This is a genomic window from Cupriavidus sp. F041, from assembly GCF_057814235.1.
Window position 1 is genome coordinate 346,030 of sequence record NZ_JBVASY010000003.1, and the last position, 57,671, is coordinate 403,700.

At 60.4% G+C, this 57,671-nt stretch carries 46 protein-coding genes and 2 pseudogenes (1 of these 48 running past the window's edge); 16 read left to right on the forward strand and 32 right to left on the reverse strand.

What is annotated here, in order from left to right; all coding sequences use genetic code 11:
- Positions 1-1,114: the 3' end of an autotransporter domain-containing protein gene (locus ACZY0R_RS40210; RefSeq protein WP_488867008.1), read on the forward strand. The gene continues 2,741 nt to the left of window position 1, outside the view; 1,114 of the gene's 3,855 nt are visible here — the last part of the coding sequence; its start codon lies off the left edge, out of view; its stop codon occupies positions 1,112-1,114.
- A gap of 120 nt (positions 1,115-1,234) precedes the next feature.
- Here the strand turns inward: ACZY0R_RS40210 and ACZY0R_RS40215 are convergent, their stop codons facing one another.
- The 13 genes and pseudogenes from ACZY0R_RS40215 to ACZY0R_RS40275 form a co-directional block, all read right to left on the reverse strand.
- Positions 1,235-1,741 (reverse strand): helix-turn-helix domain-containing protein, encoded by a 507-nt coding sequence (locus ACZY0R_RS40215; RefSeq protein WP_488867010.1) that lies wholly within the window; start codon positions 1,739-1,741, stop codon positions 1,235-1,237.
- A gap of 85 nt (positions 1,742-1,826) precedes the next feature.
- Positions 1,827-2,267: an AraC family transcriptional regulator gene (locus tag ACZY0R_RS40220; protein WP_488867012.1), complete on the reverse strand. Its 441-nt coding sequence runs from the start codon at positions 2,265-2,267 to the stop codon at positions 1,827-1,829.
- A 13-nt stretch (positions 2,268-2,280) separates the two neighbouring features.
- Complete coding sequence (locus ACZY0R_RS40225) at positions 2,281-2,460, reverse strand: hypothetical protein (protein WP_488867014.1); 180 nt, start codon at positions 2,458-2,460, stop codon at positions 2,281-2,283.
- Positions 2,461-3,507: 1,047 nt separating this feature from the next.
- Positions 3,508-3,945, reverse strand: coding sequence for a PAS domain-containing protein (locus tag ACZY0R_RS40230; RefSeq protein WP_488867015.1), 438 nt, complete (start codon positions 3,943-3,945; stop codon positions 3,508-3,510).
- A gap of 177 nt (positions 3,946-4,122) precedes the next feature.
- The gene (gene frc / locus ACZY0R_RS40235) at positions 4,123-5,373 is read right to left on the reverse strand and encodes a formyl-CoA transferase (protein ID WP_045235347.1); all 1,251 of its coding nucleotides are present in this window, start codon (positions 5,371-5,373) and stop codon (positions 4,123-4,125) included.
- A gap of 42 nt (positions 5,374-5,415) precedes the next feature.
- The gene (gene oxc, locus ACZY0R_RS40240) at positions 5,416-7,149 is read right to left on the reverse strand and encodes an oxalyl-CoA decarboxylase (RefSeq protein WP_488867018.1); all 1,734 of its coding nucleotides are present in this window, start codon (positions 7,147-7,149) and stop codon (positions 5,416-5,418) included.
- A gap of 547 nt (positions 7,150-7,696) precedes the next feature.
- Positions 7,697-9,031, reverse strand: a complete 1,335-nt coding sequence (gene oxlT, locus ACZY0R_RS40245) for an oxalate/formate MFS antiporter (RefSeq protein WP_488867020.1) — start codon at positions 9,029-9,031, stop codon at positions 7,697-7,699.
- 294 nt (positions 9,032-9,325) lie between these two features.
- Entirely contained in the window at positions 9,326-10,723 is a 1,398-nt protein-coding gene (pntB, locus tag ACZY0R_RS40250) for a Re/Si-specific NAD(P)(+) transhydrogenase subunit beta (RefSeq protein WP_488867022.1), read from the reverse strand.
- Between the two features lie 10 nt (positions 10,724-10,733).
- Positions 10,734-12,290 (reverse strand): Re/Si-specific NAD(P)(+) transhydrogenase subunit alpha, encoded by a 1,557-nt coding sequence (locus ACZY0R_RS40255; RefSeq protein WP_488867024.1) that lies wholly within the window; start codon positions 12,288-12,290, stop codon positions 10,734-10,736.
- A 25-nt stretch (positions 12,291-12,315) separates the two neighbouring features.
- On the reverse strand, positions 12,316-13,098 hold the full coding sequence (locus tag ACZY0R_RS40260) for a fumarylacetoacetate hydrolase family protein (RefSeq protein ID WP_488867026.1): 783 nt from the start codon (positions 13,096-13,098) through the stop codon (positions 12,316-12,318).
- Between the two features lie 75 nt (positions 13,099-13,173).
- Positions 13,174-14,406, reverse strand: a complete 1,233-nt coding sequence (frc, locus tag ACZY0R_RS40265) for a formyl-CoA transferase (protein ID WP_488867028.1) — start codon at positions 14,404-14,406, stop codon at positions 13,174-13,176.
- 546 nt (positions 14,407-14,952) lie between these two features.
- Positions 14,953-15,213, reverse strand: a pseudogene (locus ACZY0R_RS40270) (FCD domain-containing protein); the annotation flags it as partial.
- A gap of 273 nt (positions 15,214-15,486) precedes the next feature.
- Positions 15,487-15,909, reverse strand: coding sequence for an ACT domain-containing protein (locus ACZY0R_RS40275; RefSeq protein WP_488867030.1), 423 nt, complete (start codon positions 15,907-15,909; stop codon positions 15,487-15,489).
- A gap of 308 nt (positions 15,910-16,217) precedes the next feature.
- On the opposite strand from ACZY0R_RS40275, the gene acs reads away from it, so the two are divergent.
- Positions 16,218-18,290: an acetate--CoA ligase gene (gene acs, locus ACZY0R_RS40280; RefSeq protein WP_488867032.1), complete on the forward strand. Its 2,073-nt coding sequence runs from the start codon at positions 16,218-16,220 to the stop codon at positions 18,288-18,290.
- A 590-nt stretch (positions 18,291-18,880) separates the two neighbouring features.
- Here the strand turns inward: acs and ltrA are convergent.
- The 6 genes from ltrA to ACZY0R_RS40310 all read right to left on the reverse strand — a co-directional run bounded on the left by ltrA (position 18,881) and on the right by ACZY0R_RS40310 (position 25,816).
- On the reverse strand, positions 18,881-20,164 hold the full coding sequence (ltrA, locus tag ACZY0R_RS40285) for a group II intron reverse transcriptase/maturase (RefSeq protein WP_488867034.1): 1,284 nt from the start codon (positions 20,162-20,164) through the stop codon (positions 18,881-18,883).
- Between the two features lie 384 nt (positions 20,165-20,548).
- Entirely contained in the window at positions 20,549-21,871 is a 1,323-nt protein-coding gene (locus ACZY0R_RS40290; RefSeq protein WP_488867328.1) for an IS4 family transposase, read from the reverse strand.
- 459 nt (positions 21,872-22,330) lie between these two features.
- Positions 22,331-22,540, reverse strand: a complete 210-nt coding sequence (locus ACZY0R_RS40295) for a hypothetical protein (protein ID WP_488867036.1) — start codon at positions 22,538-22,540, stop codon at positions 22,331-22,333.
- A 33-nt stretch (positions 22,541-22,573) separates the two neighbouring features.
- Positions 22,574-22,990: a hypothetical protein gene (locus ACZY0R_RS40300; RefSeq protein WP_488867037.1), complete on the reverse strand. Its 417-nt coding sequence runs from the start codon at positions 22,988-22,990 to the stop codon at positions 22,574-22,576.
- A gap of 301 nt (positions 22,991-23,291) precedes the next feature.
- The gene (locus tag ACZY0R_RS40305; protein ID WP_488867039.1) at positions 23,292-23,549 is read right to left on the reverse strand and encodes a type II toxin-antitoxin system PemK/MazF family toxin; all 258 of its coding nucleotides are present in this window, start codon (positions 23,547-23,549) and stop codon (positions 23,292-23,294) included.
- A gap of 1,667 nt (positions 23,550-25,216) precedes the next feature.
- Entirely contained in the window at positions 25,217-25,816 is a 600-nt protein-coding gene (locus ACZY0R_RS40310) for a TetR/AcrR family transcriptional regulator (protein ID WP_488867330.1), read from the reverse strand.
- Between the two features lie 221 nt (positions 25,817-26,037).
- On the opposite strand from ACZY0R_RS40310, the gene ACZY0R_RS40315 reads away from it, so the two are divergent.
- The 4 genes and pseudogenes from ACZY0R_RS40315 to ACZY0R_RS40330 all read left to right on the forward strand — a co-directional run bounded on the left by ACZY0R_RS40315 (position 26,038) and on the right by ACZY0R_RS40330 (position 29,626).
- Entirely contained in the window at positions 26,038-26,439 is a 402-nt protein-coding gene (locus tag ACZY0R_RS40315; RefSeq protein ID WP_488867041.1) for a nuclear transport factor 2 family protein, read from the forward strand.
- A gap of 42 nt (positions 26,440-26,481) precedes the next feature.
- Positions 26,482-27,238 (forward strand): annotated as a pseudogene (locus ACZY0R_RS40320) (SDR family oxidoreductase).
- A gap of 236 nt (positions 27,239-27,474) precedes the next feature.
- The gene (locus ACZY0R_RS40325; protein WP_488857457.1) at positions 27,475-28,809 is read left to right on the forward strand and encodes an IS4 family transposase; all 1,335 of its coding nucleotides are present in this window, start codon (positions 27,475-27,477) and stop codon (positions 28,807-28,809) included.
- 94 nt (positions 28,810-28,903) lie between these two features.
- The gene (locus ACZY0R_RS40330; RefSeq protein ID WP_488867043.1) at positions 28,904-29,626 is read left to right on the forward strand and encodes a hypothetical protein; all 723 of its coding nucleotides are present in this window, start codon (positions 28,904-28,906) and stop codon (positions 29,624-29,626) included.
- A 453-nt stretch (positions 29,627-30,079) separates the two neighbouring features.
- Here ACZY0R_RS40330 and ACZY0R_RS40335 read toward each other — a convergent pair whose 3' ends face one another.
- Positions 30,080-31,768 (reverse strand): IS1634 family transposase, encoded by a 1,689-nt coding sequence (locus ACZY0R_RS40335; RefSeq protein ID WP_488867045.1) that lies wholly within the window; start codon positions 31,766-31,768, stop codon positions 30,080-30,082.
- Between the two features lie 405 nt (positions 31,769-32,173).
- Positions 32,174-33,868 carry an IS1634 family transposase gene (locus tag ACZY0R_RS40340; RefSeq protein ID WP_488861964.1) on the reverse strand — a complete coding sequence of 565 codons (1,695 nt, stop codon included), beginning with the start codon at positions 33,866-33,868 and terminating at the stop codon, positions 32,174-32,176.
- A gap of 457 nt (positions 33,869-34,325) precedes the next feature.
- Here ACZY0R_RS40340 and tnpA (ACZY0R_RS40345) point away from each other — a divergent pair, with 457 nt between their 5' ends.
- From tnpA (ACZY0R_RS40345) to ACZY0R_RS40375, 7 genes are all read left to right on the forward strand, one after another.
- Positions 34,326-34,799 carry an IS66-like element accessory protein TnpA gene (tnpA, locus tag ACZY0R_RS40345; RefSeq protein WP_488856667.1) on the forward strand — a complete coding sequence of 158 codons (474 nt, stop codon included), beginning with the start codon at positions 34,326-34,328 and terminating at the stop codon, positions 34,797-34,799.
- Complete coding sequence (gene tnpB, locus ACZY0R_RS40350; RefSeq protein WP_488856668.1) at positions 34,799-35,152, forward strand: IS66 family insertion sequence element accessory protein TnpB; 354 nt, start codon at positions 34,799-34,801, stop codon at positions 35,150-35,152. The genes tnpA (ACZY0R_RS40345) and tnpB (ACZY0R_RS40350) overlap by 1 nt, the downstream gene beginning before the upstream one ends.
- A 138-nt stretch (positions 35,153-35,290) precedes the next feature.
- Positions 35,291-36,901 (forward strand): IS66 family transposase, encoded by a 1,611-nt coding sequence (gene tnpC, locus ACZY0R_RS40355; protein WP_488856669.1) that lies wholly within the window; start codon positions 35,291-35,293, stop codon positions 36,899-36,901.
- 443 nt (positions 36,902-37,344) lie between these two features.
- A complete protein-coding gene (locus ACZY0R_RS40360) occupies positions 37,345-38,016 on the forward strand; it encodes an ISAs1 family transposase (protein ID WP_488857689.1) in 672 nt (223 codons plus the stop codon).
- Positions 38,013-38,489: an ISAs1 family transposase gene (locus tag ACZY0R_RS40365; RefSeq protein WP_488857688.1), complete on the forward strand. Its 477-nt coding sequence runs from the start codon at positions 38,013-38,015 to the stop codon at positions 38,487-38,489. The genes ACZY0R_RS40360 and ACZY0R_RS40365 overlap by 4 nt, the downstream gene beginning before the upstream one ends.
- 1,876 nt (positions 38,490-40,365) lie before the next feature.
- Positions 40,366-41,895, forward strand: coding sequence for a replication initiation protein (locus tag ACZY0R_RS40370; RefSeq protein WP_488867047.1), 1,530 nt, complete (start codon positions 40,366-40,368; stop codon positions 41,893-41,895).
- 216 nt (positions 41,896-42,111) lie between these two features.
- Positions 42,112-42,372 (forward strand): hypothetical protein, encoded by a 261-nt coding sequence (locus ACZY0R_RS40375; RefSeq protein WP_488865254.1) that lies wholly within the window; start codon positions 42,112-42,114, stop codon positions 42,370-42,372.
- Positions 42,373-42,453: 81 nt separating this feature from the next.
- Here ACZY0R_RS40375 and tnpC (ACZY0R_RS40380) read toward each other — a convergent pair whose 3' ends face one another.
- The 5 genes from tnpC (ACZY0R_RS40380) to ACZY0R_RS40400 form a co-directional block, all read right to left on the reverse strand.
- Positions 42,454-44,061 carry an IS66 family transposase gene (tnpC, locus tag ACZY0R_RS40380; RefSeq protein ID WP_488865252.1) on the reverse strand — a complete coding sequence of 536 codons (1,608 nt, stop codon included), beginning with the start codon at positions 44,059-44,061 and terminating at the stop codon, positions 42,454-42,456.
- Between the two features lie 57 nt (positions 44,062-44,118).
- The gene (gene tnpB, locus ACZY0R_RS40385) at positions 44,119-44,472 is read right to left on the reverse strand and encodes an IS66 family insertion sequence element accessory protein TnpB (RefSeq protein WP_376990061.1); all 354 of its coding nucleotides are present in this window, start codon (positions 44,470-44,472) and stop codon (positions 44,119-44,121) included.
- Positions 44,472-44,948 carry an IS66-like element accessory protein TnpA gene (gene tnpA / locus ACZY0R_RS40390; protein WP_488865250.1) on the reverse strand — a complete coding sequence of 159 codons (477 nt, stop codon included), beginning with the start codon at positions 44,946-44,948 and terminating at the stop codon, positions 44,472-44,474. Before tnpA (ACZY0R_RS40390) ends, tnpB (ACZY0R_RS40385) begins: the two co-directional genes overlap by 1 nt.
- Positions 44,949-45,217: 269 nt before the next feature.
- Positions 45,218-45,553 carry a hypothetical protein gene (locus ACZY0R_RS40395; RefSeq protein WP_488867049.1) on the reverse strand — a complete coding sequence of 112 codons (336 nt, stop codon included), beginning with the start codon at positions 45,551-45,553 and terminating at the stop codon, positions 45,218-45,220.
- A complete protein-coding gene (locus ACZY0R_RS40400; protein WP_488867051.1) occupies positions 45,550-46,260 on the reverse strand; it encodes a nucleotide-binding protein in 711 nt (236 codons plus the stop codon). The genes ACZY0R_RS40395 and ACZY0R_RS40400 overlap by 4 nt, the downstream gene beginning before the upstream one ends.
- A gap of 2,865 nt (positions 46,261-49,125) precedes the next feature.
- Between ACZY0R_RS40400 and ACZY0R_RS40405 the strand changes: the two genes are divergently transcribed.
- Positions 49,126-49,464 carry a hypothetical protein gene (locus ACZY0R_RS40405; protein WP_488867053.1) on the forward strand — a complete coding sequence of 113 codons (339 nt, stop codon included), beginning with the start codon at positions 49,126-49,128 and terminating at the stop codon, positions 49,462-49,464.
- A 192-nt stretch (positions 49,465-49,656) separates the two neighbouring features.
- Here the strand turns inward: ACZY0R_RS40405 and ACZY0R_RS40410 are convergent, their stop codons facing one another.
- Positions 49,657-50,019 carry an IS66 family transposase gene (locus tag ACZY0R_RS40410; RefSeq protein WP_488867055.1) on the reverse strand — a complete coding sequence of 121 codons (363 nt, stop codon included), beginning with the start codon at positions 50,017-50,019 and terminating at the stop codon, positions 49,657-49,659.
- Positions 50,020-50,164: 145 nt separating this feature from the next.
- On the opposite strand from ACZY0R_RS40410, the gene ACZY0R_RS40415 reads away from it, so the two are divergent.
- The gene (locus ACZY0R_RS40415) at positions 50,165-51,679 is read left to right on the forward strand and encodes an integrase catalytic domain-containing protein (protein WP_488867056.1); all 1,515 of its coding nucleotides are present in this window, start codon (positions 50,165-50,167) and stop codon (positions 51,677-51,679) included.
- 1,443 nt (positions 51,680-53,122) lie between these two features.
- Here the strand turns inward: ACZY0R_RS40415 and ACZY0R_RS40420 are convergent.
- The 5 genes from ACZY0R_RS40420 to ACZY0R_RS40440 all read right to left on the reverse strand — a co-directional run bounded on the left by ACZY0R_RS40420 (position 53,123) and on the right by ACZY0R_RS40440 (position 56,197).
- A complete protein-coding gene (locus tag ACZY0R_RS40420; protein ID WP_488857125.1) occupies positions 53,123-53,302 on the reverse strand; it encodes a hypothetical protein in 180 nt (59 codons plus the stop codon).
- Between the two features lie 881 nt (positions 53,303-54,183).
- Entirely contained in the window at positions 54,184-54,564 is a 381-nt protein-coding gene (locus ACZY0R_RS40425; protein ID WP_488867058.1) for a type II toxin-antitoxin system VapC family toxin, read from the reverse strand.
- Positions 54,561-54,767: a type II toxin-antitoxin system VapB family antitoxin gene (locus tag ACZY0R_RS40430; RefSeq protein ID WP_488867060.1), complete on the reverse strand. Its 207-nt coding sequence runs from the start codon at positions 54,765-54,767 to the stop codon at positions 54,561-54,563. Before ACZY0R_RS40430 ends, ACZY0R_RS40425 begins: the two co-directional genes overlap by 4 nt.
- A 472-nt stretch (positions 54,768-55,239) precedes the next feature.
- Complete coding sequence (locus ACZY0R_RS40435; protein WP_488867062.1) at positions 55,240-55,497, reverse strand: VOC family protein; 258 nt, start codon at positions 55,495-55,497, stop codon at positions 55,240-55,242.
- 325 nt (positions 55,498-55,822) lie between these two features.
- Positions 55,823-56,197: a PHA-granule associated protein 4 gene (locus ACZY0R_RS40440; protein ID WP_488867064.1), complete on the reverse strand. Its 375-nt coding sequence runs from the start codon at positions 56,195-56,197 to the stop codon at positions 55,823-55,825.
- A gap of 485 nt (positions 56,198-56,682) precedes the next feature.
- Between ACZY0R_RS40440 and ACZY0R_RS40445 the strand changes: the two genes are divergently transcribed.
- Complete coding sequence (locus ACZY0R_RS40445) at positions 56,683-57,006, forward strand: H-NS histone family protein (RefSeq protein WP_488867066.1); 324 nt, start codon at positions 56,683-56,685, stop codon at positions 57,004-57,006.
- Positions 57,007-57,671: the final 665 nt, after the last annotated feature.

The following is a 57,671-nucleotide window of genomic DNA, read 5'->3' on the forward strand; positions in this document are numbered from 1 at the left end:
TGCGCGGCAGTACACCCTGCTCACCGCAGCCAACGGCGTGAGCGGCCGCTTTACCGGCGTCGGCAACACGGCAGCGGTCGGAGCCAACCTTGGCACGCTGAGGCAATCCGTCAGCTATGGCACGAATGACGTCAAGCTGATACTCGATGCCGCAGCCACACCCGATGCGCGGGTCGTGGTCGCGCCGCTTGGCACCAGTATCTACACCGCGCTCGGCACGAACGCACTGATCCGCGCGCAAACGGTCAATGCAACACTACTGGAACGGCTGAGCAGCAGCCCCGTGAAAGATCCGGCTTCGTCTGATAGCTGGATTACCGCAATGGGCTCGCGCACGAAAGTCGGCGGCACAAATAGCCAGCCGGGCTTCCAGTCGCACCAATACGGGTTTCTGGCGGGCATCGACCATCCGATGGGCGAATCCACGCTCGGTGCCGCTGCCGGCTACATGCGCACCAATATAGGCGAGGATGGCACCGGCAGCTCGGGCACGACGGACACGCTTAGGCTCGCGCTGTACGGCAACGGGTGGTACGGTCCGGTCGGCTTGGCTGCGACCGTCGGATACGGGCTCGACTTCCTGTCTCAGAAGCGGCCGTTCGGTTCGATCGGCACCGCGGAAGGCGATCATATTGGTCAGGAGTTCACCACTGCGGCGCAGGCTAGCCTGCCGCTTACGGTGGGCGGCGTCGTGTTGACGCCGAATGTGGGATTGCGCTATGCGTATTTCCACGGCAACACGTTCAGCGAAAGTGGCGCAAACGGGCAGAACCTATTCGTGGGAACGGACAACGCCCGCAGCCTGCAACCCTTTGCAGCGATCACGCTGGACAAGGCGTTTGGAGACACGGCAAAGCCGGTCAACGTAAAGCTGCGGCTGGGGTACGCGCACGAGATGCTGGCGGGCGGCCGTGCCGTCACGGTGTCCGCCCTGGACGGCACGGTGTTCGCAGCCCCGGGCACGGATCTGCCGCGCTCGTTTCTCACCACCGGCGCAAGCGTCAGCCTCCATCCCTCCAAAGCCCTGACGGTTTCCTTCGCGTTCGACGCGCTGATCAATACCGGCCATGCATCCGCACAAGCGGGAAGCGCAAAGCTCGATTACCGTTTCTGAAGCGGGATGCAGAGTTAGGAGTTGGGTCACCGCTGGCGGTGCGCGACTCGGCATTCACAAGTTCAGGCTCGCGCCAGCGGGCTAGCATTGCCCGAAACCTAATCTACCCCCTAGAGCGACTCACCTTCGGTGCGAATCTCTTTTGCTCGCCCACGCCACCCGTGCCGCGGTGAGAATCCGCTCGGTATCCCGCGCCGGTGGCAGGCCAAACGCGCGGGCATACTCGCGGCTGAACTGGGTGGCGCTTTCGTAGCCGACATCAGAGGCGGCGGAGGCGACGCTCTTGCCGCCAGCTACGAGAAGTGTGCGTGCCTGTAGTAGACGGATGCGCTTTTGGTACTGCAGGGGGCTGAGCGTGGTCACCGCCTTGAAGTGGCGATGGAAGGCAGACACGCTCATCGCCGCCTTCGCCGCCAGCGACTCGACGTGCAGCGGCTTGGCGAAGTCGCGCCGGATCCACTGGATGGCAAGGCTCACCCCGCGCCATGGCGGTGTCCGGCGTCGCGATGTCGCGCTACATCCGCCCTGCAGCGCCCGATAGGGGATTTCCCGTTCGTAAACGGGCGCCAGCGCCGCGATATCCGCGGGCCGATCCATCAGCCGCTGCATGCGTACCCAGGCATCCATCGGTTCGGGCGTAACTGCGGACACAGAGAAACCGGCCTCCTGTCCATTGCCCCGCACAGGTTCGGCAGGTCTGCCAGCAGTATCGCTAGAACGGCGGGGGATCAAGCGTCAAGCTGACGGCGAGATAAGGCTCGCCCGATGCTGTCGAGCGATCGGTGCCAACAGCGGGCAAGTCAATAGACATGACGAAGTAGGTGGCCGAGTCATAGTGCAGCGTACGGTCGCCGACCGTCATCGACTTGCTGCCTTGCAGGATAAGGTTGACCATCGGGTCGTAGACAGCCGCCAGTTCGTGCTCTGGGATCGCGCTCCGAACCATGGCCACGCGCGGAATCCCAGTCTCCGTACGCCGGTTTTCTGCCTGTACTGCGAGGGATCTGAGCTCATTCAACTGATGTTCCATGGGGTACATCTCCACCAGACGATGGATGAGCTCCACCAGACCTTCACCCCAGGCCAGCAGCTTCAGCACCGCCGGCGTGCGTTCGTCCTCGGCAATGAACGGCGCAACAAGCTTCTTCTTCACGGCCGCAGTCAGGCTACGCGCGCTTTTCCGCTCTTCTCAGCTCGGCGAGTTCCTGTTCCAGTTGCTCCGTCTCCTGCTGCAAGCCATTGGCCATGTCGACCAATCCCTCAACCCATGCCAACACCTCAAGTTCTTTTGGCGTCAATCCTTCTCGCGCGACGTCCGGCGGCGTGAATTTTTGGCAAGTGGTCATGATCGGGCAGCGTGAATGGCGACGGCGAAAGTTAACATCCCCACCCAGCGTTTACAAGTGGAACGCGTTGCGGCTTGCGGCAAGCTCGCGCCGATATTTCCACGCCGACATTCCAGTTACCGAGCCACGCCTCACCACCTGGCCTTGCCCCGGCTTATTGAGAAGTTACCGGGATTCGAAGTCTAGGATGCCAATTGACGAAATTAATCCGGACTTATGCGAATTGACGACTTTGCTTCGCGGGGAGTGCAAGCAATATTGTCAATTCACCGGCCGGACCTCTATGTACGGCGCGGGTTCCAGGCAGATTCCGGAGTGACAGAATTGCTTCGTTCTACGGGAGTGTCAGGTTGACGCCCCCGCGCGCCCCGTTTCACGCCACGCCCGCGGCGACATCGAAAACCGCTCGCGAAACACCCAACTTAAGATCGCTCAGGTTGCCTCGGTGGCTTCTTGCTCCCCCGCTTCTTGGTAGCAGGTTCCGATTCCACAGCACTCATTTCCCGGGCAGTCTCGAGCAACAACTTCCGCAGCCAACTAATGGCCGGGTCGCTCTCCTGATATTTCTGCCACTGCAGGTGCTCGGAGAATACCGGGAGCGATCAAGCCTGCGACTCGCCGCAGGCCAAAGCGCTGGGCCATCTGTTCTACAAGGCGCGTGGGCAGGGTCGCAATGCGGGTCCGTGCCTGACAACAGCGCGGGGACTAGCGTGACACTGGGTGCGGTGACATCCTGGCGTCGGGTGCGCTTGCCCGTGGCGATCAGCGCTGGGTAAGTTCGGCCTCGGTATCCAGCCCGCTTTCGGCGAACCGCCGCAGTAGGTCGTCCTCCCGTCGAACCAATGGTGCGATTTTGCCACCAGGTCCACGATGGCCGGATCCACGCCTAGAGCACTTAGGCGGGGCTGAGCGACACTCCGTGGCAGGCACGCCAGCCGGAGGCCAGACAGATTTGGATACAAATTGCCCGGGATGCGCCTGGAAGGACGCCTCGAGCGCCCTTCCAGATGACAGAAGCCGCCGGCAGGCACACCGGCCATTGCGCTCCTACGCCGCGGTATTCACCTGAGCCTCGAGATCGGCGATCCTCTTGCGCAAGGCTCTCTCCTCCTGGAAGCGCACTGTCTCATCGCGAATGGTGGCGACGATTCCCGAGATCTGCCCGTCGGGCCCGCGCAACAGCGCCACAGTGAAGGCAATCGACATCGCCTTGCCGTCCTTGTCCGCCGCTGGCACCTTCAGCAAGTCATTCCCATAACGCGTGATGCCGGTGGCCATGGTCTTGTCGTAGCCCTCCCAGTGCCGGCCGCGCAGGCGCTCCGGGATAATCAGGTCCAGCGACTTGCCCATCGCCTCGGCCTGCGTATAGCCGAACATGCGCTCGGCCGCCGGGTTCCAGAGCGTGATGGCGCCATTGGCGTCGGAGATGATGACGGCGTCGCCAATGGCGGACACCAGTTGCTCGTAGTCGATGCTGGCTTGCATGGGGATCCCCTCTTTGCCGGACATTGCGGCAGCGTGTCTAGTTCGCGGCAACGTGCCGCCGTACAGTTTGGCACAGCCGCCCGCTTCAGTAAAAACGCCGGGGACCGCTTGCGCGGCGCTCCGGCGTTCCGTTCCGTTTCGTGCCCTTCAATCGTGTTCAGGCACCGGCGAACTGGCTCAGATCACCTCGCTCTCACGCAGGCGCTTGATATCTTCCGGACCGTAGCCCAGGCCTGCCAGCACTTCGTCGCTGTGCTCGCCCAGCAGCGGCGAACCCGTGATTTCCGGCTTGAGGTCCGAGAACTTGATCGGGCTGCCCACGGTCAGGTACGTACCGCGCTCCTTGTGCGGCACTTCGGTGATCGACCCGCTGGCGCGCAGCGACGGATCGGCGGCGATTTCCTTCATCGACAGGACCGGCGAGCACGGGATGTCGAACTTGCGCAGGATATCCACCGCTTCGTACTTGGTCTTGTCGGCCAGCCAGTCTTCGATGGTCTTGAAGATGTCGAAGATATGCGGCTGGCGTGCCTTGGCCGTGCTGTAGTTGGGGTCGCTGATCCATTCCGGCTTGCCCAGCGCCTTGCAGATCGGCTCCCAGGCATGGCCCTGGATGGTGAAGTAGATATAGGCGTTCGGATCGGTCTCCCAGCCCTTGCACTTCAGCACCCAGCCCGGCTGGCCGCCGCCGCCCGCATTGCCGCCGCGGGGCACCACGTCGCTGAACTCGCCATGCGGATACTGCGGATACTCTTCCAGGAAGCCCAGGCGATCCAGGCGCTGCTGGTCGCGCAGCTTCACGCGGCACAGGTTCAGCACGGCGTCCTGCATCGACACGGCCACCTTCTGGCCCTTGCCGGTCTTGTCGCGGCCGATCAGCGCGGTCAGGATGCCGATGGCAAGGTGCATGCCGGTGTTGGAATCGCCGAGTGCCGCGGCCGAAACCGTAGGAGGACCATCCCAGAAGCCCGTGGTCGACGCCGCGCCGCCCGCGCATTGCGCCACGTTTTCATACACCTTCAGGTCTTCATAGTGGTGGCCGTCGCTGAAGCCCTTGACCGAGGCGACAATCATCTTCGGGTTCAGTTCGTTGATGCGTTCCCACGAGAAGCCCATGCGGTCCAGCGCACCCGGGCCGAAGTTCTCGACGAGCACATCCGACTCGCGGATCAGCTGCTCCAGGATCTTCTTGCCGTCCGGCTTCTTGGTATCCAGCGTGAGCGAACGTTTGTTGCTGTTGAGCATGGTGAAGTACAGCGCGTCGACATCCGGAATGTCGCGCAGCTGCGTGCGCGTGACATCGCCGGAGCCGGGGCGCTCCACCTTGATGACGTCTGCGCCGAACCACGCGAGAAGCTGCGTGCAGGCCGGACCGGCCTGGACGTGCGTGAAGTCGATGATCCTGATGCCGTTGAGTGGGAGGTTCACTTTCGCTCTCCTATTGGATTAGAGGGGTGAAATTCGGGTGAATTACTTCGTGGCCGAGCTTTGCGGATTCAGATTGGTCAGACGACCGCTTTCGGTGCCAGCAGCCGGGTCGATGACGGCGTTGACCAGCGTGGGCTTGCCCGTCCGCAGGGCTTCGTTCACCGCAGCTTCGAGTTCCGCCGGCGTGGTGACGTTGTGACCGACGCCACCGAACGCTTCCATCATCTTGTCGTAGCGCGCGCCCGGGACGAACGTCGTGACCGCCGGATCCTTGCCGCCGGTCGGATTCACGTCGATACCCTTGTAGACGCCGTTGTTGTTGAAAATGACGATGCAGACCGGCAGGTTGTAACGGCAGATCGTCTCGACTTCCATGCCCGAGAAACCGAACGCACTGTCACCGCTCAGCGCCAGCACCGGCTTGTTGGTCTCGACCGCCGCGGCGACCGCGTAGCCCATGCCCACGCCCATCACGCCCCAGGTGCCCACGTCCAGGCGCTTGCGCGGCTCGTACATGTCAATCACGGCACGGGCGTAGTCCAGCGTGTTGGCGCCTTCGTTGACAAACGAGATGCTCGGATTGGCCTTGACGACCTCCTTCAGCACGCGCAGCGCGCTGTGGAAGTTCATCGGCGACGCATCCTTGGCCAGGGTCTCGGCCATCTTCGCCAGGTTCTTGTCCTTGCGTTCGTCCACCGCGTTCAGCCACTCGGCGCCCGGCTTGGCAAAGTCGTTGCCGACCTTGTCAAGGATCGCCGACACGCACGAACCAATGTCACCCACTACCGGCGCGGCGATGGCGACGTTGCTGTCCATCTCGGTCGGCGCGATGTCGATCTGGATGAATTGCTTTGGCTTGCCCCAGGTCTTGCCCTTGCCGTGCGACAGCAGCCAGTTCAGGCGGGCGCCGACCAGCAACACCACGTCAGCTTCAGCCAGCACATACGAGCGTGCGGCCGAGGCCGATTGCGGGTGCGTATCGGGCAGCAGGCCCTTGGCCATCGACATCGGCAGGTACGGAATGCCCGTCTTCTCGACCAGCGTGCGGATATCCGCTTCGGCGCGTGCGTACGCGGCACCCTTGCCCAGCAGGATCAGCGGGCGCTTGGCGTTCTTCAGCAGCGCGACGGCACGGTCGACCGAGTCCGGTGCAGGCAGTTGGCGCGGGGCCGGATCCACCACCTTGATCAGCGACTTGCGGCCCTTCTCGGCTTCCATCGACTGGCCCAGCAGCTTGGCCGGCAGGTCTAGGTACACACCGCCCGGACGGCCCGACACGGCGGCTCGAATGGCACGCGCGATACCGACACCAATGTCTTCAGCGTGCAGCACGCGGAAGGCAGCCTTGGCGTGCGGACGGGCGATGGCCAGCTGGTCCATCTCTTCGTAGTCACCCTGCTGCAAATCGACGATCTCGCGCTCGCTCGAGCCGCTGATCAGGATCATTGGAAAGCAGTTGGTGGTCGCATGCGCCAGCGCCGTCAGCCCGTTCAGGAAGCCGGGCGCAGACACGGTCAGGCAAACGCCCGGCTTTTGCGTGAGAAATCCGGCAATCGCTGCTGCGTTGCCCGCGTTCTGCTCGTGACGGAAGCTGATGACGCGCATGCCGTTGGCCTGCGCCAGACGAGCCAGATCGGTGACCGGAATCCCGGGCAGGCCATAGATGTTTTCGATGCCGTTCAGCTTCAGCGCGTCGATGACCAGATGAAAACCATCGGTTTGTGCCTGATGTTCTTCCGCGGCGTGACGCTGCAGCTCGTTTCCGACTTCTGCCATGGTTGCTTCCTTCTATACAAATTGACTGTGGTTGGAATTCTTCTATTTCAGGGTGTCTTCCGCGATGGTGCTCTCGGGCCGCTTGGCTACGACTTCGGACATGCTTGGTCTCCTCGTTGGACTCGTGTTCGGGGTGCGCGGGGACGGCCCCCTTGCTTCAACTCTCTGCCGGTCCCGTTCGACCGGTCTTGATAACATACGGTATGTAATATATCAGGTAACGGCAAGCTATTTTCCGGCTTCTTGACGAACTTTCGTCAGTGCACCGCAGCAAATTAGCTTCGATCTGAGCCTAAATCAGCGCAACTCCTTAATCTGTGCAGATCATTCCCCTTTTTCACAGGTTAAGGAGATCAATCCGCCAGGAAATTGCGCTGCGGATATTCATCTTTATATATATTACATACCACGCTTTCAGACACTTTGAGGCCCTCCAAAATGCCTTGCCGAGGTCCTCACCTTCTCGAGCTTCCCTGCGCCAGGCACCTGCACCTGCGCCTGGCCGCCAAAAACTCAATACATCACTACAGATACAGTGATGCCCGGCCTAATCACCGCGCCTGGCCGATGCGCTCGCAAGGAAGCCCAAGTCTGACACCGGCATGGGCGCCTCCGAATGGCCCGTGATGAACCGTTTGCGCATCGGCGCCAGTACCAGCTTGGCCGACACCCCCGCCGCGATCGTTACCACCGCCGCCACCGTGAACACCGCATCCCAGCCCCCTTGCGCCGACAGCACCGATGCAAGCGGCACCAGGATCGCCGCCGTCCCTTTCGCTGTGTACAAGGTGCCCGCATTCGCCGCCGCAAACTTGCTGCCAAACGTGTCCGCGCACAACGCCGGGAAGATCGAGAAGATCTCGCCCCAGAACAGGAATGTCAGCGCCGCAAAGAACATGAATGCATAGGGATTCTGACCAAACTGCATCAGCCCCAGCAGTGCCAGCCCCTCGCCGATGAAGATCACGAACATCGTGTTCTCGCGACCAAACCGGTCCGACAGGAACCCGCACAGCGGCCGTGTAAAACCGTTGCACACGTTGTCGATCGACAGCGTCATCGTCAGCAACGGCAGCGTCATGCCCAGCATCGTCACCGGCATCGACGCAAAGCCGTAATCCTTCGCGATCGGGCCAAGCTGTGCCGTCGCCATGATCCCGCCCGCCGCCACCGCCACAAAGCACACATAGATCAGCCAGAACACCGGCGTCTTCACCATCTGACCTGGCGTGAACTCCACCGGGCTCGTCAGCACCGCCTTCGCCGCCACCGCGCCCTTCGGCGCGCGCGGCTTCACCAGCAGCAGCGCCAGTACGAAGATCGCCACGCCCTGCAGGATCCCGAACGTCAGGAAGGCTTTTTCATACCCGGCGCTGTGGATCATGTTCGCGATCGGGATCACCGTGATCGCCGAGCCAGCGCCGAAACCCGCCGCCGTCAGACCCGCCGCGAGACCCCGCTTGTCCGGGAACCACTTCAGCGCATTACCGACGCACGTGCCATACACGCCGCCGGCGCCAATGCCCGCGATCACCGCCGCCGCGTACAGCTCCGGCAACGTCGTCGCATACGCATTCATCACCCACGCCAGACCCGCGCAGATCGCGCCGCCCGCCACCACCGGCCGCGGGCCGAACTTGTCCACCAGCCAGCCCTCCAGCGGGACCAGCCACGTTTCAGTCACGATGAATATCGAAAACGCCACCTGGATCGCGGACGCGCCCCAGTGATGCTTGGCGTCCATCGGGGACACAAAGAGGGTCCAGCCATATTGCAGGTTCGCCACCAGTCCCATGCAAACCACGCCTACGGCCAGTTGGAACCAACGATTCTGCAGCCCACGTCCGTCACCGGTCGAGGCTACCGCTTCTTGATGCGCCATCTACTGTCTCCTAGTGCTTTTTCATGCGTCCTCGTCGGGACGGCTCGGGTCTCTATGTTTCGGAACCCTTCTTCACAACTAGATCGGCGCCTGACATTGCGGCACGTAACTCCGGGGATTGATGCTACCCGATGCTTAATTCGGTCAGGCTTAAACTTTTTTATCGTATCTATTTACGATCATTTATATATTGCGGATTCCGCATCAATTTGAGGCCCAGCCGCCGCATGACTGCAAATTGATACATAGGTCATCGGAGTCATCGGTATTGATTGCGGCGGGTTGGGGCGGTACTCAGGCAGGAATCTCCTCCAACTGGCGCAGCAAGGCATCTACGCTGCCCTTGGCATCGCCGAACCACATCCGCGTGTTCTCCTTGTAAAATAAGGGGTTGTCGACGCCCGCATAGCCGGCGGCCATGCTGCGCTTGGAGACCACCACGGTGCGCGCCTTCCAGACTTCGAGTACCGGCATGCCGGCGATGGGGCTGGCGGGGTCTTCGAGCGCCCCCGGGTTAACGATATCGTTGGCGCCGACCACCAGGACGACATCGGCGTGCTCGAAGTCGTCGTTGATCTCCTCCATCTCGAGCACGATGTCATACGGCACGCGCGCCTCGGCCAGGAGCACGTTCATATGCCCGGGAAGACGGCCGGCCACCGGATGGATGCCAAAGCGCACGTTGACGCCCTGTGCCTTCAGCCGACGCGCGATCTCGCTGATGGTGCCCTGTGCCTGCGCCACCGCCATGCCGTAGCCGGGCACGATGATCACCTCGTTCGCGTCCTTCAGCAGCGCGCTCACTTCCTCACTCGACACCGGGAGTACTTCGCCCTGCTCCGTCGCCGCGCCCTTGGCCTGCGTGGCACCGAAGCCGCCCAGGATCACCGACAGGAACTTGCGGTTCATGGCCTTGCACATGATGTAGCTGAGGATGGCGCCGCTCGAGCCCACGAGCGCACCCGTGATGATGAGCAGGTCGTTGCCGAGCATGAAGCCCGTCGCCGCCGCGGCCCAACCCGAATAGCTGTTCAGCATCGACACCACCACCGGCATGTCGGCGCCGCCGATGGCCGCGACCAGGTGCGCGCCCACCAGCAGTGCGATCACCGTCATCACGCCCAGCGGCACCAGCCCGTCCTGCACCGATGGCGCGTTGAGAAGCTGGTAGCCCAGCACCACGCATACCACGAGCGCCAGCGCATTGAGCAGGTGGCGCCCCGGCAGCAGTGTCGGCTTGCCGCCGAGTGTGCCGCGCAGCTTGAGGAAAGCAATCACGGAACCCGTGAACGTCACCGCACCGATGAGGATGCCGAGGTAGGTCTCCACCTCATGGATCGCCTTTTCCGCGCCGGCGAGCGCGGGCGAATCGAGGTAACTGGCATAGCCCACCAGCACCGCGGCCAGGCCGACGAAGCTGTGCAGCACTGCCACCAGTTCCGGCATCTGCGTCATCTCGACACGCCGCGCCAGCAGCGCGCCGGCCCCCGCGCCGAGCACCATCGCGCCGATGATGATGGGCACCCCGTCTGGGCTGCCGGCCAGTATCGTGGTCAGCACGGCGATCGCCATGCCGGCGATGCCCAGCAGGTTGCCGCGCTTCGCCGTAGCCGGATGGCTCAGCCCGCTCAGGCTGAGGATGAAGAGCGCGCTGGCGCCCAGGTAAGCAATATTGCTGATTCCCGAAGGCATGTCTGTCTCCTCAGTCGCGCTGGAACATCTTCAGCATGCGCTGCGTCACCAGGAAGCCGCCCGCGATGTTGATGGTGGCAATCAGCACCGCCGCGCCAGCGATGATGGCGGTGACCAGCGACAGCTTGCCGAGCTGCACGAGCGCGCCGACCACGATGATTCCGCTGATCGCGTTGGTCACACTCATCAGCGGCGTGTGCAGTGCGGCGGTCACGTTCCACACGACCTGGTAGCCGACGAAGATGGCCAGCACGAATACCGTGAAGTGCGCCATGAAAGCCGGTGGTGCCACGGCGCCAAGTCCGAGCAGCGCAATCGCGCCAATGACCAGCGCGATCAGCGTCGTGCCGGTGCGGCTGGGCGGCTCGGCGGGTTCGGCCGGTGCGGGCACCTCCGCCGCGGGCGCAGGCGGCGGCAACGTCTTGAGCGGCGGCGGCGGCCAAGTCACGTCGCCCTGGTGCAGCACCGTGGCGCCACGGATCATTTCGTCATCCATGTCGACCACGAGCTGGCCGTCCTTGCCGGGCGTCAGCTCCGTCAGCAGGTGCCGGATATTGGTGGCGTAGAGCTGGCTCGACTGTGCCGCCATGCGGCTGGGCAGGTCGGTGTAGCCAACCACCGTTACCCCCTGGTGCGTCACCGATTCACCGGGCACGGTCAGCACGCAGTTGCCTCCCTGCTCCGCAGCGAGATCTACTACCACGCTGCCCGGATGCATCAGCGCCACCGTATCTGCTTCCAGCAGGCGTGGTGCAGGCTTGCCGGGGATCAGCGCGGTGGTGATGATGATGTCCACCTCGCGCGCCTGCTCGGCGAAGAGCTTCATCTCGGCCTCGATGAATGCCGGGCTCATCTCCTTCGCATAGCCGCCGCCGCCGTTGCCGTCTTCCTCGATTTCCACCGTGAGGAATTCAGCACCAAGGCTTTCGATCTGCTGGCGCACCACGGGCCGCGTATCGAAGGCGCGCACCACCGCGCCCAGGCTGCGCGCCGCGCCGATGGCCGCGAGGCCCGCCACGCCGGCACCGATCACCAGCACGCGCGCAGGCGGGATCTTGCCCGCCGCCGTGATCTGCCCGGCGAATGGACGACCAAATGCGTGCGCGGCTTCGATCACCGCGCGGTAACCCGCCATATTGGCCATCGAGCTGAGCGCATCGAGCTTCTGCGCGCGCGAAATGCGCGGCACGCAATCCATGGCCAGCACCGTGGCACCGCGCTGCGACAGCCGTTCCAGCAGCGTCATCTGCTGCGCGGGCCAGACAAAACTGATCAGCGCGGCATGCTTCTTGAGCAGCGCCGCCTCTTCCACGCCCAGGCTCGGATGCACCTGTGGCGGGCACACCTTGATGACTACGTCGACCGATGCCCACAGGCTGGCGGCATCCACGATGGCTGCCCCGGCGGCCCGATACGCCTCGTCCGAGAACGAGGCCTGCTGGCCGGCGCCGGATTCCACCGCCACCTCATAACCGAGCTTGATCAGTTCCCTGACCGAATCGGGCGTCGCGGCAACGCGCCGCTCCCCGGGATGTACCTCCCGGGGTACACCAATTGTCATTGGCATGGCTTTCCCTCAGATTGTTGGGCGATTACCCGCGCACGTGGTTCACCAGCGAGCCGATGCCTTCGATGTTCACCTCCACCACCGCGCCATCCTTCATCGAGCCCACGCCCAGCGACGTGCCGACGGCGATCACATCGCCCGGCATCAGCGTCAGGTCCTGCGAGATGCGGCTCACCTGTTCCTCCGGAGTGAAGATCATGTCCGAGAGCGGATAGTTCTGCCGCTCCACGCCGTCCAGCCTCGTCGTCACGCTGGCGGCGCACCAGTTGAAGCCGGGCACGATGGCCGGGCCGATGCAACCGAAGGTGTCGAAGCCCTTGGCACGTGTCCACTGTGGGAAATTGGGGTCCGCCGCGATCAGCTCGGCGGCGGTCACGTCATTGACGATCGTGTAGCCGAAGATGTGCGACGCCGCCTCGGCCACCGACACGTTGCGCGTCTTCTTGCCGATCACGATGCCGAGCTCGCCCTCGTAGACGATCTTGCCGTCATAGCTGCGCGGGCGCTCCACGGCGTCGCCGGGGCCTGCCAGCGAAGTGGCCGGCTTGATCAGGAACAGCGGATGGGTCGGCACCGGCTTTTCCAGCTTGCGCGCCAGCGCGTGGAAGTTGTTCCACAGCGCCACGACCTTGCCGGGCTCGCACGGGGCGAGCAGGTGCAGCTCGCCTAGCTTGTGGATGGCGCCGGTGGGGCGGGCATCGCCATAGCCCGGGCCGTCGTATTCGACAACGCGGTCACTGCCGGGACCTTCCGTGCGGCCATGGCCGACGCTGCCGTCGGCACGGCGGAAACGAATCCAGGATTGCACAGCACGAACTCCTCCGGCGGGCACGCGCCAGGCGTGCCCGCTCAGTATGAGAGACAGGGGAAGGACAGCGGGCGCTCAGACGGCGCCGGCCAGCTTCATCGCGGCGATCTGGGCCGGCGTGCGGCCGAGCCACTCCAGGATTTCCTCGGTGTGCTCGCCCAGCAGCGGGGCGCGCTCCACCTTCACCGGGGAGTCGGACAGCGCTATGGGGGAGCCCAGCTGCACGTACTTGCCGCGCGTCGGGTGCTCCAGCTCCACGAGGTAGCCGCGCTCGTACATCGACTGGTCCTCGATCAGGTCCTTCATCGACAGGATCGGGCCGCACGGCACGTCCACCTCGTTGAGCGCGTTCATCACTTCGAACTTGGTCCGGCCCAGGGTCCATTGCTCGATGATGCCGAAGCACTCCCCCAGCTTCTTCAGGCGTACTTCCGGCGAGGCGAACTCCGGATCGGTGACCAGGTCCTCCCGTCCGCACAGGCGCATCAGCGGCTCCCAGCCCTGCGGCTGGACGATGACGTAGACGTAGTCGTTGGGACCACCCGGCGAGCAGCGCAGCGCGGCGCCGGGCTGGCCGCCGCCCGACGCGTTGCCGGCGCGCGGCACGTGATCGTCGAACTGCTCGTTGGGATACTCGCGCAGCGGGCCGGCATCGAGCCGTTGCTGGTCGCGCAGCTTCACGCGGCACAGGTTCAGCACCGCATCCTGCATGGCGACTTCCACGCGCTGGCCGCGGCCCGAATGCTCGCGCTGCAGCAGCGCGGCCAGGATGCCGACCACGCAGTGCACGCCGGTACCCGAATCGCCGATCTGGGCGCCGGTAACAGTCGGCACGCCAGCGGCGTCGCCGGTGGTGGAGGCAGAGCCGCCCATGCACTGCGCCACGTTTTCATACGCCTTGCAGTCTTGGTACGGACCGGGGCCGAAGCCCTTGATCGATGCATAGATCAGGCGCGGGTTCAGGTCCTGCAGGTGGTCCCAGTCAAAGCCGGCACGCGCCAGCACGCCGGGGCCGAAGTTTTCGATCAGCACATCGCTGCGCTGAACCAGGTCTTCGAGCAGCGCCTTGCCTTCGGGCGTCTTCATGTTCAGCGTCAGGCTGCGCTTGTTGCTGTTGAGCATGGTGAAGTACAGGCTGTCGGCGTTGGGCACGTCGCGCAGCTGGCTGCGGGTGATGTCACCACGGCCCGGCATCTCCACCTTGATCACGTCGGCGCCCATCCATGCCATCAGCTGCGTGGCCGAAGGGCCTGCCTGGACGTGCGTCATGTCCAGCACACGGATGCCTTCCAATGCTTTTCTTTCCATGGCGATGTCTCCTCTTCTCTTGATGGCGTCCGCTTACTTGTACATGGTCTGGTTCTTGGTCCCCGATGCGTACTCGGCCGGGTCCACCCAGATATTGGTGTCTTCCGCGGTGGTGCTTTCGGCCCGCTTCGCTACGACTTCGGACATGCTTGGTCTCCTCGCTGGACTCGTGTTCGTGGTGCGTGGGGGCTGTCCCCTTGCTTCAACCTCTGCCGGTCCGTTCGACCGGGCTTGATGACATACGGTATGTGATATATCAGGTAACGGCAAGCTATTTTCCTACTCTGCCTCGAACTTTCGTCGCTGCAACGCAGCAATACCAACAGTGGTAGTCAGGACACCGTCCGGGCGCTAGGCTTTGTGCGACCTAGGCTAACGGAAGCAAGGAAGCATCAAAGTGGAGAAAGAAGTGAATTGCCGGATGATATTGCGCCAGTTGCATTGATATATCACATACCAAAATACAAGGCACCAAGCTAAGACCAAAAGCAAACGGCGGATCAAGTCCGCCGTTCTGATCGGTAGCGACTGCCCTCTTACGGCAGTTCAATCGAGAAAATCGCAGTGCTTCTCTACGTAGTCGGCCAGGTCCAACGAGTGCTGCCGCACCGGCCGCTCGGCCAGTTCGGTGTCGCGCTTCTCCAACGCCTCGATGATGCGCAGGTGATCGACGATCGAGCGCGCCGCTCGGTCGCTCTGTGAAATCGTCATCTTCCGGATCGCCCGCACATGGATGAAGATGTTGCGGATCGTATCCATGATGATCTGCGACTTCGACAACTGCACGATCGCCTGGTGGAACACGATAGCGGGATGCCCTCGTAGGGATCGATGTCCAACAAGGGACGGTCATGTTGGCAGAGGCGCAGGTGATTAATTGCGTTTATTTGCCACTCCATCGGCCCCATGCATCATTGCCTGCCGCACCGAGCCATCGTTCGCGGTCGACACAACGCGGCGGCTCGCACGTCCGATGGAGCGTCCGGCTGGAAGCTCGACGAAATGTCTTGGGGAAAGCCTGCGACGGGCGCGTCGATACCACACTGGCGAGGTCTCCCCAAGCACAGCCGACCGGGCCCTTCAAGCCTTCGTCAGGATCTCTTCAGCCTTATTGGTGTCCTCCAGTGAGTCCAGTCCCACGAACACGACAAACTGTGTTCCAAGCACGGAGGCCGAGAAGCCGCGCAGATTGACCCCGCTGGCAGCAAGCCGCTGAGTCAACTCCGCCGCGATGCCGGGTCGGTCCGGGCCGATGACCCGAAGGGTGTGAAGGCTGTGAGTAACATTGAACCCGACTTGTGCAGCCGCGCGAACTTCCCTGTCACCCTGTAGCGGCGTAACGAACACTACACCCTTGCCGGGATCAACTGCGGTACGGCGGGCGATGATGAACTGCAGATCCGCGCCCGCGTCGCGCAATGTCGCCAGCACTTCCGCGAGGCCGCCGGGTCTGTCTGGTATGGGTGCTGCCCACACATCCACGCGTTCCACGAGAAGATCCATCGCCATCTCCTAGTCTCCATTGCACCAATCAAAATCTAGCTCACGGGTTGCTGCAAGCAAAGTCCGACGCGCTGGCGCCTTGCCCGGTAAATCCTAATGGAAAAAAAAAGGCCACTTTGCCCCGAGCAGGTTAGTTCCGTTGGCCTGGCAACTCGGCACCCCTGCACTTAATATTTACATAGTAGTTTCAGATGTCACGCTTACGTGCCGACAGGGCCGGAATCGCGGCACTGCGGCGCTTCCGGACGTGGCAGGTGGCTCCAAGGTTGCCTCCATCGGCGTCTATGAAAGCTGAAAGGGGAATGGTCATGTCAGAAGACAAGTCGCCGCGCCATGCCACGGAGCAGCAGACAGCTGATATTTCCGAGGCACAAATTGCGGTCCATTGGCCCGAGGAGGACTATTTCTCGCCGTCCAGCCAGTTCATCGCCCAGGCCAATCTGACCGACGCGCGCATCTTCGAGCGCTTTTCCCTCGAACATTTTCCAGAGTGCTTCAAAGAGTTCGCGGACCTGCTCGACTGGTACAAGTACTGGGAGACAACCCTGGACGCCAGCAATCCGCCGTTCTGGCGCTGGTTTGTCGGAGGCAGGATCAACGCCTGTTATAACTGCGTGGATCGTCACATCGCCAGCCACAAGAACAAGACAGCTATCCACTTCGTTCCCGAGCCCGAGAGTGAAACAGTACAGCACCTTACCTATCAAGACCTCTTCGTACGCGTAAACGAACTGGCAGCGCTCTTGCGCGAATCCTTTGGGCTGAATGCGGGCGACCGAGTGACCCTGCATATGCCGATGGTGCCTGAGTTGCCTATCACCATGCTTGCCTGTGCGCGACTCGGCGTGATTCACTCGCAGGTCTTCAGCGGATTCAGTGGAAAGGCTTGCGCGGACCGCATCGTCGATTCCGAGAGCCGCCTGCTGATCACCATGGATGTCTACCACCGCGCCGGCGAGTTGCTCGACCACAAGGAAAAGGCTGACATCGCGGTCGCGCAAGCCACCAGTGCCGGCCACCAGATCGACAAAGTACTGGTCTGGCAGCGCTACCCGGGCAAGTACTCGAGCCCCACAAAGCTTGTGGAGGGACGTGATGTCGTCATCAATGATGTCCTTGCCAAGTACCGTGGCAGGCGCGTAGACGCCGTGCAGATGCCGGCAGAGGCACCGCTCTTCCTGATGTACACAAGCGGCACGACTGGGCGGCCAAAGGGCTGCCAGCACTCCACCGGCGGCTACCTCGCCTATGTCACGTGGACATCGAAGTACATCCAGGACATTCATCCCGAGGACGTCTACTGGTGCATGGCGGACATCGGCTGGATCACGGGCCATTCCTACATTGTCTATGGCCCACTTGCGCTTGCCGCCTCCACGGTCGTGTACGAAGGCGTTCCGACCTATCCGGACGCCGGCCGGCCATGGCGTATCGCGGAGAACCTTGACGTCAACATCTTCCATACTTCGCCTACGGCGATCCGGGCGCTGCGGCGCAACGGGCCCGACGAACCCACGAAGCACAACCACCATTTCAAGCACATGACTACCGTGGGCGAGCCGATCGAACCCGAGGTCTGGAAGTGGTATCACAAGGTGGTTGGCAAAGGCGAGGCGGTCATCGTGGATACCTGGTGGCAAACCGAAAACGGCGGATTCCTCTGCAGCACAGTGCCGGCGATCCACAAGATGAAGCCAGGCAGCACGGGACCCGGCATTCCGGGCATTCATCCGGTGATCTTCGACGAGGAAGGCAAAGAACTCCCGGGCGGGTCTGGCAAGGCGGGGAACATTTGTATCCGCAACCCGTGGCCAGGCGTATTGCAGACGGTCTGGAAGGATCCAGATCGATACGTGAGCCAGTACTACGCGCGCTATTGCAAGGACCCCAAGAGCAAGGACTGGCGGGACTGGCCTTATCTGGCCGGTGATGGCGCGATGCAGGCCGCGGATGGCTACTTTCGCATCCTCGGCCGCATTGACGACGTGATCAACGTCGCAGGCCATCGCCTCGGCACCAAAGAAATCGAGTCTGCTGCTCTTCTCGTGTCCGATGTCACCGAGGCGGCTGTGGTTCCGGTCGCGGACGAGCTCAAGGGCAAGGTGCCCGACCTCTACGTGTCGCTGAAGCCGGGACTGGCCCCCTCCTCGAAGATCGCGAACAAGGTTTCGGCATCCGTGGTTTCCCAGATCGGGGCAATCGCGCGGCCGCGTAGGGTCGTTATCGTTCCCGATATGCCCAAGACACGTTCGGGAAAGATCATGCGGCGCGTACTTGCAGCGATCTCAAATCAGCAAGACCCCGGCGACGTGTCCACTCTCGCAAATCCGGAGGTCGTTGAGCAGATCAAGGAGCTGGCTGCGCAGGGACGGTCAGGCTAGTCGCAGGTCGCACACAACGACGGTTAAACCGTGTCAAGAAGAAGGCGCGCGTGCGCCGACGGGAAGTGAGACACCTTTGCCACGACAGCACTACGTCGATGACCACCCCGCCCTTCTTTGCGTGGCAGGTATCCTGGCCGCACAGAAGGCACGGCTGACCGCTCCCTGAGAACATCGCGGGTGTGACGCAGGTAAGCCCGCCGAAGCAACACAGCCCATTTGGAGCATCGCACCTACGGCTGACGCCGTACCCATTTCTGCGTGACAGTGGGCGAAGTGGGAGTGGCCGAATTGGGGGGCGCCTTCTATGCCGCAGGGATTGCAGCATCGCGTCCCTTCGAACTGTCGCGGCGCCTTAAACCCCTGTTTAAGTACTAAGCGACGGAACAGCGATAGTTCCAACATTACGTCGCGCCGCCGGATAGTACCAAGATCACTACTGGCAAAATCGTAGCAATGTTAGTACGGAGGCTAACGCAGAAATCGCTAACTATCTGATTTCCGAGTAGACACGGGCGTTACCGCCCGCATCCCTCACAGACCCCAGCGAGCCCAATTAAGGCACTAGGTTCTTCATCGTCCAGATTCGCTCACGGACTTGCCTTCTTGCGATATGGGTGAATGATTCTGGCCTTCGGCAGTGGAAACCTGTTCAGGATTTCCCTGAACGCTTTCCAGGTGATGTAGCTTGCATTCGACCTTCGTGATAACCACTTGCGCCAGAGAAGCTCCACCTTGAATTTCAGGGTCGAGAGTCGCTGGAAGTTACCACTGATGCCAAAGTAGGCGAAATGCCCATTTAGCATTCGGCAGATCCTCTGGTGTTGCTCGCGTACCCTCCAATGCCGCATTGCTCTTATCTGCTCATTGAATGCCTTGTGGGCGCGTGCCACGCGGTCTTTTGCGGTCAGTTGCCTCACCACAGGTTTGCCAAACCGCGACTTCACCCATGTATGAACGAACCCAAGGAAGTTGAACGTCGTCGCTAATGCCTTTTCCCGCCCATCGCCCACTGACTTTGGCTTGAACCGGAAATCGACCATTCTCGTCTTGTCCGGATGAAGTTCCAATCCGTACTTCCCCATTCGCCTGCCGAGCACCTCCAGAACACGCTCCGCGTCTTCCCTGTATGCAAACAGCATCACAAAGTCATCGGCAAAACGCACCAGATTGCCCGGACCGCGCAGCCTTGGCCGCACCACCTCCACAAACCATTCGTCCAGCACGTAATGCAGATAAACGTTACTGAGCATTGGTGAGATCACACCACCCTGGGGCGTACCGGCTTCGGGATACGACAGTTGCCCCTGATCCAGCACTCCCGCCTTTAGCCATTTATCAACCAGTTTCCTCACCACCCCATCCGTGATCCTTCTGGCTAGAAGCTCTCTCAGTTTGGCCCGATCGATGCTGTCGAAGTACTTTCGTACGTCCACGTCGAGCACCCATCGCCCACCCCGCATCACAATTGCCTCCCTTATCGCTGCCAGTGCTCCATGCGCGCTACGACCCGATCTGAACCCGAACGAACAGTCCATAAAGTCCTGTTCGTAGATCGGCTCCATCAGCATCACAACGGCACGTTGAGCTACCTTATCTTCAAAGGAAGGAATGCCGAGTCCACGCAAGCTTCCATCGGCTTTTTCTATGAAATGCCGACGAACCGGTGGCGCCCGGTAACTGCCCGACTTGAGCCGGTCGATCAGGCTGAGAAGATTCTGCTCCAGGTTGGCAGCGTATTCTTCCCCCGTCTGGCCATCCACGCCAACCGCACCATCCTTGCGCGTGCAGTCGTAGGCGTATTTGACCCACTCGTAGTCGAGGTACTGATTTAGCGACGTGAGTGCCATGGCCGGATTGTTCCTTGCCAGCATGGCTATCCGTTCCTGTTTCGTTGACACGCTTTCCGGTTTCAATGTACCTCCCGTGTTTCCCGTGAACGGTTCTGTAAACAACAACGATGGTGCCTCCCTTTCCTCGACCGGGTCCGCCTGAACAGCGTTCCCCGGCGTCAACGGTACTACGAAGGCACTAAGACTTCCTGTAGCGAATACGGAGTCACTTATTTATTCGCTCCTCCGCCCCAATCCTCTCTTGCATGTTCGCTCTCTTGCCGTGCAAGCCCCTGCAAGAGCCCGGCCCGTTTATAGCCTCGCGCCATCGGCTTCCCGGATTGGTCGACTACAGGATCGCCCAGGTTTCTGGGGATTCCATCCTGTACCTTTGCCCTGCTCTCAGACCCACCCCTTTCAAGGTGATTAGACGACACGTCCAGCCTTGATGACACGGGCGGTAGAAACATGCCGCCGTGCTATGCATCCGGCCACATAGCCTTTCTTCTTCGGCGCTTTCGGTCCCCGCGTATGTTTGCGCATCGCGCGGGGATCAACGTGCGTCGCCATCCTGATCAACTCGCGACCGAGCTGAGCTGGGGTGAGGAGGTCATAGGCCTGCCACACCTCGGGCGGCACCGCGATCATCATGCCGGCATAAGTTGCCCGGATTTCGCTGGCGAGGTAATACGGTGAGAGCTCGATGTCGCTGGTATCCAGCTCATGCCGGATTCTCACCGCAGTCGCAATCACGCTCAGTACGTTATACGCGAGCGCCGCCACGCCGAAGGCCAGCAGCGCCGCGCGCGGTTGGCTCAACGAACGAATCTCACTATTGAGCACCGATTCCAGCCGCTGAAACAGATTCTCTATGCTCCAGCGTCGCCGGTATAGCCGGGCGACTGCCTCGGCCGTCAGATGGGCGGCCGGGACATTGGTCAGCAGGCGGATGACGGTGTCACCATCCTCGGTGGCGCCATCCAGACGCAGCTCGATGCGCCGCAGCACCAGCGGCGCGTTCGATTCATCTGGGATGCTGACCGCTTGCTCGTACACGATGCCGGTTTCGACCCGGCCCATTTCGCGTAACGGCTCCAGCTCGCTGGGGCTCGGATTGCGGCCGTGCTCCCGCACGATGAAGGCGCTGCCGCGACGCTGCCACCCGGCAAGAATCGCCCGGGTGCTGAAGTTGCGATCGGCGATCCACAGTTCGGCCGGCTGGGCCGATGCGAGCAGGGTTTCCATGATGGCCCGCTCCTGGGCATGCGCATCTTCACAGGGCACCAGATCGACGATCATCGCCGTGTCCGGGTCATAGACCACCAATGACTGCCCTGGCAAGGCCGCACCCCGAAACCCCCGCAATGGTTTCAGGCGCTTTTCGCTCGCAGGCAAATGGCTGCCATCCACGATGCGCAGGCGATAGCCATTCACCGATGGCGACTGCTTGCGCAACATCGGTTGCACGACCGGCCCCAACCGCTGCGCACTGCCTTGCACCAGGGCACGAACCAGCCCCGGCTCGGTCCGGCTGAGCTTGTCGTACAGCGCGGTGATGGAAACCGGCAGCGCCGGACTGGCCTTGGCTGCCGCATGCACCGACGGGCGCAGCCCCACGGCGACCAGCGACATGATTTCCACCGTCGTCGAGAACAATAACTCCCGCGTGTACTGCGTTTCACGCTCTTGCTCGAACAACTCGTCGATCCAGGCCGGATCAAGGGCGCGTTGCAACCCCAGGCGCGCCATCACGCTGATCGGGCTGTGTTCGAGAAAGCGTTCCACCACTGCGTCCAGTACCACGACATTGACTCCGGTTTCTGTTCGAGAACACGGAGGGTGCCCTAATTTTCGTCACCTTGAAAGGGGTGGCTCTCAGACCCCGGCTGGTCTGTTTGGTCTCACCAAGTCGACCAAACAGTGCAGTCCCCATTGTTGTAAGAATGAAGACACCCTGCGCTTAAGATATCGAGGCTCAATCACACGGCTTTAGTACCTGCTGCTTACGCTTCAAGTAGTGCGTTACCGCACTCGCATGCAAAGCTCGCTTCGCGGCTGCTGGTTAGGCTTTGCCGGGAGGGAGTCGAACCCTCTGGAATCCAGCGAATGGTTTCCGCCCATACTTCGGTACTTCCCCCATTCCCAGTCTTATCCTGGCGCTATACAACGTCTTTTTGTAAGGCCTAGAGGGAGCATCTTTACTCCACCTCACGAGTTGCAATGCCGCAGCCACGCCGAGTCGACGCTCACGGCGGCGACATGGCTGGATTCGCGAACCTGTGCGTCTGCAACGGCCTGGGGCAGCTTCGCGATGTCACGCTCGATGTCAGCGTCGAGCTGTTTTCCAAGCGTGCGAATCCGACCCCGGGTGGCGCTGAACGAAATACCCTTGTCCAGCGGCAGCACTTCCTTGAGCATGGCCGTGGCCTGCCGGTACGGCAGATGGGCTGCCTACTTCGCCTGCAGGTATTCCAGCTCCGGCGTGGCGCGGTTGGTCATGGCTTTGGACAAGGGGTGCACCACACGCCGCGGCGTTCGCGCAGTCCGCTGACAGGCACACGACCACAGCCGCGGACTCTTCACCGTCACTTTGCCGTACACGGTACGCAGCACCGTCGAGCGACTGTCCTTGTGGCTCAAGGCCGCGCCGCAGCGCCACCAATGGGTCTGGCCCGAGAGCCGCCCCTCCACCTGTTTCGAAACCAGCTCGGCCTGCACCTTGGCCAGCAGCGACCGCCCCTCCGCGAGGGTCAGGCCCAGTTGGGCAAGACTGCAGTCACGGCGCTCAACCACGGCCAGAACTCCGTCACCGTCATTGACCGTGTCGCTGTCCTCGTCGGCCAACCTTGCTTCGATGATGAACCGCATGGTTTGCTCCCACCGTTGCGATACCCATCGGCGTACCCCACACGAAGCCGGCGCCGCGCCCAGATGCTCGAGCGGCCCTCCCTGGGAGCCTCCCCATCTTTTGCACGCTCTCCTGCACGGGTGTCAACGGTGGGGATTGTCGCTGGGTCGGTGTTGGTGCCGGTGTTGTCGGCGGGATGCGGCTCTGAAAAGCCAAAACCCCGCATGCGCGGGGTTCCGATGGGGGGAAGGCCGGGATCCCCGCCTCCCCCGTCTCAAAAACGATTGTACTGACGGCGCCCCTCCACCGCTCGGTGAGGTGTCATAGGCACTGGAGCAGCTTCAGCGCCTCCTCCACTCGTTTGATGTCGGCGCGGGATAGGTTCGCAACTGCAGCGCCCCCCATCAATCGGTTGTTCGAGATAGCCCGTACCTGATCGATCAACAGGTCCGTCTCCTCGGGCATGGCGCCGGACTTACCAATTGCTACTCGCAGAGGAAAGTAGTCCTGGTCACGTCCCACCTGAGTAGTGCCCGGCACAACTATCGTCGTGGGGTGGCCTGCGTCGCCGGTTTCCAAGAGCGCTAATGAATCCCGCGCCCGCTAGGTCGCCGTATTCCGCACGCCTTCCAATATTTATACAAAGCAGTTTGTGTCACGCAACAACCGAATTCACCTGTACTTCTGATCGAATTTGGCTCCCGGCCACTCCTGCGTACGCGTTCAATCCAATAGCTCCGTCCTTTAGCGATTTCGCCGACTAGCCTGGCGCGTGGAGCAAACGCAACCTGACCATCGCAGCAACGTTTTCGTCGCTGCGCCCACGCACCCCACCTCTGGCCGTGGATTCTGTTTTGGCATTCTGAGCAGGCTGCCACGGGCCTGTGTTGTCGACTGAACCGCTGGTAAATGCGCATGCGGCCATCTCGCATGACCCGATCATCCCACCGCCGTGTATTGGGCTTCGTGATCGGTATCCCCGCCTCCTGGCGATCGAGATGTATGGCTGTTGGGTGTGCCCTCTGGAGTGTCCGTGTTCGGACAAACTGTGCCCCATCCAGCCGCACAGGCCAAAATTGCCCACAAAGCTGGGAGCCGTCACGTGTTGGACGTCCTCAGTATTGGCAATCGTAGGTACACCAATGAACGGAAAGAAGCCAGTCGGCATATGGACAGTGCACGAGTGCGCTGTATCCACGGAAGGACTGGCTATGGAAGCTGCGGCTCGGGGCCTTGCAGACCGTGCACGCGCTGAATTTTCGAGTACCACTGCCGTTGAGGTCGGCACCTATGAATTCTTGGCCCACCGTTACCTGGGCATGCGGTAATGATCGCTGATTTTTATTTGTTTGTGCGTAAAAGAATTACTCCGCAAGGCGTCTCTCACGTTTTTGCGACATAAGTCGAAAATTGGTGCTCGTACAATGCTAAGATATTGAGCTGACGAATTTAGATTCTATCCATATAACTAATGTGGAATTTGAAGATACTGTACCAATGCTCATAGCATGGTTGCACAATTTTTGTTTTAACAAAGGATTTATTGAAAAAATCAACGAATACGCACATTTCGAGAGTCGATCAATTGATCAAACCGGTGATCACGCGGATTTCGGCGGTGCAAGATAAGGGAACGGCAACTGGCGAGTTATCCCCCCCGGTCTTGACCGGGTGGCCGAGGCGCTCGCGCTGGCCGAAGAAACTGGAGAGCAGGTTGACGAAGCGAAGCTACATCGGCTCAAGGGCGAACTTCTGCTCCGGCAATCAAAGGATAGCCCCTCTGCACTAGCCAGCCAAAACGACGCTGAGGCGTGCTTTCACAAAGCAATTGCGGTGGCCCGTGCGCAGGGTGCCAGATCGTTGGAACTGCAAGCAGCATTGAGTCTCGCAAGGCTACGGATCCTGCAAGGAAAATTGGACGCAGCGCGCGCACTACGCTGGCTGATATCCATGGCAGCTTTACCGAGGGCTTCGACCTCGCCGACTGGAAGGAGGCCAAAGCCCTGCTGGATGATCTTGCCAGACAGTCGGATGCCAAGGCTACCTGATTCTCATACTGTGTCTTGTAGCGCTGATTGATAGTCCGCAGGGAGGCGATCGTCGGGGTTGGCAAGCCAAGTCGTTCACCAACATATCGCAGCAACTGCCGGGGCAGCGTGCCCAAATGATCTAGTCGGTACCGGTCAGCGCGAAGTAGCGCTCAAGGTCGAATTCCGACAGCCGCCGCCGCGCGATTGAGCTTCGGGCTACGCATCCACCGCCGTGAGGAGATGCTGGCGTCCCTCATCAAGTATTTCATCCGCGAGCGCGGGGTCAATGTCGGCAACAGCGCGCGAAAGCAATAGCGTACCCACCATATGGCTAAACAACGTGATCGCCTTCCTGCGGCTGCCTTCCCTGATCCCGTCCGTCTCTGCGATGACTCTGGCGAATCGTTCGAAGTTCACTGCGAGACCTTCAGCGTAGGCGTCGCGCGCCGCTTCGCCGAGCCGGCGGGCGTCGCCAACAAAACCCGACAAGGGGCAACCCGCATCGATATTCGCGCGATGCTCGGGTGACAGGTACCACTGAATCTGTTGCCTGACCGGATCGGCATCAGCCGACTTGGCGCTTTCGATGATGGAGACAAACGCATCTCCTCCATCCTCCATGGCCTTGTCCATCACTGCGGCAACCAGCGCGTCCTTTGATTTGAAGTGGTTGTAGAAACCACCCTGTGTAAAGCCCGCCGCCTTCATCAACTCGGCGAGCCCGACCCCATCGACGCCGCGCTCGCGGAACAGCCTCTCGGCGGCCGCCACGATCGCCCGCCGGTTTTCAACCGCCTGTTGCTTGGATACACCCATTCCCTCCCCTCTTCGGCCGCCAACGGCCCAATAAGCCTGGTCGAAAAATACAATGGTGATCACCATTGACATGGCCGGCGCGAATCGCCACAATTCACCGCATAGACAATGTCAGTCACCATTGTGTTGAGTATAGCCTACTCGACTTGAGCGTCCAAGCAGCAAGGGCCCAACCGACGCCTGACCGCGTTGCCACCCAATCCGTCAAAAAGGATCGCGATGTGACTAAAACTACTCCTGAACAGAACAAGGCGATTGTGCTGGAAGCGTTCGACACCCTTTTCAACAAGCGAGACTACGCTGCAGCAGAGCAATTCTGGTCCGATCGCTATACTCAGCACAGCGCACATATCGCACCGGGACGCGAAGGCCTATTCGATCTGATCCGCGCGCTTCCCGATACCTTGCGCTACGAGAACCACCTGATTATGGCCGAGGGCGACTATGTCATCGCACATGGTCGCTTCTCCGGCAACGGCCGGCCCGCAGCGTGGATTGCTGCGGACGTTGTCCGATTCGAAGACGGCAAGCTGGCCGAGCACTGGGACGTCCTTCAGGACGAGGCGACCCAGACGCAATCCGTGAGCGGCCTGCCGATGTTCGGCGACCGATTCCCTGCCTGACCGCGAAAGCACCACCCACTGAAACACAAAAAGGAAACGATCATGAAACTCACCGGCAACACGATCTTCATCACGGGCGGCGGTTCGGGCATTGGCCGTGGGCTGGCGGAGGCGCTCCACAGGCGTGGCAACAACGTCATCATCGCCGGCCGCCGGCGCAGCCATCTGGACGAAGTGGTGGCGGCGAACCCGGGGATGGCCGCGGTCGAGCTCGACATCACCGATGCCGCCAGCATCGAGCGGGTAGCGGCGCGGTTGATCGCGGACTATCCCGATCTCAACGTGCTGATCAACAACGCAGGCGTCATGCAGCCGGACTAGGCGGGTGGACAGATCGATGACGCGTTGATGGTGTCCACTATCACGACCAACCTGATGGGGCCGATCCGCATGACGTCCGCACTGATCGATCATCTCAAGACCAGGAACGATGCGGTCGTCGCCTATACCAGCTCGGTGCTTGCATTCGTGCCGTTGGCTGTGACTGCCGTGTACTCCTCGACCAAGGCAGCGCTTCATTCGTTCGTCCTATCGCAACGTTTCATGCTGCGGGACACGACGGTTCGCGTACTGGAGATCGCGCCGCCCTGGGTACGCACGGACCTCATGAACAGCCGCGAAGCCGAACTGGCGATGCCGCTTGAAGCGTTCATCGACGAAACGATGGCGGTTCTCGGAACCGATGCAGATGAGATTCTGGTTGAAGGCGCCAAGCTGTTCCGCGGCAACCCGGGGCCCGGTGAGCACGACTTGGTCAAATGGCTTCAACGCACAGATCATGCCGGTGCTGGCCGGGTGACTCGCTGCCAGCGCGACTACGTCGCCGCCGAGCGCTTCTGGTCGCCTGACTCCATTCAGCACTGCGCGCACGTTGAAGGAGGCCGTAGCAGCCCCTCCAACCCATCTCCTTATACAGAAGTACCGCCGGCCAGAGCGATGGTGCGAGGCAGAAGTGGATGGATGTCGAGGCAGAGGGGGGGGGGGTTGTAAACCGGCGCGAACTCGCGTTTACTCTTGGATTTCCCGCTAGAGCAAATGGGCAACGAGTCAGGAGCGTGGGTGGACGAGGAATTTGAAGCGCTGGATCTTGGCGATCCAAGACGGGACCGTCGCGCGAAGGAGTTACTGAAGCGGTTTGCGGCCAAGCCGACGGCGAGCATCCCGGGGGCATGCGACGGCTGGGCCGAGACCATGGGTGCGTACCGATTTCTCGGCAACGAAGAGGTCGAGTGGCGAGACATGATGCAGCCGCATTGGGATCGTACGGCTGGGCGGATGCATCCATTTCCGGTGGTGCTATGCCTTGCCGATACGACCGAGCTTGACTTTAACGGCCAGGAGATGGAGGGGGCTGGGCCGTTGAGCTATGAAGTTCAACGCGGGATGTATCTTCACGCGACCTATGCGGTTACGCCGGATCGGGAGCCGCTGGGGGTGGTCGATGCCTGGATGTGGGCACGTGAGCCAAAGGATGCGGACGGGCAACGCGGCGGTATCAAGGAGAGCGTGAGGTGGATCGAAGGCTATGAGCGCGTGGCCGAGCAGGCGGCAACGCTGCTGCAGACCCGGCTGGTCTATGTGGCGGATCGGGAAGGCGACATTGCTGCGTTGATGCAGCGGGCTGATGAGTTAGGCCAGCCTGCTGACTGGTTGATCCGATCGCAACACAACCGCAGCCTTGGCGCTGCCGAGGCCAAACTGTGGGATGCGGTCGAGGCCAGCGAGGCGCTCGGCGAGATCGCCTTCATCTTGCCCGGGCGTGCTGGCCAGAAGGCGCGTGAAGTCAGGCAGGAGCTGCGTGCGCAACGCGTGATGTTGCCAGGCCGCAAAGGACTGTCGCTCACCTGCCTGGTGGCCGCGGAACGCGGCGCGCCGGCCGGCGTGAAGCCTGTGGTGTGGCGATTGCTGACTAATCGGGACGCGCAAGATCTTGATGCGGTGATCGAGCTAATCGATTGGTATCGGGCCAGATGGGAGATCGAGATGTTCTTCCATGTACTGAAAAACGGCTGCAAGGTGGAAGCGTTACAGCTCTCGCACATGGACCGAGTCGAACGTGCGCTTGTGCTGTACATGGTGGTCTCGTGGCGTATTGCGCGACTGATGCGCCTGGGCAGGACCTGCCCCGAGCTGGACGCGTCGCTGTTCTTTGATGCCGACGAGATACGGGGTGCCTATCTGCTGGCGAAGAAGCCGCGCCCTCCAAAGCCACCCACGCTCAATCAAATAATTCGCCTGATTGCATCACTGGGTGGCTTCTTGGGCCGCAAGAGCGATGGCGAACCCGGCGCAAAGACGCTCTGGATCGGCTTGCAGCGAACCAGGGACGCTGCAGCCACAATTCAGGCCCTACGCAACGAGGGCGCATGACTTCTGTATAAGGAGATGCCTCCAACCTGGTCAGGAGCATTGGACAGGCGATCGGCCTCGGCCATCAGGGCAGACCAATGACAGAGGAAACGATATGACGAGTGATCTTTTAAAGCTGGCTATCGAGGCTCATGGAGGCCTCGCACGCTGGAACGCATTCAGAGGGCTCGAAGCCGAAATGTCGATCACAGGCGGCATCTGGCATGTCAAACAGAAGCCGGATATTTTCAGGCACGTTGTCGCCGCAATGGATACGCAAGCCCAGCGTGTCGAACTGCGGCCTTTCAAAGCGCCCGACCGACACTCTTTTTTTACCCCGGAACGCGTCGCCATCGAATCGACAGACGGCCGCGTACTCGAGAGTCGCGACAATCCGCGTTCGTCGTTCGCCGGACATGTTCAGCAGACGCCTTGGGACGATCTTCATGCTGCATACTTCTGCAGTTATGCGCTGTGGACCTATTTCAGTACGCCTTTTCTCTACACCTACCCTGGTGTAGTCACCGAGGAGTTGTTGCCGTGGCATGAAGACGGTGAGCAATGGCGACGCTTGAAAGTAACGTTCCCACGCTCCATCGATACGCATTCGCGTGAGCAGGTTTCGTACTTTGGACCGGATGGTTTGCTGCGGCGCCATGACTACACGGTGGACGTCATGGGCGGCGCTACCGGCGCAAATTATGCGTCGAACTACCGGGACTTTGACGGCATCATGGTGCCGACGACCCGGCGCGTGTTTGCTCATGACGTTAATGGTCGGAGAATTGACGAACCTTTGCTGGTTGCCATCGACATTGCCATGGTCTCCTTTCGCTAGGCCCTATGGCCACGCACGTGGGCATGCATGCCCGAGAAGAATAGGATTTGTCAGAAGCAGGCCACGGTCGAACACCATCTCCCGAAAACCACTAAAAACAAGGCGCTTTTCGGCAAATAGAGGATGTGTCAATCGCTTCCCGCAGCCGACCCTGTACGCGCTTTCTTGCTATCCGGAGGACCGTCAGCGTCGTGAGAATAGGATTTGTCAAATTCTGCCAAGACCTGACGCAAGCGGATGCAGACAGCAGTTTGAGCCCGGTCTCGAGTCGTTAACGCTCGAACGCGATGGCATGCATGCAGACTTGACTTGCGTTGACACGGAACCGACCGGCTCGACGCAGTGTCAACCGCAATGGCTACTTGAATTGGCCTCACCTAGCGCTACTTTCGCAAAGCAAGGGGCCGGATCGACGGTTCTTGCCCGTCAATCGTGGCTGAACGGGCGCCCAGGTCATACATGAAATAACGTTGGTCCCCACCGCTGCAGTTCGAAAACCTTCACGGCGCGGCGCTGCTCGGCCGTGAGCTTCGGCGCCAGCATTGCCGTTGGCCGTCGTCCCGCTGCCCCGGTCTTCGTCCTCACCAACGTCACCTTGATCTCGGCCAGTCCTTCCATCATGCGACGGGCCGAAGCGTCGGTCCGCAGGGCAATCTTCGCCAAGCTCACGAGCATCAGGCCGAGCACGGTCGCGAAGGTGTGCAGACGCAACGATCCATCGGCCCACTGGTGTGACGGTCCCCAGGGAACCACGCCGCCTTTCTTGGCCCTGCGGAACAGCTCCTCGACGTTCCACTGTCCTCGGAAGGCGGAAACGATTCGCCCGGTGCTCCAGTTGTGCCGATCCGTACACAGCACCCGCCTGCCCAGCCGTGTTCTCTCCAGTTCGCGGCGCAACGTGGCATCGACGTGCCAATGCAAGGTCGGTACCGCTTCGCTGCCGGCGATGGTGGTCACGACGAAGCTCGACAGGTGTTCCCGAGCGAGCGCCTTCTTGACCCGCAGCTCCAGCCGGCTGCGCGTGATGCGGCCCTTTTGGACCAACTCCTCCAGCGTGCTCAGTTCCACCTTCGCCTTGCGCAGTGCCGTCGCGATCCCGCGTTTCTGGCCCGCCAGCAACTCCTGGCTCTCCACCACGACGAGCGTGCGGTCCAACTCGCCGACCGTGGTCCGAACCCGCGCCGCCCGCACGTCGCTGAGCTTGCCCGACAGCGGCTTCATGGCACCGCGCTGCGCCACCATCTGCAGCGCCTCCTCTGCGGCCTTGTGCCCCAGTGGCAACGAGATGAGGCTGTAGTAGCCGGCGGCATCGAGATCGAGTTCCAGTTGCGGGCTCCAAAACCCGCCGTCCCGTACCACCGTGCGCTGCGCCGGCCGCGCGCGGCCCTCACCGCTGTCGAGTGCCTCGTGCAACTGCGCCAACCCACCCAGGCACGCCGCGAGCACGGCCTGGTCCGAGCCGTTGCCGGGATACGTCCGATACAACAGCGGCACATGCCCGGTCTCGCTGACCAGGACGCCAAGCCCTACGACACGCAGGTCACTTCTCTTGCTCTTGGCGTGGCCTCGCCGGGCCAGTTCGCCGGGCGTCTGCGTGTCGATGTGGGTATCGAAGTTCGTCGTATCGAACGCGAGCACGTCGGCGGACAGCTCGAAGCGGGCCACCGCGGCCTTCGCGATGGCCACCTGAGCCTGCTCCAACTGCTCATCGGTCACCTGCTGCGCGACGCGATGAAAGGCCTGACCGGTGAACGCGGACCCCGGCAAACACGACAGCCGCGGCAAACTCGCGTCCAGAAAAACACCCAGCTCGCACTTGGGTCCCGGCGCACACGCACGCTGAATCGCCACAGCCACCGCCAACTCACCCACCGACGGGCCATCCTTGGCGCCAACCCCTGCGCACGCGCGATCAATCTGCCCGACCAAGTCCAGCTGCTCGGCCACCCAGATCAAGGCTCCGACGTCGCCGACCCCGCGCGTGCCCACCGTCTGGGTCGCGCTCAGATCCGCCACTCGCGGCGGCTCGGCCGGTCCCAGCACGACCTGGCGTGCGACGGAACGGCCCCGCTCCGCGTCCCACACCGACTGCGCGGCAATACGGTAGCGATGGCCGTTGACTTCTCGTTCGAAGATGTGCATGTTCTTTCATGTAGCATCTCAGAGCCAAAGAATCAAGCGAAATCCAGTATCTACGCGGCATTCCGACTCGGTGCCGCCGCGGAACAACACCGAGCTTGCGAAGGTAGGGCTAGGCGCGACAGATGGCGGAGGCCAACCTTCACAGCTACCGAATAGCGCTACTACGGCCTTTGAGGCCTTCTTGCTGATAGATTTCAGCCATACGTCAAGATCGAATTTTGCCCACCGAATCCACGAGAGGTCATCGGCTGAATCGAGCGATGCAATGAGCCACGCCGGCTGCGCCATGGCTTGGTTCGCTTGCGGGAACGCTGCGGCGCATTTGACTGACCACCGAACAGCCCGAGTTCGACAGTTAGAAGCGTAAGTCTTTGATTTGATTGGAGCCGACTGCGAAACGCTCCACTACAAGAGAGTCAGTTGGGTCGTTTTGGCTGGTTTGCGAACCTTCAATGCGGAGAGAACCCGGGCCTGCTCCTGGCTGATGGCCGAGAGCCCTGCCACGGACTTGGATTGGTCGATGACGATGCGGTGGTGCTGAATGCGATTGAGCATGGCAAGAGCTCGCGCGGGCGACAGCTCGCTGTTGGCGGCCTGCAAGCGCATCCGCATCACCCGATACAGAATCAGTGCCATGAAGCAGATCGCCGCATGGGCGCGGATGCGGTCTGGCAAGCGGTGGTAGACCGGGCCAATCTCGATCTCGGACTTGAGCACACGGAACCCGCGTTCAATATCCGCCAATGACTTGTAGCGGTCGACGACTTCACGTGGTGAGAGATCCGCGGCATTGGTGACCAGCAGCAGCTTGCCATCCATCATGCGGGCATGATGCAAGGCTCGCTCATCGATGGCATAGCAGAAGCGCTCGCTCTTTAGATCGACCTGGATGATACGAGCCAGATGGGCCTCGCAGACCGCATGGTAGAAACGTGCGCGGGCACCGCCATCCGAGAGCTTTTTGCCACGACTGCGATGGCCGGTGTCTTGCGCATCAAGCTTACCCACCCACTGCGCGGCAAGCTGCTCCAGGTGTGCAATCTGCGCATCGCGCTGCCTGCCTTTCTGCTGCGCTGCCACGGGGTCGTGCGCCACGATCAAGCGCAAGCCGTTCCACGGCACTTCGCCCAGGACTTCTTCATGGGCCGGCAGGCATTGCTGTGTGTGGAGGCCTTCCAATGAATCGACCACATCGCTGTAGCGACGGCCCGGTACCGCCAGGATAAATTCCAGCGGCGCACCGTCTGGCAAGGTCATCGCCTGCAGCTCTGCCAGGTTGTCGATCGAGAGCAGTCCCCGATCGGCGACGACGATGACGCGCTTGACGGGGAACCGGCTCAGCACCTTCTCGAGGGTTGGCTTCAGCGTCGTGACTTCCGCGGTATTGCCGTCAAACACTTCGTGATAGAGCGGCAATCCTTCTGCCGTCTGCACGACGCCCAACATGAATTGCCGGGCAATGACGCCTTCCTTGGCCATGCCGTACTGGCGCACATCATCTTCTTGCTGCGACAGACCCTCGGCACGAATGGTCGTCATGTCGTAGAACACCACCGATAAGGTTTGATCGACCAGCGGACGCAACAGCCCCGCCAACACGGCGTCGACGTCTGCCTGATGCGTGACCAGCGCGTCCATTGCGCGCAGCAGATGTTGGTGGTCGACGGCTTCGATGGACAGCCCTGGCAGGCCAACCGTTTCCAGCCAGCGCAGCACACCCAATTTGGATTCCGGGTCACACAGGCGATTGAAGACCATGATGCGCACAAGCGCTTCGACATCGATGGCATGGCGGGTGCGTCGGAACACGCGGCGCAAGCCGTCGAAGCCGAGCTCTTGCCACAGTTCGGAGAGCGCCCACACGTCGCCGAGCGCACGGGCCGATTCGAACGTCACCGCGGGCTCGGCGGCTGCCTCAAGTGCGGGGCGGCCGGTGACGCGCAACAGCCCATTGATCACGCCTTCCATGCTGTCGCCAAGTTGATCAAGACGGCCTAAGGTGGCAACGGTGCGCTGCTTAGGCTGACCGTTGTCATCGCGATAGGACTCGACCAACTGCACATAACGGCGAGAACCGGAGGAGGTGACTTTGACGAACATGCCGTTACTTTACAGGCATTGAGTGCCTTGTCAAATATAGGCTTCGTTCTTACAAACGTGCCACTACAAGAGTTTGGCGCCCACGACCCGGGAAGCCGCGCCAGTGCTAGGGGCGACGGTCAGAAATGGCGAATATCGGGCTCAAACTGTCGAACTCGGGGAACAGGGAATTCAAGCGGGAACTGGCGACGCCCGGCACCAAACCACAATGGCGACTGAACGCGGATGATCTGTGTCGCGCCATCGATGAACCGACACAATCGCCCCACCCTGTAGATGCGTTACCGCCTCAGGCCAGCTCGACTGCCTTACGGAAACGGCCCAGGAAAAGACGCAAAAGAATCAAAACCATCCTGCACTAGACCGGACATTCGTAAGCGCGATTTTCTCCGCACGTAGCGTTGACGCCCCGAAAGGCGCAGGATTGTGCCCACGATTTTTTTCGTGGGCACAATTCATGGACGATAGCGATTTTGACTTCCTGCCGCTGCGAGTGACCAATGTCGGCGCCAACGGGAAACGCAGCTACGACAGGCAGGGCAAGCGAAGATTGATCGAGGCTTGCCTTGAACCCGGCGTATCGGTTGCCAGCATGGCGATCCGAGCCCGGGTGAACACGAACCAATTGTGGCGCTGGGTCAAGCAGTACAAAGCAGAAAGACAAGGTGGTATTGACATGGATAGCGCCGTCGAAGGCGCGCCATCGGCCTTCGTTCCGGTAGTAGAGGTTCGCGGCGTACCTCCTCAAGCCCAGCGGTCACGGCCGGCATCGCCGGAATCGACATCTGTTCCCGTGCCGCAATCTTCATCTTCGCCACAATTGGCACGCCTGTCGGCACGGCTGCCAAACGGCGTAACCATCGAGCTCGAATGCACACCGAAAGATGGGACGCTCGTGAAGGCGATGATCGCGGCGCTGGGGGACACCTGATGTTCCGCCTCGACGCTGACCTGCGGGTCTATCTGCACCGCGAGCCTATCGACTTCCGGGCCGGCCTGAACAGTCTGGTGACGTTGGTCGAGCAGTCGATGCAACTCGATCCGTTCGCCCGGGCCGTCTTCGCGTTCCATAACCGCGGCCGCAATCGGGTCAAGCTTCTGCTCTATGACCGCTCCGGATTCTGGCTCCTGATGAAGCGTTTGGAAGCAGACCACTTCGCCTGGCCACGCCGCCAGCAGGCGGTGATGGAACTCACCACCGAGCAACTGCACTGGCTGCTTGAAGGTATCGACATCGAAGCCGTTCGCCGACACCCTTCGCGGCGCTACCGGCACGCGAGCTGAGTCAGCGTGAGGGAGGCCAGGGTGCGGGCTCTGGCCATAGGCTTCGCGAGGCGGCTGCTCGCCAGGGGATTGGCCGATACCATTGATATGGATTCGACGTAAACCTGTTGGCGATGCGATTGCACTATCGTGAATGGCATGCCTGCACATGACCTCATCCCTGATCTGCCGCCTGACGTCCAGGCCTATATCCGAGAACTCGAGAAGAAGAATCTGGATCTCGAGTCGCTAGCCCAGCAACTCTCGCAGCGTATCGAGCAGCTCGAAGAGCAGTTCCGCCTCGCGCAGCTCAAACGCTACGCGCCGAGCAGCGAGAAGCTCAAGGATCGGGTGTTTGACGAAGCCGAGCAGATCGCCGCGACAGAACCTGCTGGCGACGATCCCGATGACGCGTTCACGCTGCCCGATACGGGACTTCCGGAAGTCGATGAGTCTGCACACCGCAAGCGGGGACGCAAGCCGCTGCCGGCGTCGTTGCCGCGCCAGCGCATCGAGTACGACCTGCCCGAGGAACAGAAAATCTGTCCATGCTGCCAGAGCCCGCTGCATCGCATGGGCGAGGAGACGAGCGAGCAGTTGCACATCGAGGTAAAGGCCTCGGTGTTGCAGCACGTACGGTTCAAATACGCGTGCCGCCATTGCGAGCGCAACGCGGAGCGCACGCCGATCGTGGTCGCGCCGATGCCAGTACAACCGCTGCCAGGTAGCAACGCGAGTCCGGCGATGATCGCGACGGTGACGACCGGCAAGTACGTGGATGGCACGCCGCTATACCGGATGGAAGACGCGCTGGCCCGTGCGGGCATTCCGGCGGGCCGCGGCACGCTGGCGAACTGGATCATCAGGCCTGCCGAACTGCACTACAGCCGGTTGTACGAGGCGATGCGCCAGACGCTGCTGTCGCAGCCGCTGATCCACGGCGACGAGACGACGGTGCAAGTGCTCAAGGAAGAAGGCAAGACCGCGCAGAGCAAGAGTTACATGTGGCTCTACAGAAGCGCACAGGACTGCGAACAGCCTGTGGTGCTGTTCGACTACCAGCCGGGGCGTGGTCAGCAATATCCGCAGGCGTTTCTCGCCGGCTACGAAGGCATGCTGATGACCGACGGCTACAGCGCCTGGCGCACGCTCAAAGCCGTCACGCACTTCGGGTGTCTTGCACATTCGAGACGACTGTTCGTCGACGCGCACAAGGGCCAGAAGAAGCCCGGCGGTCGCGCACAGCAGGCGCTCGAGTACTTCAAGGCGCTGTATCAGGTCGAGACACTTGCTCGCAGAGAACTGCCAGAGGGCGAGACACGGGCCGGCTACACCTACCGACTGCGGCAGGAACACAGCGTACCGCTACTGGAGGCGCTCAGGAAATGGCTGGACGAACTGGCACCGCAGGTTCTGCCTGAAAGTCTGCTGGGCAAGGCGATCAGCTACACGCGCAATCAGTGGGAATACCTCAGCCGCTATGTTATCGATGGGCGTGCACCCCTCGATAACAACGTGATAGAGCGCGACGTGAGACCCTTTGCAACCGCGCGAAAGGCATGGCTCTTTGCAGACACGGTTGCCGGTGCGAAGGCGAGCGCGACGATCTACAGCCTGATGCTCACGTGCCGCGCCTGCAACGTCGAGCCGTATGCGTATCTGCTTCACGTTCTCACCGAGCTGCCGCAGCGTGCGGCGGACGCCGACATCAGCGACCTGCTGCCGTTCAACTACGCCAGCCAGCAGAGCGCAATGACGAACCCCGGTTGATGACATGACAGGGCGCCGGCACTGCCCCGGCGCGCGATTCCTGGTACCTCCATCGGACATTGCCGATCCTGCTCGAGCGTCGCAATAGGGCCGAGCCCGCCTGTTCGCCGAGAACGACTCTCAATACAGTGTGCTGAATTGCGCGGTTACGGACATTCTGATCTAGCCAAAGAGGTGGCTCGTTCTGGGAGGCGGTGGGCCGAAGCTGGTGGGCCGAGGCGTTTCCGCTTTGCTTCTGCATGCGGTGGACAAGGATGGCCCCCCTCAAACTGTGAGACGTAACACCGGACGTTTTCGACAGCGCGCGAGAATGGCACGGCATCGGCGATGGAAGCCAGGGCCGGAGCATCAAAACTCGTTAACAAGCAATGAGTTATCGCAGCGGGTTGTAAACTGGGCGCGGAAGGGGTTTACTCTGATTTCTCTGATTCAGAGGCGAGCTAATGAGCCCCGGCAAACAACTGATCATCCTGCTGTCGGAAATAGAAGATCCTCGCGTCGTAGGCCGAACCTGGCACAAGTTGATCGACATCCTGTCGATTGCGCTGTTCTCGGTGCTGGCCGGCGCACAGGGGTGGGACGAGATGGAGGAATGGGGTATTGCTCATGAAGTGAGGCTTCGGCAATACCTGGAATTGCCGCATGGCATTCCCGGGCACGACACCATTCGACGTGTCTTTGAGGTGCTCGATCCGAAACAACTGGATGCCTGCCTGCTGAGTTGGGTGGGTCAGGTTTGTCCGGATCTACACACGATCATCGCGATCGACGGCAAGAGTGTGCGTGGCTCGGGCTCGAGTGCCAAGGGCGTGCGTGCCTTGCATAGCGTGACAGCCTACGCGAGCCTGAGTGGCCTGGTGCTGGCGCAGCAGCGTTGCGAGGAAAAGACCAACGAGATCACCGCCATTGAAGCCCTGCTGCCGGTCCTCTCCCTTAAGGGTAGCCTGGTGACCATCGATGCGATCGGCACCCAGGTGGCCATCGCGCAGGAGATCACTGAGCGCGGCGGCGACTATCTGCTGGTCGCCAAGGACAACCAACCCAGCCTGGCTCAAGCCGTTGAAGACTATATGCGCATCGGCAAAGCTCACGATTGGGCGCACATGAAGCCATGATCTTTGAGACGCTGGATAAAGGACACGGTCGCCTTGAAAGCCGCCACTGCGTCGCAGTAGCGGCGCCGGACTATCTCAGCGAACTGGATCGCTGGCCCAAGCTCAAGAGCTTGGTGCGCATTGAGCGCACGCGCGACATCGGCGGCCAAGTGAGCGTGCAGACGCAGTACCTGATCAGTTCCGCCGCACCTGATGCCAAGCTCTTACTTGAGGCGAGTCGCATGCACTGGGCCATCGAGAACGGCTTGCATCATTGCCTGGACGTGACCTTCCGCGAGGACGCCAGCACCGTGCGCTTGCGCAATGCAACGGCCAATTTCGCCACCTTGCGCCGCATTACCTTGAATTGGCTGCGCATGCGGCCCGAATCCGGCAAGAAAAAGCGTAGCCTGGCCGCACGTCGCAAGGTCGCGGGCTGGAATCCTGATTACCTATTCGAGTTACTCCAGCTCACGCCACTGCCGAGAATTTGATGCTCCGGCCCTGGATGGAAGCCGAGAGGCTCACACAGGATGCCTGGATCTGTTACGACAGACCATCGGCCTCATGCTCTTCGTCAATGAGGGCTCTGCAAACCTCGTGAATCATAGTCAGGACCGGTGCCCTAGCACGGCCTCTCAATGAGACGAACGCAAATCTCGCGTGGAGGTCTGCCAGCGAAGCAATCATAGGTGGCCGTCGCACATTAACTGACGAGCGACGACGACTACGCCCAAGAAGACTGCATCCGTGGACACCACTGATCGCAGCAGCGCACTCACGTCCTCGGCGGATGCCTGGATCCAGCGCTGCGGATTAGCGTGTTCTCCATGCCGCTCGACTAGCACCCGAGTCGTTTCGTCGCTCACCCTGGTCGAAACTAACGGGTAGGGTTGCGGCCCCTGCCCTTGCACGACTGCTGAGCGCGCAAAGGGCCTTGATGGCGCTATGATGCGACTTGTCGCGCTCGCCCGGCGATCAACTTCAGAACTTGATGCAGCGTTGTTCCTGATCCTGCCGGTTGCCCGCCCCCCCTCTCTGGGTTCGCCCCATAAACGTAGTCCATATCGCCCGTATGCGCTCAGAAGTCATCCCATAGACGTAGTCCATAGAGTGGCGGCTCGTACGGTCTGGCTGCCCATGCCTGTAGTCCATAGCGTCCCATCAGGAGACATCGGAACGACGAAGATTGCGGCGCCCACATCTGTAGTCCATTCCTCGCAAGATAAGTTATCCACAGAGCATCTTTGGACTACACCCATGGGTGTAGTCCGGTTCCCACGCTTGTAGGCTTTGGCTCCCAGAAACGTAGGCGATAGGATCCCCATAAATGGGGGCTTAAGGTCCTGAGGCCCACGGTTATGGGAAGTGATTCCCCCACAAATGTAGGCCTTCAGCTCAAAAACCACCGTTAAGTCAATGAGTTACGCTACGTTAACGATTTGATTTGATTTTTTACTTCTATAGATTCGATCCTTCCGCAAGACCCACACCAAAAACACCCGCAAGAGACCACCTCCGAGGTTGACTAAGGACCCCAGCATCCTGGTCAGCTGCAACTCAGCACCTACAGTCAACGCAACCTCTGGCAAGCCAAATAGCAAATGCCTGATACATGTTTGAAACGTAAGCGCACACTCACATTCGACGGGCGATGTGGAAAAACAAAAAATCCATATAAATCAATAAGTTACAGGAGACGCACGTCAGCTTGGCTGCGTCAAGGCCTACAATTACCGGGCAAACCGACATGTCCACATGCCATCACGGGTGTCCCACGCAACCGTAATTTGTAGGCCATAGCTACTTGAAACAACCTTCCGGCGGGAAGAGATGCACCTGCGGTCCCCGGAATTTGTAGTCCTTAGCTTCAAGTGGAGCCTAGCGTAGCTAGGCCCATATGACTCCAGGCCAAGCCTGAAGCACATCCCGGGACGTCTGACCAACTCAGGCCTAGAGTTCCCGGAATCCGTAGTCCATTGGACATCCTATCCCGCATTGGCGGCGCTTCATCGGCCTCTGGAAGACCCAGCCTATGGTCTACGTCTGTGGGGCGCGAATTCTCTGTTGTGCCCGGATTGATCCTGGGGGAATGGATAAGCGGGCAAGAGCAGGTGTCGCGTTTACGCATCGGTGATCGAAATCATGCAATGGTCTACGTTTGTGGGGGCGCCCGCATGGAACCCAAAAACCCCTTTTCGCACCACTGGCCGACCTCAGCCGCTCGACACGGAACACCGCTCACTCATCAATGGACTACATCTATGGGGAAATGACAGCACGACGGTAGACCATGGCCTACGTAACAGATTTGACTTTGTAGTCCACATTGTCCATAGTCAACGCCAATAAGAATTCCGTTCAACCGTCATGGCTACGAGCACCACCGCTGCGAAAGAAGTACAAGAGATTGAAATCGCAATTCCGGTTGCGGTACCAACTGCGGATTCGGCAGCGTTCGAGCTGGTGCTCGCCGAGTCTAAGCCGCCCCGGCGCGGCAGGCGTAAGGCCACGGCCACGGTCAACGGCGCCGAAGCTGAAGTAGTCACACTCGAAGACCAGGCCGCACTGGAAAAGGCGCTTACCTCAACTGACTTGGCTCGCTTCTACCTCTCGAACGAGAAGGAAGCGAAGCAATACTACACCCGCAGCCTAGACCTGTTCGACGAGGGCACCTCGATCATCGACGTCGAAGAGGAACTGCTGCTCAAGAAGAGTAGCGAGCGCGTCCGGTTTGTCCGTCCGCTGAAGTTGCTCCAGCGGCAACTCCACAACACCCTCCTATTCGTCGCGCGTCCGAACATGACGACGCAGGATACGTTTTCGGTCTCCCTGGAGTACTTGAGCTGGTCGGTCGAGCACAATCACAACGATACTTCTTACCTGAAAAACTCTGTCGAAGAGATGCAGCAGTCATTGATGCAAATTTCGGAGAATTCACGTTGGTTCTCGACCCAGATCCTTCAGGACGTTCTGATCGACGGGAAGACTCTTTACTACAAAATTCCGCCGATGCTGCGCAAGCTGTACAGCGCGCCCGAACGCTACTATCACGTCTCGATGCGCATGAACGCGCGTTTTCGGAGCAAGTACGCTCATGCGATGTACGAGTTGCTGCGCGAGAACCTTTGGCGCCGCCACACTGGAGAAATATCGCTCGAGGAATTCCGTGAGCGTATGGGAATCGAGGATACCGAGTACCTTGAATTCAAGCGACTGACCGCACGAGTTATCGTCCCTGCGTTGGCGGAGCTTGAACAGTCCAGCGATTACTGCGCGACACCCAAGTACATCACTAAAGGTCGAAAGGTCATTGCAATCAAGTTCGAGATCTGGGAAAACACGAAGAACCTCTTGACTATGAACGAGGAAGGCTCGCTTGATCCCGAACGCTTCGCAATACTGCGCGAGCAGTTCGGCATAAGCAGCCCTCAGATTCGTGAACTAACCCGGAACTTCCGTCTTAAGCGGATCGAGGAGGTGACGGACGTTCTCTACTTCCGCTATATCCTCGCGAAACGCAAGTTCACTAAAGGCTATGCGCTCGTCACGAAGGCGCTCAATGATACGGAAGACCAGTACTTCCTCACGGCCGCGGAAAAGACGGAATTGACAGTTCACCGCGAACGTAACCGAAATGAGGCCAGGGAGGTCCAGATCCAAAGGCTCTCCGCCGATACCCGAAAAACAGCGCTAGAGCGGTTTAACTCATGGTGGCCACAAGTTATGGACGCCGAGAAATCGGACATTTGGCGCAACTTCCTCGCCGACGAGGCAAGCATCGCTGTGATCGGTAGGCGCAAGTTGAAGGACGATGCACCGGATCTCACGCACCCTCTCGTTCAAAGCACCTTCCTTGCTTTCGCAGCTAAGGTTGGCCTGATTCCGAATATAGTCTGACCGACAAGGCCTAGGCCGCTCGGTAGGTTCACGCTGGGCGGCTACAGATCTATCGCCGGTATATGCGCCCCAATGGGCGGGAGCTTAAACAGCGCGTCGCCACCGACCGCCCGTTCACCGTAAGCGCTAAATCCAGCACACCTTGAGGATTCCAGTTGTTACCGGGTAACGTTGCCGCACGGGGTGTTACCGGGTAACGATCATGAGGAGAGCAGGATGGCGCAGACGACAGCACAGCGGCAGGCCGCCTATCGGGCAAGGCGCGCGACGGCGGGCAAGGACGGCAACGGAGAGCGGCGGCTGGACATGTGGGTCAGTACGGAAGCCGACCTTGCTCTTGCACGGCTGGCGCACCGTTACGCGGTAACGAAGCGTCAGATGCTGGAGCGGCTGATCGCGCGAGCGGACGACGCGATCGTGCGCAGGCTCAATCCGGATTCGGAGCGGTGGGATCGCTATTTCAACGTCCCCCGCTAGCGCCTCGCTGTTACCGGGTAACGAGAGGCTTCTCTCAGTGTGATGGAGTTCCCGACTTGGGGGCAACGATCGACCCGCTGCTCAGGTAGGGTGCGGCGGCGCGGTTTGCTGCCGTGCAAAGTTGAACGGCAACAGGTCGCTGATGTCAGCGTTCGGCGCGCGCTGTGGCAGCTCTGTGAGCACGTGGAGCAGATAAGCATACGGCTCGACGTCACAGGCGCGGCACGTAAGCATCAGGCTGTAGATCATGGCGCTCGCCTTCGCTCCAGCGACGGTGTCTGCAAAGAGCCATGCCTTTCGCCCTGTGCAGAATGGGCGGATGTCACGCTCGACCGGGTTGTTATCGATGGGCGCACGCCCATCGATAACGTATCGGCTCAGGTATTCCCACTGGTTGCGCGCGTAGGCGATGGCCTTGCCCAGCAGGCTCTCCGGCAGTACCAGCGGTGCCTGCTGGTCCAGCCATGCCTTGAGGGCTTCCAGCAGCGGCACACTGTGCTGTTGACGCAGCCGGTACGTGTAGTTGACGCGCGTTTCGCCTTCGGGCAGCTCTTCCTTGGCGAGCGTCTCGACCTGATACAGGGCTTTGAAGTACTCGAGCGCTTTTAGCACTCGCGCGCTGGGCTTCTTCTGCCCCTTTTGCGCATCAACGAACATCCGTCTGGAATGCGCAAGACAACCGAAGTGCGTGACGCCTTCGAGGGTACGCCAGGCACTGTAGCCGTCGGTCATAAGCATGCCCTCGTAGCCTGCGAGAAACGCCTGCGGATACTCCTGCCCGCGCCCCGGCTGGTAGTCAAACAGCACCACGGGATGCTCGCAGTCCTCCGCGCTGCGGTAGACCCACATGTACGATTTGCTCTGCGCGGCTTTGCCTTCCTCCTTGAGCACCTGTACCGTCGTCTCGTCGCCATGGATTAGTGGCTGCGTCAGCAGCGTGCGGCGCAGCGCCTGGTACAGTCGGCTGTAGTGCAGTTGCGCGGGCCGGATGATCCAGTTGGCCAGCGTGCCACGGCCAACTGCAATGCCGGCGCGACCCAGCGCGTCTTCCATGCGGTACAGCGGCGTTCCATCCACGTACTTGGCGGTGGTCACCGTCGCCAGCATCGCTGGGCTTGCGTTGCTGCCCGGCAGTGGTTGCGCTGGCATCGGCGCGGTCACCACCGGCGTGCGTTCGGCATTGCGCTCGCAGTGCCGGCACGCGTATTTGAAGCGGACGTGCTGCAGTACGGAGACCTTTGCTTCGATGTGCAACTGCTCGCTGACTTCCTCGCCCAAGCGGTGCATTGCGCCCTGGCAGCACGGGCAGATCTTCTCGTCTTCGGTCAGGTCGTACTCGATACGTTGGCGCGGCAACTCCGCCGGCAGCGGCTTGCGGCCACGTTTGCGGCCTGCGGGCTTATCAGGCTCTGGCAGCCCCGTGTCCGGCGGCGCGAGCGCGTCATCCTCATCGTCGTCGGCCGGCTCCGCAGCGGCCATTTGTTCGGCTTCATCGAACACACGGTCCTTGAGCTTCTCGCTGCTTGGTGCGAAGCGTTTGGACTGCGCGAGGCGGAACTGTTCCTCAAGGAGCTTGATGCGCTCGTTCAGCTCGGCGATGTGCTGAACGTTGGCAGCAGCCCGCGCTTCAAGTTCGCGGATATAGGCCTGGGCGGCCGGCGGCAATTGGGAGAGGTCGTGTTCGTTCATGCTGAACACGATAGTGCAGCCTCCGCCCAATCTGGTATACGTCACACCGAACGACCATCAAGCCGTGTGCTGATATTTGCGCGACGGGTGCCGCTTCACGGCGTCCACGTCGATACCGTCCAGTAGCCAGTGCAACTGCTCGGTCGTGAGCTCGATCACCGCGTGCTCACGCCGCGGCCACACAAAACGGTCTTCCTCCAATCGCTTCAAAAGCATCCAGAAGCCGTTTCGGTCCCACAGTAACAGCTTGATGCGGTTGCGCCGACGGTTATGAAAGGCGTAGACGGCGCGGGCAAACGGATCAAGCTGCATCGACTGCTCGACCAGGGCAACCAACCCATTGATCCCGAGGCGGAAGTCCACCGCATTGCGGTGCAGATAGACCTGCAGGTCAGCGTCGAGCCGGAACATCAACGCGCCCCCAGCGCTTCGATCATCGCCTTCACGAGCGTGACGTCCTGCTCGCCGCATTGGAGTTCCACCGTCACGCCGTTGGGCATCCGCGCCGTGAGTACCGCGAGTGGCAGAGATGGACGCAGCGATGGTTGGGGCGAAGCAGGCGCCTCGGCCGGCAAACATTCCAGCGCCACCGGCGATTCCGAAACGCGCGTTACGCCGCTAACCTCAACGACCGGTACGAACGCTGGCAGTACAGGTTCCGCACTACCGGCCGCCGCGGCTTCTGTTGCCAATTGGTGCAGCCGAATCCACTTGCGCAACTGGTTCGTATTGATGCCGACCTTGAGCGCCATCCCCGCTACCGATACCCCTGGCCGCAGACACGTCTCGACCAGTTGGCGCTTATCCCCCGGGTCAAAGTCTCGCTTTCCGTTGGAGCGAACCCGGATCACCCTCAGCGGCGGAACTTCACATTCGGCTTCGATCATGCTTGCGTCCGCAAATAGTGGTTGCGGACGCAAGCCTGCCCACTCTCAGCCGCAAAAGCTAGGTGCGCTTAATTTCGCGCTTACCGTTCACCTGCGGGACGTAGATGTGCGGCCTACTTCGTGTCGAATCAGCGGTCGAAGTAGGCCATGCAAAAAACCTGCGTCGGCGGGTCATCTCGGCAGCCATCTCGGATGGCTCCACCACTGGCAGCATGTTAAGAATGGTAGCAGGTAGCTACCAGATAACCTAACCGAAAGCCGCTGCTTAACTACCGCTCCGCATCATCTAGCGCTGCGAGAGCTTTTTCCAGCAGTGCTCCTGCTGGAATGCCCAACGCTTCCGCCTTGGCATTGAATCGGGCGATCGTGTCCGCGGTCGCCTTGATATTGATTTGCTGGTTACGGCCGGTCGTATAACGCCGGCGGCGTTTCACTGTCTGTGGCTGGGTTGTCGGCCGCGACTCAGGAGGTTTCGGCTCTCGGCTGACGAAACCGTTCTCGTTTGCCATCTTCTCAACATCGGCACGGCCTGACCGCGGCTTCTTTTCTTTTGCCGGCTCGATCTCGAATGCATCGAGGGCTGCCAGGGGATCCACTCGGGTCATGCTGCGCCCTCCTCTGCCGTTTGTGTACGGGCCTTCAGTAACAGCCCAATGAGTTCACCCGCGAAAGCCTCCGCATTCTCGATTGCCTTCTCGACATTTGATACCTCTGACCGCCCTAGTTTGTCGAGCGTCTGCCGATACGAGAACATCGCTTTAAAGGCTGCGCGCTCATTCAATTCAGTGACGAAGACGGGAATCCCTGCCGCTGCGAAGCTCTTCCGGATATGGGCTGTGTCCCTACTCTGAATGGCCACAGACGTTCTCGTGAAGAGAACGGCGTATGGGAGCTTGTAGTCTGGCTTGTGTTTTTGGATACCGCGCTCATGCGCGCGGATCAGCCGAAATGCCCTGCCGGCCTGCTCTGCGTCGAGCTGAGACCCTTGCGTTGGGACGACCACAAAATCTGCCTCGTTGATAGCATGGGCGACGATTGTCGCAGCTGTCCCTTCCAGGTCAACGATCACGAAGGCAGATTTTCTGGCCGCCTCTTCAATGCTGTCCGCGATTGTCTCTTCTGTCACGTCGGAGACGACGCCCAAACTCGGAGGCGCGGCACCATCCTGCGCCCAGGTCTTGACGGGATGATTCGGATCGGCATCGATAATGGTGACGCTTTTGCCGCGCAGGGCAATCTGCGTCGCAAGAACCAACGCAGAGGTGGTTTTTCCTGCGCCACCCTTCGGGCTTACAAACACGACTGTTGGCATATGAGTCCTCGACTGTACTGTTGCCTACCTGGAGTGCGCTCGCAGTGCTCGAGATAAGTAAACGGCGATCGGATACCATTTAAGTAGCCGAAATATACTAGGTAGCTACCACGCTATCAAGATGGTAGCTGTTTAGTATCACTTGACTGTGGCCTTTGCGCGACGAAGAAATGGCTGTCGCTCAGCTTAGTCGGCGGTGTGGGGGCTGAAGGTCCCCGGGATGGACGGTGTCCCCTGCCAAAGGGCATTTGAATTGCCCCACGGTAGCTATCAGCTTTCTCAGCTACCAGATAGCTATCCGTTGAACTCGCCTGCAAAATCTCTATCAGCTACGTTTGCGGATTTCATCTAGCTACCCGAGATGATGATCGGACGCTTGGAGGTAGCTGATAGCTACGTCCACAGGCGGTTTCGATTGGATAGCTATCTAGCAGCCGAGTTCGCTGCCCTCGCTGCCATTCCCGGGAGCCGGTAAATGGCGCATATCGGCTTGGCGTTCCGGAGAGCCATCTAAGCTGAGAAAGTTGATAGCTACTACCACAAGCGGATTCGACTTGACCGATGAAACGGGTAACTATCTGATAGTCGATTTGCACGCCCACGCTGCCATCGCGAGGTGCCCGGGGGGCGCGGACTACCGGCTTGCCTTCTAGGCTAGCTATCTAGTAGCTGAGAGGGTAGCTGATAGCTACTGCCACAGGGGGTTTTTGACCGACTCCAACGTTGCCATTACCTGGAGCCGGGGAGCGTGCATACCGGCTTGGCTTCGAGCTAGCTATCTGGTAGCTGAGAGGGTAGCTGAGAGGGTAGCTGAGAGGGTAGCTGATAGCTACTGCCACAGGGATTTTGACTGACCCCTCGCGCTGCCATTACCAGGGCCGGGGAGTGCGCATATCAGCTTGGCTTCGAGGGTAGCTATCTAGTAGCTGAGAGGGTAGCTGATAGCTACTGCCACAGGGATTTTGACTGACCCCTCGCGCTGCCATTACCAGGGCCGGGGAGTGCGCATATCAGCTTGGCTTCGAGGGTAGCTATCTAGTAGCTGAGAGGGTAGCTGATAGCTACTCCCACAGGGGTTTTTGACCGACTCCAACGGTGCTATTACCAGGAGCCGGGGAGCGCGCATACCGGCTTGGCTTCGAGGGTAGCTATCTGGTAGCTGAGAGGGTAGCTGATAGCTACTGCCACAGGGTTTTTGACTGCCCCACGCTGCCATTACCAGGAGCCGGGGAGCGCGCATATCGACTTAGCTTCGAGGGTAGCTATCTAGTAGCTGAGAGGGTAGCTGATAGCTACCGCTACAGGGTTTTTGACTACCCCCCACGCTGCCATTACCAGGGCCGGGGAGTGCGCATATCAGCTTGACGCTATCCAAGCTTGACTTCAAGGCTAGCTGTCTAGTATCTGATAGCTACCACTACAGGGCTTTTGACTGACCCCTCGCGCTGCCATTACCAGGGCCGGGGAGTGCGCATATCAGCTTGGCTTCGAGGGTAGCTATCTAGTAGCTGAGAGGGTAGCTGATAGCTACCGCTACAGGGTTCTTGACTGCCCCCCACGCTGCCATTACCAGGGCCGGGGAGCGAGCATATCGACTTGGCTTCGAGGGTAGCTATCTAGTAGCTGAGAGGGTAGCTGATAGCTACCGCTACAGGGTTTTTGACTGCCCCCCACGCTGCCATTACCAGGGCCGGGGAGTGCGCGTATCAGCTTGACTTCGAGGGTAGCTATCTAGTAGCTGACAGGGTAGCTGATAGCTACCGCTACAGGGTTTTTGACTGCCCCCCACGCTGCCATTACCAGGAGCCGGGGAGCGCGCATATCGACTTGGCTTCGAGGTAGCTATCTAGTAGCTGAGAGGGTAGCTGATAGCTACCGCTACAGGGTTTTTGACTGCCCCCCACGCTGCGGCCATTACCAGGGCCGGGGAGCGCGCATATCAGCTTGGCTTCAAGGCTAGCTAGTATCTGATCGCTACCACCACAGGGGCTTTTGACTGACCCCTCACGCTGCCATTACCAGCGCCGGGGCGCGCGCATATCGACTTGGCTTCGAGGCTAGCTATCTGGTAGCTGAGAGGGGAACTGATAGCTACTGCCACAGGGGGCTTTTGACCGACCCCAACGTTGCCATTGCCAGGAGCCGGGGAGCGTGCATACCGGCTTGGCTTCGAGGCTAGCTATCTAGTATCTGATAGCTACCGCCACAGGGTTTTTGACTGACCCCTCGCGCTGCCATTACCAGGGCCGGGGAGTGCGCATATCAGCTTGGCTTCGAGGGTAGCTATCTGGTAGCTGAGAGGGCAGCTGACCACGAGACGATGCCGTGATTCCTGAGCGTCGCGGGTCACGCTGCGTTCTGGGAGGTGGCAGGCAACTATCTAGCGCTCTTTTGGAGCAACAGTTTCGCTTGGCCATGGAAAGTACAAGGGCGACGCGTAAGGGTATACGGGCTTCTTTCTCTATGTGTGGCAACCGCTTCAACCCTTGGTCCCGCACGCGGGGGGCGCCTGGGCATGCGGCGGCAATTGGCTGTGAGCCGGCCGGCAGCGCAGGGAACGGGGACTCGCACGAACTCCCATCGCAGAATGGGTTCGTGTGACACTGGGCCATAAACCTCCATCAGGAAAATCATAGGTAAGTGCTTGAATTGCAACAAAATTGTTCCTCTGCGATTTTGAGTCCGGCCTGATTGTATAGTAAAAGCAAATGCCGATAATTCCATACCGGCCACGGGCTGACAATATCGCGAGGCTTTCCCTGCCTAGGGCATGGAATCGACTTATCCGTGGGTGCATGTTCTCCACTACCCTTTAGGGAGACCATTCAGTATTGGCGGGCTGCAACGCACTCCAATCATCCTCCCATGAGATCCCGATCGGTATCACCCAGATGGAGTCGTTTCTATATCCTGGATGCGAAGAACCGGCCTGTCCAGGTGTTGGACCAGGGCGAGTGGTCGCGCTGGATGGCTGAAAACGAACTGATCTTCCGCCGCACGCTGTTGGAAGTCTGCGGCGTCGTGGTCACTACCCGCTTCCGCGGGGTGTCTGAGCGAGCACCTAGGGACACGCCACTGTTCGTGACTCGTGTTGTTGGGAAGGTGGCGGAAGAAAACGAGAGCTATGGGGCCTGCACGCTTGATGAGGCGTTGGAGCAACATGAACAGCTAGTGCAGAAACTCATTTGCGCAGCGCTAGATTGAGTCAGGATTTGAGCCCGCGCGAAGGTGTTCGGAATCCATATCCGCTCTCAAGGCATTCCTGCCACTTCGTAGCAAAACGTCGCACGTGAGCGGTACGCCGTTGGGAAATTCCCAATCTCGTTGAAAATTCCGCGTCATGAAACGGGATTTTCGTAACTTCTCAATAAAGCGGGGCAAACGGCGGCACGCCGCTCAGGTGGAGAGAGCGATGCGCTGTTTGAGGAGATGGGGAAGGAGGGGAATGTGATTGGTGTGTGAGATGCGGTCGGCCAGGTAGTCCCAGAACGAGATTCCCAGCTTTCGACAGGTCTTCTTCAAGCTCGAGAAGGTGTCACGGCATTGACGACCGCGTTCGCTGCGCGTGCCGCCACTGATCTTCTGCTTTTTCACGTGGTCACGAATGTCGCGTTCACTGCCGTTGGTATGCAGTGGGATCTCGGGGCGTTCGAGCACCAAGAGCAACTCGGACTTGTTCTTGTGAAGGCGTCTGAGCAAACGGTCCAGCGTCGCGTAACGGGTCTTTTGGATGAAGACTGCGTCAATGGATAGCGTCAAGCAGGATGTCCGGTTTACCGACAAACATCTTGACCGGCGCATTGACTCATCAGAACTGCAACCCGTGCTGACCTGTTGCCTCACGTAGTTTGCTACCAGTCGGATTGTCCGGCGGGAGCAGCGCAACGTGACGAGGCAAATCAGCATGACGACACGCAAGGAGTTGGTCGAAGCGCTGCGAGTGCGGTATCGCAGCGCAGCGTTCGGTGACCGGATCACGATTCTCGATGAGTTCGTGGCCCTGACTGGGTATCACCGCAAGCACGCCGTCCGGCTGCTGCGGCAGCAGGGATCCTCCGCGGCAACGAAGGCGACGCGCGAACGCAACCGGCTGTACGACGAGGCAGTACGCCAGGCGTTGACGGTGTTGTGGGAAGCGGCCGACAGGGTCTGCGGCAAGCGCCTGAAGGCGTTGATCCCGACGTTGGTTGATGCCATGGAACGGCACGGCCATCTGGACCTGGATCCGGTCATCAAGGCCAAGCTCTTTCAAGTCAGCGCAGCGACCATCGATCGCATGTTGGCCGCTACGCGTTCACACATCGACGGGCAGCGCAAACGCCGCAAAGGCGTCGGCTCGGCCATCCGACGCAGCATCCCGGTACGCACCTTCGCCGACTGGCGCGATCCGCCACCCGGCTACTTCGAGATCGACATGGTCGAACACTGTGGTGGCCCGAAGACCGACGGTGACTTCGTCCACACCCTCACGTTGACCGACATCGCCAGCGGCTGGACAGAATGCGTGGCCATGCGGACGCGCAACCAGATGCTGGTAATCGAAGGGTTCGACAAAGTGGCTGCCGATCTGCCATTCGCGATGCTTGGAGTGGACTCGGATAACGACAGCGCCTTTATGAACCAGAGTGTCTACGACTACTGCAAGGGACGTCGCCTTGAGCAGACCCGTTCGCGGGCCTACAAGAAGAACGACCAGGCCTGGGTTGAGCAGAAGAACGGCGCGGTGGTGCGGCGGTTGGTCGGATTTGGGCGCCTGAGCGGCGCCGATGCCACGAACGCTCCGGCGCAGTTGTATGCGTCATCGCGGCTGTACATCAACTTCTTCCAACCTTCGTTCAAGTTGAAGTCGAAGACGCGCGACGGCGCGCGTGTGCACAAGGTCTACTTCGCACCAGCGACGCCATGCGATCGGCTTCTGGCCCACGGTAGTGTTGAGCCTTCGATCAAAGAGAAACTGACAGCGCAGTTTAAAAGCCTGGATCCTGTGCGGCTGCTGCAAGAGATCCGGCTTGCTCAGCAGACATTGAGCGACATCGCGGCCCACGGCGTGCGTACCGAAGCGGCGCCGGCGGGCGAATCAGACGTTGCCGTCTTCCTCGCGAGCCTGTCTTCGGCGTGGATAGACGGCGAGGCGCGTCCAACGCATCGCAAGCGGCCCACCGCGAAGCACTGGTGGAGGAGTCGGGTGGATCCGTTCGCTGACGCGTGGCCGCTTGTCGAAGGGTGGTTGGTTGCCGAGCCCTCTGCGTCGGCCACCGAATTGATGGATCTGTTGGCCGCGATGGTTCCGGACGCGTATGCCAGCAAGGCACAACTGCGGACGTTGCAGCGCCGAGTCAAGGCGTGGCGTGTTGAGCGCGCGAAAGAAATGGTCCTGGGCGGCCTGCGCAAGTCCGCCGTCATGCCGACTGAAGTGTAAAGACAGTCGCAAAAAATCTGGAGGTCGAGGGGGGCCGGGCGCTTCGCGCCCGGCAAGCCATGAAAGAAGAGATGAAGAAGAAGGCAAAACGACAACAAATCGTCAGGTAACATTCCTTCGTGAGGCAACACGCCGGACAAAATGATTGTCGCCGCCCAGTCAAAGCGTTTTTGCAGTTCGGCTTTGCGCTGGATCGTCGGATTCTGCTTGTATTCCTTCAGATCCGCATAGAGCGACCAGATTTCGCTGCGCACACGGGCAATATCCTCTCGATGTAGGTCATTGAGCGGCAGCAGCTTGTGCACGAGCCGCTCGGCGTGGACCCAGCATAAGCCGTGAATCAACACATTGAACTGTCCCGCATCATCGCTGATGATGGCCAGATCCTGGGCGACGCCACGTCGCCTCAGGCTGCCCAGTAACGCCCCTTCGGTGGCGATGTTCCGGTGGCGGGTAACGTCCATGCCCAGGCTGTCCAGGTGAGACAGCCACGCACTCTGGTCGGCAAAGCTCGCGCACTCATGCTGACGCAGCCCATCCACGAACGCCTGTGGGAGCCCATGCTTTTTCATGGAGGAGAGGGCCTCGTCGTTGACCTGGTAGCCATGTCCCGCTGCGAGCAGTTCGAGGAAATTGATGCGGCTCTTCGTGCTTGTGCTTTTGAACCAGGCGAAGTGCTCGTTACCGATGTGGGTGACGTAGCCGTTGCGGCCCTGATGCCGCGTGCCGGTGTCGTCGACCGTCACATACGCCGAGAGCGCCAGCCCCGTCGACAGCAGATCCTCCTTTTCCTCGTGGAATCGCCCCTTGTCCTCCTGCAGCAGCGCATTCATCTGCCCGGACGAGATCTCGATACCCCATTCCCGCAACTGCTCGCACAGCAGCGGCTGCGTCACGTGGCAGTGATGATATTGGTACAGCACGTAACTGACCAGTGTCGCGCCAAAGTGGCTGCCGGCAACGGCCTTGGGCAGCTGCCCGGTTAGCGTTTGACCGTCCGGGGTCTGCCAGCGTGCGAGCCGGTAGCGCGTATTGTGTGTCCCCATCACGAGGTCCTGCACCACGAAATCCCGGTAGCCCTTGAACCGCGAGCCAGACGGGATCGACTCGGCCGGCTGGATGACTTGCTCGCAATCAATCTTCAGCTGCCCCGTCTTGCTCCTGGCGGGCGAACCGCGTCGTCTGGCTGGTTTGCCCTGCTGCCGATTGGAGTCGCTGGTATTGCCGGCCTCCTCATGCATACGGCTTGGTTTGAACGTCGGGCGCTTCTTCTCTCCCTTGAGCACTGCGACTTCGTCCTTCATGTGCCCCGCGTTCTCCACCAGACGATGGATGAGCTCCACCAGACCTTCACCCCAGGCCAGCAGCTTCAGCACCGCCGGCGTGAGTTCGGCCTCGGCAATGAACGGCGCAACAAGCTTCTTCTTCACGGCCGCAGTCAGGCTACGCGCGCTTTTCCGCTCTTCTCAGCTCGGCGAGTTCCTGTTCCAGTTGCTCCGTCTCCTGCTGCAAGCCATTGGCCATGTCGACCAATCCCTCAACCCATGCCAACACCTCAAGTTCTTTTGGCGTCAATCCTTCTCGCGCGATGTCCGGCGGCGTGAATTTTTGGCAAGTGGTCATGATCGGGCAGCGTGAATGGCGACGGCGAAAGTTAACATCCCCACCCAGCGTTTACAAGTGGAACGCGTTGCGGCTTGCGGCAAGCTCGCGCCGATATTTCCACGCCGACATTCCAGTCACCGGCCACGCCTCACCACCTGGTCTTGCCCCGGCTTGTTGAGAAGTTACGTTTTGTAGCACAGGCCACCTCGCACGTGAGCGACGTGGCGTGAGAGTCGGCCAGAAGGACCTTCTGCACGAGCGGGACACCCGATCTAGTAGCGAGCGCGCTGATGCCGAGGCCCAAGTGCCGGTGAGCGGTGACTACAAGCGAATGTCGAGGGCAATGTGGATGATGTGCTTACCGAACGGCTCTCGCGCCAGCATCGTCGCGCTCATGCGCTGTTCAAGCTGACCGTGGAAAACCATAGCGTGCTGTGCGGAGGCCGGCGTTCACGCACCAGTAGGACGACGATTTCAACGCGGGGCAGTCCACCGGAATGAGGATGCGCTTCGGCAGGCGGAGTTGCCGATACCCGTAATTCCTCCCGCCAATTTCGTGGCACGTTGCCCGATGGATATTGTCCAGGTCGCGATCACACTAGGCCGATGTGATCGGGAGTTGATTGCCATCCCGACGGCGCCCATTACCAAGGCACGCCTCCCTTTCGGGGAGCTGGCTTTGCGCCCTTGGGTGACGATGTGGCCGCCAAAGCCAAACGCCTGGGCGTCGCCTAGGTGTGCCGGACCACGCGCTTGCCGACCCCGTCAATGGTATCGTCGAAATTGCGGGGCCGAAACGGGAGCGGACGATGGCGTAGGGATGGCGGTTGCCAAATATCACGCCGATGATTCAGTGGCGCGCGAGCGTCCGATCGACGCCTGGCGCGGGACCACTGCACCTAGTGAAGCTTGGGTCGATGCGCCACACCAAAACGCACCGACAAATCTTCGAGACGCTTGTCCAGTGTCCATAGTTGCGCACCTGGTGTGATCAGAGCGGAAGCCAGCAATGAAATGTCCACTAGGCCACAACCTAGCCCATACAATTTTTCGTGTTCGATAAACGCCATTACCTCTGCAAGGCTCGCCTGCTTGGCAGGCTGCAACAGTCCAATGTCCCCGAGTGTCCGAGTACGTGGTGCTGGAGGCGTCCCGCAAGCCAATTCAACCACGACCATAGGGTGGGTCAGTGCTTGATCCGATAGGATCAAATTGACCAATGCGTCATTGCGGTTCCTAAAATGATCTACCCATACTGAGGCATCGACGAGTACGCTCATTTAGCTTGAGGCTCCATACGGCGACGCGGCACATCTTGCATGTCTGGAGCGGTGCCACCGAGGGCCGCGAGGCGCTTGGCCGCTTGTACCCGGACGAAAGTCTTAATCGCTTCCCGAAAGAGGTCAGATTTGTCCATGCTGGGGTCGGCCACCTCTAGCGCCTGTTCATAGAGGGCGTCGTCGATTGTGACGGTAGTGCGCATAACGTGCTCCTTGCCTCAAAATTGATGTAAGTTTGCACCAAAAACAGCATCTCGGCAAGGCGCGCGAAGCATGGCGTTTTTCGCAGTTGCACGCATGTGGGGCGGCAGTAATGGCCAGATGCAGCCCGTAGGCATGGGACAGCAACACGGCATGGGCCGCCCGCGCGCGGCGAGCATACCGAAGCCGTTGAGCGCAAGCTGCTCGATGTCATCGAACTCCTGTACCGCGCAAGTCGTCCTGAACGTCGCGGCCGCGACCGGCAATGCAGCGCAGCGCTTTCGGGACCTCATATCGCCTCCAACATGGAATGTCGAAGCCCGTGGCACTCGTCGCGCCTCTTCCGCTCGACGCGCATGCGTCTTATCCCTTCGTGGAGATTTCCAGAAAATGCTTGCTCGGATCCTCGAAATAGATTCTGCGGCAGGCATCGTTCGTGCTGACCTCGCCGGGGCGGCGGCGGTATGGGTCCGATCAGTACACCAGATTGCGCGCCACGATTTGGGCGAGGCTTTGCTCGAATTCGACGTCGCTGGTCAGAAAGGCAAAGTGCTGCAGGGCAACATCGCCTTCCGCGTCCATGAAGCCCAGGGTGACATCGTTGCCCAGCCGTACGGCAAGAAACGGCCCGAAGGGCATGGCCACGGGACGTCCGAGGATCTCGCAGAGGAAGTCGGCGGACACCTTCTTGTCATGAGAAAAGACGATGGTGTGGTTGAGCTGGATGGCCATGTCGCACCCGACGAACCACAGCGGAAGTGTAGTTGAGTACTGTCTTGTCGTATGTCTGGTACGTCGCATAAGGCGCTTCGTAACGTGCGCGTTGGGAATATACCAGTGCAACATTGACCGTCTGGGACACCCGTCCTTGAGTTGGGCGCATGTCGTCTGCTTGCGTGCACTCGAAGTAGCAGGGTAACGAAATCAGCGGCCTCAAGGCTTTGGCCTGACAATAGTTACACGGCACATTGCACTTTTTTTGGGGTGGCCTGTACTCGCCCGCGTTTTCTGCACTAACGTGTCAAGTGCGGTGGCAGGGTGCCAGGGGGAAACGTATTTAATCTTCCCATACCGCCTCCACTTCCCGCATCAAACGCCCGGCGAGGATATAGTCCCCCAGTTTGGACGCCTTTGCCTCCAGGCTCTCCAGCGCAGCTGTCGGCAGTCCGCTCAACTCGAACTGGCAATAGAGGTTTCGCTGCCGGAAGGTCGCTTTTGGCCGCATTAGGCCGGCAACCAATGCCGTTGGAGATTTGACTGCGACGTTCTCTTGCCCGCGATATTCCACGCGTATCCCTGCCTTCTGGCCGAGCCGACCAAGTTCGATCGCATCTTGCCAGCCAGCCTCATAGTCCAGTTCCACCACCGTCACGCCTTCTGTCCCGAGGAGTCTTAGTGCCTCCCCTTTGGTGCCAGCTCGAGCTGTCGCCATTTACTTCTCCACTCACTTTCTCGGCGCATATGGGCCAGGCCCTGCGCCCTCACAATATTGTAGCCGCCAGCGGAGCCTCGAGCTCGATGGCTTTTACGGCGATTGACGGGTGCGGGCACTGCGGAATGCGGGGGCGGACTCGGTGGCACAAGGAGAGGGGAGCTGCGATTTCGTCGCACTTCTGGAACACGCTTCATTCAGCTAGTTGGATGTTCGCCCTGGCGTTGGCATTGGCCATTCCCCCGGTGCCACGGTCACAGCGAGGGCCTTGTTGGTTTCTTGTTCAGCAATTTCTGCTTGGGGTTGCCGACTATCGGCGAAAAGCTTGTTTGTCCGTACATCATTCTGCACACTGGCTGCTTGCTCTGAATTCACTCGCTTAAATATGGGCTTAATATTACCCAGCGGACTACAAGCAAGGAGTTGGTGAAAATTCGGTGATGTGCTGTAGGATATCGAACTGTTCTTAATTGATGGAGATCGACATGGCTACCTACAAACAATTGCTGGCAGAAAAAGAAAAGCTCGAAACCCAGCTCGCTGAGGTTCGTCAAAGCGAGGTCGCTGGAGTTGTTGAGAAGATCCAGAGTTTGATGGCAGAGTACGAACTCACCGTTGAGGACTTGGCTCCGAAACGACGCCGTGGGCGCCCGGCAGCTAGCGATCAGGCTAAGGCTCCGGCAAAAGAGAAAACCTCGCTGCCGCCAAAATACATGGACCCGAAGACCGGCGCCACTTGGACCGGGCGTGGTCGTGCACCGGCGTGGCTGGGGAAGAATCGCGACAAGTTCCTGATTCCAGAGGCGTGAGCAGGAGCACCGGAATCCGTTTGCCGAGTTGAAATTCCTTGGCCTGAGGAGTTGCTGCCAAAGCTGTCTCATGGCGTTAGCGACGCGGCAATATCCCCGCATGTCTAGGTTTGCCCGCTCTCTATTCGCGCTTCTTTCATATCGCGGTATTAGTGGAGCGGGTAGTCGTTTTTGCGCGTGCTGAGCAATATAAAGGATTTTTTGCGGTCCGTCCTCGGCCTTGCTAGTGACTCCCGCGTCAGAGAAGGCGTCCCTGGGGGAAGGCTTGTAACCGGAAAGCTGATCAAACGCGGCACGCGCACCAGTATCAAGGCATCGAAGCAGTAACGCTGTTTTCCCTCTGGGGTTTAACGGGAACCTGGTAAAAAAAGGGTGTAGGCGGCAGGGTTGACGCCCACACCCTCGAGGAATGGCAACACGGGGTCACTCAAGTCGCCGTGGGTAAGTATGTTGCGTTGCAGCAGTTTCAGTACCCCGCCAATGGCGGGATTATCCAAGGGACAAAACAGTCCCCCAACAAGTGGCTGGGCTGGGCCGCTTCTACAGGAGACCTAACTGCACTCGAGGGCCTACCGCTTGCAGTGCCCCGCGATCGCTTGACCTTGTCCAATTGGGACCTGACGCGACCAGCGTACTTGCTAGTAGTAGAATCCCGCCCGCGCCGA

What these genes read in the sequence shown, in the direction of transcription:
- oxc (WP_488867018.1), bottom strand. Translation starts at nt 7,149, where the DNA reads ATGGCAGAAGTCGGAAACGAGCTGCAGCGTCACGCCGCGGAAGAACAT.
- tnpB (WP_488856668.1), top strand. Translation starts at nt 34,799, where the DNA reads ATGTTCCGCCTCGACGCTGACCTGCGGGTCTATCTGCACCGCGAGCCT.
- oxlT (WP_488867020.1), bottom strand. Translation starts at nt 9,031, where the DNA reads ATGGCGCATCAAGAAGCGGTAGCCTCGACCGGTGACGGACGTGGGCTG.
- ACZY0R_RS40440 (WP_488867064.1), bottom strand. Translation starts at nt 56,197, where the DNA reads ATGGCGACAGCTCGAGCTGGCACCAAAGGGGAGGCACTAAGACTCCTC.
- frc (WP_488867028.1), bottom strand. Translation starts at nt 14,406, where the DNA reads ATGGAAAGAAAAGCATTGGAAGGCATCCGTGTGCTGGACATGACGCAC.
- ACZY0R_RS40215 (WP_488867010.1), bottom strand. Translation starts at nt 1,741, where the DNA reads ATGGATGCCTGGGTACGCATGCAGCGGCTGATGGATCGGCCCGCGGAT.
- ACZY0R_RS40230 (WP_488867015.1), bottom strand. Translation starts at nt 3,945, where the DNA reads ATGCAAGCCAGCATCGACTACGAGCAACTGGTGTCCGCCATTGGCGAC.
- ACZY0R_RS40360 (WP_488857689.1), top strand. Translation starts at nt 37,345, where the DNA reads ATGAGCCCCGGCAAACAACTGATCATCCTGCTGTCGGAAATAGAAGAT.
- ACZY0R_RS40395 (WP_488867049.1), bottom strand. Translation starts at nt 45,553, where the DNA reads ATGACCCGAGTGGATCCCCTGGCAGCCCTCGATGCATTCGAGATCGAG.
- ACZY0R_RS40365 (WP_488857688.1), top strand. Translation starts at nt 38,013, where the DNA reads ATGATCTTTGAGACGCTGGATAAAGGACACGGTCGCCTTGAAAGCCGC.
- acs (WP_488867032.1), top strand. Translation starts at nt 16,218, where the DNA reads ATGTCAGAAGACAAGTCGCCGCGCCATGCCACGGAGCAGCAGACAGCT.
- pntB (WP_488867022.1), bottom strand. Translation starts at nt 10,723, where the DNA reads ATGCCTTCGGGAATCAGCAATATTGCTTACCTGGGCGCCAGCGCGCTC.
- ACZY0R_RS40310 (WP_488867330.1), bottom strand. Translation starts at nt 25,816, where the DNA reads ATGGGTGTATCCAAGCAACAGGCGGTTGAAAACCGGCGGGCGATCGTG.
- ACZY0R_RS40415 (WP_488867056.1), top strand. Translation starts at nt 50,165, where the DNA reads ATGACGACACGCAAGGAGTTGGTCGAAGCGCTGCGAGTGCGGTATCGC.
- ACZY0R_RS40330 (WP_488867043.1), top strand. Translation starts at nt 28,904, where the DNA reads ATGACGAGTGATCTTTTAAAGCTGGCTATCGAGGCTCATGGAGGCCTC.
- ACZY0R_RS40400 (WP_488867051.1), bottom strand. Translation starts at nt 46,260, where the DNA reads ATGCCAACAGTCGTGTTTGTAAGCCCGAAGGGTGGCGCAGGAAAAACC.
- ACZY0R_RS40445 (WP_488867066.1), top strand. Translation starts at nt 56,683, where the DNA reads ATGGCTACCTACAAACAATTGCTGGCAGAAAAAGAAAAGCTCGAAACC.
- ACZY0R_RS40435 (WP_488867062.1), bottom strand. Translation starts at nt 55,497, where the DNA reads ATGGCCATCCAGCTCAACCACACCATCGTCTTTTCTCATGACAAGAAG.
- ACZY0R_RS40430 (WP_488867060.1), bottom strand. Translation starts at nt 54,767, where the DNA reads ATGCGCACTACCGTCACAATCGACGACGCCCTCTATGAACAGGCGCTA.
- tnpC (WP_488865252.1), bottom strand. Translation starts at nt 44,061, where the DNA reads ATGAACGAACACGACCTCTCCCAATTGCCGCCGGCCGCCCAGGCCTAT.
- tnpA (WP_488856667.1), top strand. Translation starts at nt 34,326, where the DNA reads ATGGACGATAGCGATTTTGACTTCCTGCCGCTGCGAGTGACCAATGTC.
- ACZY0R_RS40255 (WP_488867024.1), bottom strand. Translation starts at nt 12,290, where the DNA reads ATGCCAATGACAATTGGTGTACCCCGGGAGGTACATCCCGGGGAGCGG.
- ACZY0R_RS40405 (WP_488867053.1), top strand. Translation starts at nt 49,126, where the DNA reads ATGAGATCCCGATCGGTATCACCCAGATGGAGTCGTTTCTATATCCTG.
- ACZY0R_RS40425 (WP_488867058.1), bottom strand. Translation starts at nt 54,564, where the DNA reads ATGAGCGTACTCGTCGATGCCTCAGTATGGGTAGATCATTTTAGGAAC.
- tnpB (WP_376990061.1), bottom strand. Translation starts at nt 44,472, where the DNA reads ATGTTCCGGCTCGACGCTGACCTGCAGGTCTATCTGCACCGCAATGCG.
- ACZY0R_RS40275 (WP_488867030.1), bottom strand. Translation starts at nt 15,909, where the DNA reads ATGGATCTTCTCGTGGAACGCGTGGATGTGTGGGCAGCACCCATACCA.
- ACZY0R_RS40420 (WP_488857125.1), bottom strand. Translation starts at nt 53,302, where the DNA reads ATGACCACTTGCCAAAAATTCACGCCGCCGGACATCGCGCGAGAAGGA.
- ACZY0R_RS40295 (WP_488867036.1), bottom strand. Translation starts at nt 22,540, where the DNA reads ATGCTCAAGGAAGTGCTGCCGCTGGACAAGGGTATTTCGTTCAGCGCC.
- ACZY0R_RS40375 (WP_488865254.1), top strand. Translation starts at nt 42,112, where the DNA reads ATGGCGCAGACGACAGCACAGCGGCAGGCCGCCTATCGGGCAAGGCGC.
- tnpA (WP_488865250.1), bottom strand. Translation starts at nt 44,948, where the DNA reads ATGATCGAAGCCGAATGTGAAGTTCCGCCGCTGAGGGTGATCCGGGTT.
- ACZY0R_RS40335 (WP_488867045.1), bottom strand. Translation starts at nt 31,768, where the DNA reads ATGCACATCTTCGAACGAGAAGTCAACGGCCATCGCTACCGTATTGCC.
- ltrA (WP_488867034.1), bottom strand. Translation starts at nt 20,164, where the DNA reads ATGCTGGCAAGGAACAATCCGGCCATGGCACTCACGTCGCTAAATCAG.
- ACZY0R_RS40325 (WP_488857457.1), top strand. Translation starts at nt 27,475, where the DNA reads ATGGGCAACGAGTCAGGAGCGTGGGTGGACGAGGAATTTGAAGCGCTG.
- tnpC (WP_488856669.1), top strand. Translation starts at nt 35,291, where the DNA reads ATGCCTGCACATGACCTCATCCCTGATCTGCCGCCTGACGTCCAGGCC.
- ACZY0R_RS40340 (WP_488861964.1), bottom strand. Translation starts at nt 33,868, where the DNA reads ATGTTCGTCAAAGTCACCTCCTCCGGTTCTCGCCGTTATGTGCAGTTG.
- ACZY0R_RS40290 (WP_488867328.1), bottom strand. Translation starts at nt 21,871, where the DNA reads ATGGCGCGCCTGGGGTTGCAACGCGCCCTTGATCCGGCCTGGATCGAC.
- ACZY0R_RS40370 (WP_488867047.1), top strand. Translation starts at nt 40,366, where the DNA reads ATGGCTACGAGCACCACCGCTGCGAAAGAAGTACAAGAGATTGAAATC.
- ACZY0R_RS40225 (WP_488867014.1), bottom strand. Translation starts at nt 2,460, where the DNA reads ATGACCACTTGCCAAAAATTCACGCCGCCGGACGTCGCGCGAGAAGGA.
- ACZY0R_RS40300 (WP_488867037.1), bottom strand. Translation starts at nt 22,990, where the DNA reads ATGCGGTTCATCATCGAAGCAAGGTTGGCCGACGAGGACAGCGACACG.